General features: G+C 72.5%; 48 protein-coding genes and 1 riboswitch (2 of these 49 only partly in view). Of the genes, 31 read left to right on the top strand and 17 right to left on the bottom strand.

Going from position 1 to position 57,671, the window contains the following annotated elements; genetic code table 11:
• The 14 genes from ACH5A8_RS20160 to recQ all read left to right on the top strand — a co-directional run.
• Nucleotides 1–439, top strand: partial view of an NADH-quinone oxidoreductase subunit B family protein gene (locus tag ACH5A8_RS20160; protein ID WP_009190037.1) — the 3' portion only. Its footprint begins 116 nt before the window's first position; the window shows 439 of its 555 coding nt (coding positions 117–555); the start codon falls outside the window, past its left edge; the stop codon is at nt 437–439.
• Nucleotides 436–1,206 (top strand): NADH-quinone oxidoreductase subunit C, encoded by a 771-nt coding sequence (locus ACH5A8_RS20155; RefSeq protein ID WP_399003721.1) that lies wholly within the window; start codon nt 436–438, stop codon nt 1,204–1,206. Before ACH5A8_RS20160 ends, ACH5A8_RS20155 begins: the two co-directional genes overlap by 4 nt.
• Nucleotides 1,203–2,525, top strand: a complete 1,323-nt coding sequence (locus ACH5A8_RS20150) for an NADH-quinone oxidoreductase subunit D (RefSeq protein ID WP_399003719.1) — start codon at nt 1,203–1,205, stop codon at nt 2,523–2,525. The genes ACH5A8_RS20155 and ACH5A8_RS20150 overlap by 4 nt, the downstream gene beginning before the upstream one ends.
• A complete protein-coding gene (gene nuoE, locus ACH5A8_RS20145; RefSeq protein WP_399003717.1) occupies nt 2,522–3,388 on the top strand; it encodes an NADH-quinone oxidoreductase subunit NuoE in 867 nt (288 codons plus the stop codon). Before ACH5A8_RS20150 ends, nuoE begins: the two co-directional genes overlap by 4 nt.
• On the top strand, nt 3,388–4,764 hold the full coding sequence (nuoF, locus tag ACH5A8_RS20140; protein ID WP_399003715.1) for an NADH-quinone oxidoreductase subunit NuoF: 1,377 nt from the start codon (nt 3,388–3,390) through the stop codon (nt 4,762–4,764). Before nuoE ends, nuoF begins: the two co-directional genes overlap by 1 nt.
• Complete coding sequence (locus ACH5A8_RS20135; protein WP_399003713.1) at nt 4,761–7,265, top strand: NADH-quinone oxidoreductase subunit G; 2,505 nt, start codon at nt 4,761–4,763, stop codon at nt 7,263–7,265. The genes nuoF and ACH5A8_RS20135 overlap by 4 nt, the downstream gene beginning before the upstream one ends.
• Nucleotides 7,262–8,626, top strand: coding sequence for an NADH-quinone oxidoreductase subunit NuoH (gene nuoH / locus ACH5A8_RS20130; RefSeq protein ID WP_399003711.1), 1,365 nt, complete (start codon nt 7,262–7,264; stop codon nt 8,624–8,626). The genes ACH5A8_RS20135 and nuoH overlap by 4 nt, the downstream gene beginning before the upstream one ends.
• Entirely contained in the window at nt 8,619–9,221 is a 603-nt protein-coding gene (gene nuoI, locus ACH5A8_RS20125; protein ID WP_399003709.1) for an NADH-quinone oxidoreductase subunit NuoI, read from the top strand. Before nuoH ends, nuoI begins: the two co-directional genes overlap by 8 nt.
• Nucleotides 9,218–10,060 carry an NADH-quinone oxidoreductase subunit J gene (locus ACH5A8_RS20120; RefSeq protein ID WP_399003707.1) on the top strand — a complete coding sequence of 281 codons (843 nt, stop codon included), beginning with the start codon at nt 9,218–9,220 and terminating at the stop codon, nt 10,058–10,060. Before nuoI ends, ACH5A8_RS20120 begins: the two co-directional genes overlap by 4 nt.
• Nucleotides 10,057–10,356 (top strand): NADH-quinone oxidoreductase subunit NuoK, encoded by a 300-nt coding sequence (gene nuoK, locus ACH5A8_RS20115; RefSeq protein ID WP_018568277.1) that lies wholly within the window; start codon nt 10,057–10,059, stop codon nt 10,354–10,356. The genes ACH5A8_RS20120 and nuoK (ACH5A8_RS20115) overlap by 4 nt, the downstream gene beginning before the upstream one ends.
• Before the next feature lie 15 nt (nt 10,357–10,371).
• Nucleotides 10,372–12,318: an NADH-quinone oxidoreductase subunit L gene (gene nuoL / locus ACH5A8_RS20110; protein ID WP_399003705.1), complete on the top strand. Its 1,947-nt coding sequence runs from the start codon at nt 10,372–10,374 to the stop codon at nt 12,316–12,318.
• A gap of 5 nt (nt 12,319–12,323) precedes the next feature.
• The gene (locus ACH5A8_RS20105; RefSeq protein WP_399003703.1) at nt 12,324–13,931 is read left to right on the top strand and encodes an NADH-quinone oxidoreductase subunit M; all 1,608 of its coding nucleotides are present in this window, start codon (nt 12,324–12,326) and stop codon (nt 13,929–13,931) included.
• Nucleotides 13,928–15,577, top strand: a complete 1,650-nt coding sequence (nuoN, locus tag ACH5A8_RS20100; protein WP_399003701.1) for an NADH-quinone oxidoreductase subunit NuoN — start codon at nt 13,928–13,930, stop codon at nt 15,575–15,577. The genes ACH5A8_RS20105 and nuoN overlap by 4 nt, the downstream gene beginning before the upstream one ends.
• Nucleotides 15,578–15,793: 216 nt before the next feature.
• Nucleotides 15,794–17,767 (top strand): DNA helicase RecQ, encoded by a 1,974-nt coding sequence (recQ, locus tag ACH5A8_RS20095; RefSeq protein WP_399003962.1) that lies wholly within the window; start codon nt 15,794–15,796, stop codon nt 17,765–17,767.
• A gap of 386 nt (nt 17,768–18,153) precedes the next feature.
• Here recQ and ACH5A8_RS20090 read toward each other — a convergent pair whose 3' ends face one another.
• From ACH5A8_RS20090 to fahA, 8 genes are all read right to left on the bottom strand, one after another.
• On the bottom strand, nt 18,154–20,916 hold the full coding sequence (locus ACH5A8_RS20090) for a fumarate reductase/succinate dehydrogenase flavoprotein subunit (protein ID WP_399003699.1): 2,763 nt from the start codon (nt 20,914–20,916) through the stop codon (nt 18,154–18,156).
• Between the two features lie 11 nt (nt 20,917–20,927).
• Nucleotides 20,928–21,767, bottom strand: a complete 840-nt coding sequence (locus tag ACH5A8_RS20085) for an ABC transporter ATP-binding protein (protein ID WP_399003697.1) — start codon at nt 21,765–21,767, stop codon at nt 20,928–20,930.
• Nucleotides 21,751–22,638 carry an ABC transporter permease gene (locus tag ACH5A8_RS20080; protein WP_399003695.1) on the bottom strand — a complete coding sequence of 296 codons (888 nt, stop codon included), beginning with the start codon at nt 22,636–22,638 and terminating at the stop codon, nt 21,751–21,753. Before ACH5A8_RS20080 ends, ACH5A8_RS20085 begins: the two co-directional genes overlap by 17 nt.
• The gene (locus ACH5A8_RS20075) at nt 22,635–23,981 is read right to left on the bottom strand and encodes an ABC transporter substrate-binding protein (protein WP_399003693.1); all 1,347 of its coding nucleotides are present in this window, start codon (nt 23,979–23,981) and stop codon (nt 22,635–22,637) included. The genes ACH5A8_RS20080 and ACH5A8_RS20075 overlap by 4 nt, the downstream gene beginning before the upstream one ends.
• A 15-nt stretch (nt 23,982–23,996) precedes the next feature.
• Complete coding sequence (locus tag ACH5A8_RS20070) at nt 23,997–24,224, bottom strand: ferredoxin family protein (RefSeq protein WP_053852588.1); 228 nt, start codon at nt 24,222–24,224, stop codon at nt 23,997–23,999.
• Between the two features lie 77 nt (nt 24,225–24,301).
• A complete protein-coding gene (locus ACH5A8_RS20065) occupies nt 24,302–25,093 on the bottom strand; it encodes a GntR family transcriptional regulator (RefSeq protein ID WP_399003690.1) in 792 nt (263 codons plus the stop codon).
• Between the two features lie 165 nt (nt 25,094–25,258).
• Complete coding sequence (locus ACH5A8_RS20060; protein WP_399003688.1) at nt 25,259–26,197, bottom strand: M56 family metallopeptidase; 939 nt, start codon at nt 26,195–26,197, stop codon at nt 25,259–25,261.
• A 184-nt stretch (nt 26,198–26,381) separates the two neighbouring features.
• Nucleotides 26,382–27,593 carry a fumarylacetoacetase gene (gene fahA / locus ACH5A8_RS20055; protein WP_399003686.1) on the bottom strand — a complete coding sequence of 404 codons (1,212 nt, stop codon included), beginning with the start codon at nt 27,591–27,593 and terminating at the stop codon, nt 26,382–26,384.
• 418 nt (nt 27,594–28,011) lie between these two features.
• Here fahA and ACH5A8_RS20050 point away from each other — a divergent pair, with 418 nt between their 5' ends.
• Nucleotides 28,012–28,824 (top strand): HAD family hydrolase, encoded by an 813-nt coding sequence (locus tag ACH5A8_RS20050; protein WP_399003684.1) that lies wholly within the window; start codon nt 28,012–28,014, stop codon nt 28,822–28,824.
• Between the two features lie 128 nt (nt 28,825–28,952).
• On the opposite strand, the gene ACH5A8_RS20045 is transcribed toward ACH5A8_RS20050, so the two are convergent.
• On the bottom strand, nt 28,953–29,432 hold the full coding sequence (locus ACH5A8_RS20045) for a transglycosylase SLT domain-containing protein (RefSeq protein WP_399003682.1): 480 nt from the start codon (nt 29,430–29,432) through the stop codon (nt 28,953–28,955).
• Between the two features lie 5 nt (nt 29,433–29,437).
• Nucleotides 29,438–29,628: riboswitch (cyclic di-AMP (ydaO/yuaA leader) on the bottom strand.
• A gap of 590 nt (nt 29,629–30,218) precedes the next feature.
• Here ACH5A8_RS20045 and ACH5A8_RS20040 point away from each other — a divergent pair.
• The 4 genes from ACH5A8_RS20040 (at nt 30,219) to ACH5A8_RS20025 (ending at nt 35,254) form a co-directional block, all read left to right on the top strand.
• Nucleotides 30,219–31,229, top strand: coding sequence for a polyprenyl synthetase family protein (locus tag ACH5A8_RS20040; RefSeq protein WP_399003680.1), 1,011 nt, complete (start codon nt 30,219–30,221; stop codon nt 31,227–31,229).
• A gap of 799 nt (nt 31,230–32,028) precedes the next feature.
• Nucleotides 32,029–33,246, top strand: coding sequence for an outer membrane lipoprotein carrier protein LolA (locus ACH5A8_RS20035; RefSeq protein WP_399003678.1), 1,218 nt, complete (start codon nt 32,029–32,031; stop codon nt 33,244–33,246).
• Nucleotides 33,247–33,282: 36 nt separating this feature from the next.
• The gene (locus ACH5A8_RS20030) at nt 33,283–34,377 is read left to right on the top strand and encodes an ABC transporter ATP-binding protein (protein ID WP_399003676.1); all 1,095 of its coding nucleotides are present in this window, start codon (nt 33,283–33,285) and stop codon (nt 34,375–34,377) included.
• The gene (locus ACH5A8_RS20025; RefSeq protein ID WP_399003674.1) at nt 34,364–35,254 is read left to right on the top strand and encodes an ABC transporter permease; all 891 of its coding nucleotides are present in this window, start codon (nt 34,364–34,366) and stop codon (nt 35,252–35,254) included. Before ACH5A8_RS20030 ends, ACH5A8_RS20025 begins: the two co-directional genes overlap by 14 nt.
• A 108-nt stretch (nt 35,255–35,362) precedes the next feature.
• On the opposite strand, the gene ACH5A8_RS20020 is transcribed toward ACH5A8_RS20025, so the two are convergent.
• Complete coding sequence (locus tag ACH5A8_RS20020; protein ID WP_399003672.1) at nt 35,363–35,956, bottom strand: DUF6668 family protein; 594 nt, start codon at nt 35,954–35,956, stop codon at nt 35,363–35,365.
• A gap of 177 nt (nt 35,957–36,133) precedes the next feature.
• Between ACH5A8_RS20020 and ACH5A8_RS20015 the strand changes: the two genes are divergently transcribed.
• The gene (locus ACH5A8_RS20015; protein ID WP_399003670.1) at nt 36,134–37,576 is read left to right on the top strand and encodes a tetratricopeptide repeat protein; all 1,443 of its coding nucleotides are present in this window, start codon (nt 36,134–36,136) and stop codon (nt 37,574–37,576) included.
• A 170-nt stretch (nt 37,577–37,746) separates the two neighbouring features.
• Here ACH5A8_RS20015 and rarD read toward each other — a convergent pair whose 3' ends face one another.
• Together rarD and ACH5A8_RS20005 are read right to left on the bottom strand one after the other, a co-directional pair.
• The gene (gene rarD / locus ACH5A8_RS20010) at nt 37,747–38,754 is read right to left on the bottom strand and encodes an EamA family transporter RarD (RefSeq protein ID WP_399003668.1); all 1,008 of its coding nucleotides are present in this window, start codon (nt 38,752–38,754) and stop codon (nt 37,747–37,749) included.
• A gap of 137 nt (nt 38,755–38,891) precedes the next feature.
• Nucleotides 38,892–39,746, bottom strand: coding sequence for an SDR family oxidoreductase (locus ACH5A8_RS20005; protein ID WP_399003666.1), 855 nt, complete (start codon nt 39,744–39,746; stop codon nt 38,892–38,894).
• A gap of 93 nt (nt 39,747–39,839) precedes the next feature.
• Here ACH5A8_RS20005 and ACH5A8_RS20000 point away from each other — a divergent pair, with 93 nt between their 5' ends.
• Entirely contained in the window at nt 39,840–40,265 is a 426-nt protein-coding gene (locus tag ACH5A8_RS20000) for a winged helix-turn-helix transcriptional regulator (RefSeq protein WP_399003664.1), read from the top strand.
• Nucleotides 40,266–40,347: 82 nt separating this feature from the next.
• Here ACH5A8_RS20000 and ACH5A8_RS19995 read toward each other — a convergent pair whose 3' ends face one another.
• From ACH5A8_RS19995 to ACH5A8_RS19975, 5 genes are all read right to left on the bottom strand, one after another.
• Entirely contained in the window at nt 40,348–41,427 is a 1,080-nt protein-coding gene (locus ACH5A8_RS19995; protein WP_399003662.1) for a 2-oxoacid:ferredoxin oxidoreductase subunit beta, read from the bottom strand.
• Entirely contained in the window at nt 41,420–43,348 is a 1,929-nt protein-coding gene (locus tag ACH5A8_RS19990; protein ID WP_399003660.1) for a 2-oxoacid:acceptor oxidoreductase subunit alpha, read from the bottom strand. Before ACH5A8_RS19990 ends, ACH5A8_RS19995 begins: the two co-directional genes overlap by 8 nt.
• A 252-nt stretch (nt 43,349–43,600) precedes the next feature.
• A complete protein-coding gene (locus tag ACH5A8_RS19985) occupies nt 43,601–44,272 on the bottom strand; it encodes a LuxR C-terminal-related transcriptional regulator (protein WP_399003658.1) in 672 nt (223 codons plus the stop codon).
• Between the two features lie 426 nt (nt 44,273–44,698).
• The gene (locus ACH5A8_RS19980; protein WP_399003656.1) at nt 44,699–46,072 is read right to left on the bottom strand and encodes a sensor histidine kinase; all 1,374 of its coding nucleotides are present in this window, start codon (nt 46,070–46,072) and stop codon (nt 44,699–44,701) included.
• 180 nt (nt 46,073–46,252) lie between these two features.
• Entirely contained in the window at nt 46,253–47,557 is a 1,305-nt protein-coding gene (locus tag ACH5A8_RS19975; RefSeq protein WP_399003655.1) for a sensor histidine kinase, read from the bottom strand.
• Nucleotides 47,558–47,800: 243 nt separating this feature from the next.
• Between ACH5A8_RS19975 and ACH5A8_RS19970 the strand changes: the two genes are divergently transcribed.
• The 10 genes in view from ACH5A8_RS19970 to ACH5A8_RS19925 are tightly spaced (at most 6 nt apart) and all read left to right on the top strand, a layout consistent with a single transcriptional unit that may run on beyond the window.
• Entirely contained in the window at nt 47,801–48,223 is a 423-nt protein-coding gene (locus ACH5A8_RS19970) for an NADH-quinone oxidoreductase subunit A (protein ID WP_399003960.1), read from the top strand.
• A complete protein-coding gene (locus tag ACH5A8_RS19965; protein WP_399003653.1) occupies nt 48,214–48,918 on the top strand; it encodes an NADH-quinone oxidoreductase subunit B in 705 nt (234 codons plus the stop codon). The genes ACH5A8_RS19970 and ACH5A8_RS19965 overlap by 10 nt, the downstream gene beginning before the upstream one ends.
• Nucleotides 48,915–50,369 carry an NADH-quinone oxidoreductase subunit C gene (locus tag ACH5A8_RS19960; protein WP_399003651.1) on the top strand — a complete coding sequence of 485 codons (1,455 nt, stop codon included), beginning with the start codon at nt 48,915–48,917 and terminating at the stop codon, nt 50,367–50,369. The genes ACH5A8_RS19965 and ACH5A8_RS19960 overlap by 4 nt, the downstream gene beginning before the upstream one ends.
• Nucleotides 50,366–51,334 (top strand): NADH-quinone oxidoreductase subunit H, encoded by a 969-nt coding sequence (locus ACH5A8_RS19955; protein ID WP_399003649.1) that lies wholly within the window; start codon nt 50,366–50,368, stop codon nt 51,332–51,334. The genes ACH5A8_RS19960 and ACH5A8_RS19955 overlap by 4 nt, the downstream gene beginning before the upstream one ends.
• Nucleotides 51,335–51,904 carry a NuoI/complex I 23 kDa subunit family protein gene (locus tag ACH5A8_RS19950; protein WP_399003647.1) on the top strand — a complete coding sequence of 190 codons (570 nt, stop codon included), beginning with the start codon at nt 51,335–51,337 and terminating at the stop codon, nt 51,902–51,904. It begins immediately after the preceding gene.
• Nucleotides 51,901–52,548, top strand: a complete 648-nt coding sequence (locus tag ACH5A8_RS19945) for an NADH-quinone oxidoreductase subunit J (RefSeq protein WP_399003645.1) — start codon at nt 51,901–51,903, stop codon at nt 52,546–52,548. Before ACH5A8_RS19950 ends, ACH5A8_RS19945 begins: the two co-directional genes overlap by 4 nt.
• Entirely contained in the window at nt 52,548–52,949 is a 402-nt protein-coding gene (gene nuoK / locus ACH5A8_RS19940; protein ID WP_399003643.1) for an NADH-quinone oxidoreductase subunit NuoK, read from the top strand. Before ACH5A8_RS19945 ends, nuoK (ACH5A8_RS19940) begins: the two co-directional genes overlap by 1 nt.
• The gene (locus ACH5A8_RS19935; protein WP_399003641.1) at nt 52,946–54,940 is read left to right on the top strand and encodes an NADH-quinone oxidoreductase subunit L; all 1,995 of its coding nucleotides are present in this window, start codon (nt 52,946–52,948) and stop codon (nt 54,938–54,940) included. The genes nuoK (ACH5A8_RS19940) and ACH5A8_RS19935 overlap by 4 nt, the downstream gene beginning before the upstream one ends.
• Before the next feature lie 6 nt (nt 54,941–54,946).
• Nucleotides 54,947–56,575, top strand: a complete 1,629-nt coding sequence (locus ACH5A8_RS19930; protein WP_399003639.1) for a NuoM family protein — start codon at nt 54,947–54,949, stop codon at nt 56,573–56,575.
• On the top strand, nt 56,572–57,671 hold the 5' portion of the coding sequence (locus tag ACH5A8_RS19925) for an NADH-quinone oxidoreductase subunit N (RefSeq protein WP_399003637.1). Its footprint extends 424 nt past the window's final position; the window shows 1,100 of its 1,524 coding nt (coding positions 1–1,100); it begins with the start codon at nt 56,572–56,574; its stop codon lies beyond the right edge, outside the window. The genes ACH5A8_RS19930 and ACH5A8_RS19925 overlap by 4 nt, the downstream gene beginning before the upstream one ends.

Here is a 57,671-nt window from a genome sequence, read left to right as displayed (position 1 = left end):
GATCGAGATGATGACCACCGGAGCCGGCCGTTACGACCTGGCGCGCTTCGGCATGGAGGTCTTCCGCGGCTCGCCCCGCCAGGCCGACCTGATGATCGTGGCCGGCCGGGTCAGCCAGAAGATGGCGCCGGTGCTGAGGCAGGTCTACGACCAGATGCCCAACCCCAAGTGGGTGATCTCCATGGGCGTCTGCGCCTCCTCGGGCGGCATGTTCAACAACTACGCCATCGTGCAGGGCGTCGACCACATCGTCCCGGTCGACATCTACCTGCCCGGCTGCCCGCCCCGCCCGGAGATGCTGATGGACGCGATCCTCAAGCTCCACCAGAAGATCCAGTCCACCAAGCTCGGCGTGAACGCCGAGGAGGCGGCCCGTGAGGCGGAGGAGGCGGCGCTCAAGGCCCTCCCCACGATCGAGATGAAGGGGCTGCTGCGGTGAGCGACGCGAACGGCACCCAGGGTGCGGGCGGCGTGAACGGCTCCGACGGGGTCAACCCCGAGAAGGACCTCGCCGCCGACAACCTCCCCGGACAGCGCGGCCAGGGCGGTGAGGAGATCCGCGTCCAGCGCGGCATGTTCGGCGCCGACCACGGCGGCGACACCTCCGGTTACGGCGGCCTGGTCCGCTCCGTTCGCCTCCCGGGCCCGGCGAGCCGGCCCTACGGCGGCTGGTTCGACGAGGTCGCCGACGAACTGGAGGGCGCGCTGGAGGAGCAGGGCCTGCTCCCCGAGAACGCCATCGAGAAGACGGTCGTCGACCGCGGCGAACTCACCTTCCACGTCGAACGCGAACACCTGCTCCGCGTCGCCCGCACCCTGCGCGACGACCCGGCTCTGCGCTTCGAGCTGTGCACCGGCGTCAGCGGGGTCCACTACCCGCACGACAAGGGCCGCGAGCTGCACGCCGTCTACCACCTGCGCTCGATCACCCACAACCGGCTGATCCGCCTCGAGGTCAGCGCCCCCGACCACGAGCCCCACATCCCGTCGCTGGTCTCCGTCTACCCGACCAACGACTGGCACGAGCGCGAGACCTGGGACTTCTTCGGGATCGTCTTCGACGGCCACCCCGCGCTGACCCGGATCATGATGCCGGACGACTGGCAGGGCCACCCGCAGCGCAAGGACTACCCCCTCGGCGGCATCCCCGTCGAGTACAAGGGGGCCCAGATCCCGGCTCCGGACCAGCGGAGGTCGTACTCATGAGCACGCAGTCGGCAGCAGCCCGCGAGACCACCGAGGGCGCCGTCTACACGGTCACCGGCGGCGACTGGGACGAGGTCGTCCAGTCCGCGGCCCGCGCCGACGACGAGCGCATCGTCGTCAACATGGGCCCCCAGCACCCCTCCACCCACGGGGTGCTGCGGCTCATCCTGGAGATCGAGGGCGAGACGGTCACCGAGGCCCGCTGCGGCATCGGCTACCTGCACACCGGCATCGAGAAGAACCTCGAGTTCCGCACGTGGACGCAGGGCACCACGTTCGTGACGCGCATGGACTACCTGACGTCCTTCTTCAACGAGACCGCCTACTGCCTCGCCGTCGAGAAACTCCTCGGCATCGAGGACCAGATCACCGAGCGCGCCAAGATCATCCGGGTGCTCCTGATGGAGCTGAACCGGCTCTCCTCCCATCTGGTGTGCATCGCCACCGGCGGTATGGAGCTGGGCGCCACCACGATCATGATCTACGGATTCCGTGATCGTGAAATGATTCTCGACATCTACGAGCTGGTCACGGGCCTCCGGATGAACCACGCCTACATCCGGCCCGGCGGACTCGCCCAGGATCTGCCGCCCGGCGCGGTGGACCAGATCCGCGAGTTCGTGAAGAAGATGAAGAAGAACCTCCCGGAGTACGACGCGCTCGCCACCGGGAACCCCATTTTCAAGGCCCGCATGCAGGACGTCGGCTACCTCGACCTGGCCGGCTGCATGGCCCTCGGCGCCACCGGTCCGATCCTGCGCTCCACCGGCCTGCCGCACGACCTGCGCAAGACCCAGCCGTACTGCGACTACGAGACGTACGACTTCGACGTCCCCACCGCCGACACCTGCGACGCCTACGGCCGGTTCCTGATCCGCCTGGAGGAGATGCACCAGTCGCTCAGGATCGTCGAGCAGTGCCTGGACCGGCTCCAGCCCGGCCCGGTCATGGTCGCCGACAAGAAGATCGCCTGGCCCGCCCAGCTCGCCCTGGGACCGGACGGCCTCGGCAACTCCCTCGACCACATCAAGAAGATCATGGGCACCTCCATGGAGGCCCTGATCCACCACTTCAAGCTGGTCACCGAGGGTTTCCGCGTCCCGCCCGGGCAGGCGTACGCGGCGGTCGAGTCGCCCAAGGGCGAACTCGGCGTGCACGCCGTCTCCGACGGCGGCACCCGCCCCTTCCGGGTCCACTTCCGCGACCCGTCCTTCACCAATCTGCAGGCCATGGCGGCGATGTGCGAGGGCGGCCAGGTCGCCGACGTCATCGTCGCCGTCGCGTCCATCGACCCCGTGATGGGAGGCGTCGACCGGTGACCACCTCTTCTTCCCCGCGGGCCGAGCAGGGCGTCAGCCTCGGCATGCCCGAACTGCCCGCGCCCGCCTACCCGGACGACGTCCGCGGCCGGCTGGAGCGGGACGCGCGTGAGATCATCGCCCGCTATCCCGACTCCCGGTCCGCCCTCCTGCCGATGCTGCACCTCGTGCAGTCGGAGGAAGGGCACGTCACGCGCACCGGCATGGCGTTCTGCGCGGACGTGCTCGGCCTGACCACGGCCGAGGTCACCGCGGTCGCCACCTTCTACACCATGTACCGGCGCAAGCCGTCCGGCGACTACCAGGTGGGGGTGTGCACCAACACCCTGTGCGCGGTGATGGGCGGCGACGCGATCTTCGAGACGCTCCAGGAGCACCTGGGCGTCGGCAACGGCGAGACCACCGACGACGGCAAGGTCACCCTGGAGCACATCGAGTGCAACGCGGCCTGCGACTTCGCGCCGGTCGTGATGGTCAACTGGGAGTTCTTCGACAACCAGACCCCGGCGAGCGTCAAGCGCCTGGTCGACGACCTGCGCGCCGGACGGCCGGTGACGCCGACCCGCGGCGCGCCCATGTGCACCTTCAAGGAGACCGCCCGGATCCTGGCGGGCTTCCCCGACGAGCGGGAGGGTGCCGCCGAGGCCGGCGGCAGTGCGGGACCCGCTTCGCTGGCGGGCCTCCGCCTGGCCAGGGGAGAGGCCGCGCCCGCGCGCGTGGTCCATCCCCGCGTGAGCGGCCCGCGGGACGCCGTGCACGAGCCGTCACCGGCGGAGCACCTCAGCTCCCACGACGCGCCGCAGGACACATCGGCCTCCGACCCGTCCCATTCGGCGGGACCCGTGGCAGAGGAGGGGGAGTGATGACGGTGTCCACCAACTACGGGGGCGCCTCCCAGCCGGAGGCCGGCGGAGGGGCGAGCCCCGAGAAGCTGCTCGCACCCGTGCTGTCGGCCTTCTGGGACGAGGACCGGTCCTGGACGCTGGACGTCTACCGGCGGCACGAGGGATACGAGGGGCTGCGCAAGGCGCTCGCCATGTCGCCGGACGAGGTGATCGCGTACGTCAAGGAGTCCGGACTGCGCGGACGCGGCGGCGCGGGCTTCCCGACCGGGATGAAATGGCAGTTCATTCCCCAGGGCGATGGAAAACCACACTATCTGGTTGTCAACGCCGACGAATCGGAGCCGGGCACCTGCAAGGACATCCCGCTCCTCTTCGCGAACCCGCACAGCCTCATCGAGGGCATCGTGATCGCGTGCTATGCCATCCGGTCTTCGCATGCCTTCATCTATCTGCGTGGTGAAGTCGTCCCCGTGCTGCGGCGGTTGCACTCGGCCGTGCGCGAGGCCTACGCGGCCGGCTACCTCGGCGAGAACGTCCTGGGCAGCGGACTGGACCTCGACATCACCGTGCACGCCGGCGCCGGCGCGTACATCTGCGGCGAGGAAACCGCGCTGCTGGACTCGCTCGAAGGCCGCCGCGGACAACCGCGGCTCCGTCCCCCCTTCCCTGCCGTCGCGGGCCTCTACGCGTGCCCGACTGTGGTGAACAACGTCGAGTCGATCGCGTCGGTTCCCGCCATCCTGCAGAACGGCAAGGAATGGTTCAGGTCGATGGGCAGCGAGAAGTCCCCGGGCTTCACGCTGTACTCGCTCAGCGGCCACGTCGCCGGCCCCGGCCAGTACGAGGCCCCGCTCGGCATCACCCTGCGCCAGCTGCTCGACATGAGCGGCGGCATGCGGCCCGGGCACCGGCTGAAGTTCTGGACGCCGGGCGGCTCCTCCACCCCGATGTTCACCGACGAGCACCTCGACGTCCCCCTCGACTACGAGGGCGTGGGGGCCGCCGGCTCCATGCTCGGCACCAAGGCCCTGCAGTGCTTCGACGAGACGACCTGCGTGGTGCGGGCCGTGACCCGGTGGACCGAGTTCTACGCCCACGAGTCCTGCGGCAAGTGCACGCCGTGCCGCGAGGGGACGTACTGGCTCGTCCAGCTGCTGCGGGACATCGAGGCCGGCAAGGGCGTCATGGCCGACCTCGACAAGCTGAACGACATCGCCGACAACATCAACGGCAAGTCCTTCTGCGCCCTCGGCGACGGCGCCGCCTCGCCGATCTTCTCCTCCCTGAAGTACTTCCGCGCGGAGTACGAGGAGCACATCACGGGCCGCGGCTGCCCCTTCGACCCGGCCAAGTCGACGGCCTGGGCGGACCAGCACACGGAGGTGCTCGCATGACCGTGACCACCAACGCCCCCTCCTCGGGCGGCTCGGCGGCCCTCCCGCCGGAGGACCTCGTGACGCTGACGATCGACGGCGTGGAGATCAGCGTGCCCAAGGGCACCCTGGTCATCCGGGCCGCCGAGCAGCTCGGCATCGAGATCCCCCGGTTCTGCGACCATCCGCTGCTCGACCCGGCCGGCGCCTGCCGCCAGTGCATCGTCGAGGTCGAGGGCCAGCGCAAGCCGATGGCGTCGTGCACCATCACCTGCACCGACGGCATGGTGGTCAAGACCCACCTGACCTCGCCGGTCGCCGAGAAGGCCCAGCACGGCGTGATGGAGCTGCTGCTCATCAACCACCCGCTGGATTGCCCGGTCTGCGACAAGGGCGGCGAGTGCCCGCTGCAGAACCAGGCCATGTCGCACGGCAACGCCGAGTCCCGCTTCGACGGGAAGAAGCGGACGTACGAGAAGCCGGTCCCGATCTCCACCCAGGTGCTGCTGGACCGCGAGCGGTGCGTGCTGTGCGCGCGCTGCACCCGCTTCTCCCACCAGATCGCCGGCGACCCGATGATCGAGCTGATCGAGCGGGGCGCGCTCCAGCAGGTGGGCACCGGCGAGGGCGACCCCTTCGAGTCGTACTTCTCCGGCAACACGATCCAGATCTGCCCGGTCGGCGCGCTCACCTCGGCGGCGTACCGGTTCCGCTCCCGTCCCTTCGACCTGGTCTCCTCGCCGACCGTGTGCGAGCACTGCTCGGGCGGCTGCGCGACCCGCACCGACCACCGGCGCGGCAAGGTCATGCGGCGGCTCGCCGCCAATGACCCCGAGGTCAACGAGGAGTGGATCTGCGACAAGGGGCGGTTCGCGTTCCGCTACGCGCAGCTGAAGGACCGGCTGACCACCCCGCTGGTGCGCAACCCCGAGGGGGATCTGGTGCCGGCGTCCTGGCCGGAGGCGCTGGAGATCGCCGCCCAGGGGCTGCTCGCCTCGCGCGGCCGGACCGGCGTCCTCACCGGTGGCCGGCTCACCGTCGAGGACGCCTACGCGTACAGCAAGTTCGCGCGCGTGGCGCTGGACACCAACGACATCGACTTTCGCGCGCGCGTGCACAGCGGGGAGGAGGCCGACTTCCTGGCCGCCCGCGTCGCCGGGCACGGCCGGGACGTGGACGGCACCGGCGTCACCTACACCGCGCTGGAGCAGGCGCCCGCCGTGCTGCTCGTCGGATTCGAGTCCGAGGAGGAGGCGCCCGGCGTCTTCCTGAGGCTCCGCAAGGCCTGGCGCAAGCACGGGCAGAAGGTGTTCGCACTGGCCACGCACGCCACGCGGGGTCTTCAGAAGGCGGGCGGCACGCTGCTGCCGGCCGCTCCCGGGACCGAGACCGAATGGCTGGACGCGCTGGCGAGCGGCGTCGGTCTGGAGGACGCCGGCAGCCAGGCCGCGCAGGCGCTGCGCGCCGAGGGCGCGGTGCTCGTCGTCGGCGAGCGGCTGGCGTCCGTGGCGGGCGGCCTGACCGCCGCCGTCCGGGCCGCGACCGCGACCGGCGCCCACCTGGTGTGGATCCCGCGCCGGGCGGGCGAGCGCGGCGCGATCGAGGCGGGCGCGCTGCCGGCGCTGCTGCCGGGCGGCCGCCCGTCGACCGACCCGCGCGCGCGGGAGGAGGTCGCCGCCGTGTGGGGCGTGGCCGAACTCCCGCACCGCTACGGCCGCGACACCGGCCAGATCGTCCAGGCCGCCGCCGACGGCGAACTGCAGGCGCTGCTGGTGGCCGGCGTGGAGATCGCCGACCTGCCCGATCCGACACGCGCGCGTGCCGCGCTGGGCGAGGTCGGCTTCCTGGTCTCGCTGGAGCTGCGGCCCAGCGAGGTCAGCGAGCACGCCGACGTGGTCCTGCCGGTGGCGGCCGTCGCCGAGAAGGCGGGCAGCTTCCTCAACTGGGAGGGCAGGGTGCGCTTCTTCGAGGCCGCCCTCAAGCCCGACCAGATGACCCGTCGCCTCGCCCCCAGTGACCTGAGGGTGCTGCAGATGCTGGCCGACACCATGGACGTGCACCTGGGGCTGCCGGACCTCAGGACCGCGCACGCCGAGCTGGACCGGCTGGGCGCCTGGCGCGGGCCGCGCGCCGACGACCCGGTGGAGAGCGCGGGGGCGCTGCCCCGGCCGGCCGCCGGGGAGGCGGTCCTCGCAGGCCACCGACTGCTGCTCGACCACGGCGTCCTCCAGGAGGGCGACGAGGCGCTGGCCGGCACCCGGCACGCGGCACGCGCGCGCGTGTCGGCCGCCACCGCCGCCGAGGCGGGCGTCGCGGACGGCGAGGCGCTGGCCGTGACCGGTCCCGCCGGGGCGGTCGAACTGCCGCTGGAGATCACCGACATGCCCGATCGGGTGGTGTGGCTCCCGCTGAACTCCGCCGGCTCCGGCGTCGCCTCCGACACCGGGGCGCGGCCCGGCTCCCTCGTCCGCATCGGCCCGGCGCCCCGCGCGACCGGGGCCCCCAAGGAGGTGGAGGCATGAGGTCGTCCCTCGCCGCGGAGAACCTCTCCATGTTCGGCACCGACCCGTGGTGGCTGGTCGTCGTCAAGGCGGTGTTCTGCTTCGCCTTCCTGATGGTGACGGTGCTCTTCTCCATCGTGTGGGAGCGCAAGGTCGTCGCCTGGATGCAGCTGCGCATCGGCCCCAACCGGCACGGCCCCTGGGGCATGCTCCAGTCGCTCGCCGACGGCATCAAGCTGATGCTGAAGGAGGATGTCGTCGTCAAGCGCGCGGACAAGGTCGTCTACGTCCTCGCGCCGATCGTCGCCGCGATCCCGGCCTTCATGGCGATCGCGGTCATCCCCTTCGGGCCGGCGGACAACGAGGTCTCGGTCTTCGGCCACCGCACGGCGATGCAGCTGACCGACCTGCCGATCGCGATGCTCTACATCCTCGCGGTCGCCTCGGTCGGCATCTACGGCATCGTCCTGGCGGGCTGGAGCTCCGGATCGACCTACCCGCTCCTGGGCGGCCTGCGCTCCTGCGCCCAGATGATCTCGTACGAGATCGCCATGGGCGCCGCGTTCGCCTCGGTGTTCCTGTACTCGGGATCGATGTCGACGTCGACGATCGTCGAGCAGCAGCACGACCGCTGGTACATCCTGCTGCTGCCGGTCTCCTTCATCCTCTACATCGTCACGATGGTCGGCGAGACCAACCGCGCCCCCTTCGACATGCCGGAGTCCGAGGGCGACCTGGTCGGCGGCTTCAACACCGAGTACTCGTCGATCAAGTTCGCGATGTTCATGCTCGCCGAGTACGTGAACATGGTGACGGTCTCCGCCGTGTCGACCACGCTCTTCCTGGGCGGCTGGCGGGCGCCCTGGCCGATCAGCACCTTCTGGGAGGGCGCCAACCACGGTTGGTGGCCGCTGCTCTGGTTCGTGATCAAGGTCCAGCTGCTGCTGTTCTTCTTCATCTGGCTGCGCGGCACCCTCCCGCGGGTGCGCTACGACCAGCTGATGAAGCTCGGCTGGAAGGTGCTCATCCCGGTCTCCGTGGTCTGGCTGATGCTCGTCGCGACCGTACGGACCCTCCGCAACCAGCACTACGACTTCGCCGACATCGCCCTCTACGTCGGCGGCGGCGTCCTGGCCCTGCTGATCCTGTCCTTCGTCGCCGACATGTTCCGCGAGAAGGCCAAGGAGACCGGGGAGGGCGCCGCCGTGCCCGCCGGGTTCGACCCGATGGCGGGCGGCTTCCCCGTACCGCCGCTGCCCGGACAGGAGCTCCCGCCGGTGCCCAGGCGCCGCCCGCGCCGCGACCGGGAGCTGATTGTCAGTGGTGGATCGGACACTGTCAGTGACGGATCTCTGGATGGAAAGGAGGCGTCCGATGGCTGAGGAACCCAAGGAGACCAAGCCCGGTTTCCTGAACCCGGTGGCCGGCTTCGGCGTGACCTTCAAGGCCATGTTCAAGAAGCGGCTGACCGAGCAGTACCCGGAGCAGAAGAAGACCACCGCTCCGCGTTTCCACGGACGGCACCAGCTCAACCGCCATCCGGACGGCCTGGAGAAGTGCGTCGGCTGCGAGCTGTGCGCCTGGGCCTGCCCCGCCGACGCCATCTACGTCGAGGGCGCCGACAACACCGACGAGGAGCGCTACTCGCCGGGCGAGCGCTACGGCCGCGTCTACCAGATCAACTACGCCCGCTGCATCCTGTGCGGGCTGTGCATCGAGGCGTGCCCCACGCGCGCGCTGACGATGACCAACGAGTTCGAACTGGCCGACTCCAGCCGCGCCAACCTCATCTACACCAAGGAGCAGCTGCTCGCCGGCCTCGAAGAGGGCATGGTCGACACGCCGCACGCCATCTACCCGGGGACGGACGAGCAGGACTACTACCGGGGCCTGGTGACCGAGGCGGCGCCCGGCACCGAGCGCCAGGTGGCCCTCTCCAAGGGCGAGAAGCCCGCGGGCGAGGAGGTGGACGCATGAGCGCGCAGCTCGCCGCCTACGCCACCTCCACCGGGGAGGCCTTCCAGTTCTGGGTGCTCGGCACCGTCGCGGTGATCGGCGCCCTGTGCACCGTCTTCATGCGCAAGGCCGTGCACAGCGCCCTGTGCCTGGCCGGGACCATGATCGTCCTCGCGGTGTTCTACCTGGCCAACGGCGCCTACTTCCTCGGCGTCGTGCAGATCGTCGTCTACACCGGCGCGATCATGATGCTGTTCCTGTTCGTGGTGATGCTCGTCGGCGTGACCGCGGCGGACTCCCTGAAGGAGACCATCAGGGGCCAGCGGTGGCTGGCCCTGCTGTGCGGGGTCGGCTTCGGCGTCCTGCTCTTCGCGGGCATCGCCAACGCCTCCCTGAAGGACTTCGCCGGAGCCGGCAAGGCGAACGCCGGCGGCAATGTGGAGGGCCTCGCGTCCCTCATCTTCACCCGGTACGTCTACGCGTTCGAACTCACCGGCGCCCTGCTCATCACGGCCACCATCGGCGCGATGGTGCTCACCCACCGCGAGCGCACCGAGCGGGCGAAGACCCAGCGGGAGCTGGCCGAGCAGCGGGTGCGCGAGGGCAAGCACGTACCGCCGCTGCCGGCGCCCGGCGTCTACGCCCGGCACAACGCCGTGGACATCGCCGGCCTGCTGCCCGACGGCACGCCGTCCGAGCTCACCGTCAGCAGGACGCTGCGCGAACGCGGCCAGATCCGCGACGTCTCGGCCGAGGCGCTGGGCGACCTCAAGGCCATCGAGCAGCGCGCCGAGGAGCGGCTGGAGCGCACCGGGAACAAGCCGGCGGCCCTCAAGCGGACCGAGGAGGCGTCGAAGTGAACCCCGTCAACTACCTCTATCTCGCCGCCCTGCTGTTCACGATCGGCGCCACCGGCGTGCTGATCCGGCGCAACGCCATCGTGGTCTTCATGTGCGTCGAGCTGATGCTGAACGCCTGCAACCTCGCGTTCGTCGTCTTCTCCCGCATGCACGGCAACCTCGACGGCCAGATCATCGCCTTCTTCACGATGGTCGTCGCCGCAGCGGAGGTCGTGGTGGGGCTCGCGATCATCGTGTCGCTGTTCCGTTCCCGCCACTCGGCCTCGGTCGACGACGCCAGCCTGATGAAGCTGTAAGGGGTCGGAAGAATCGTGGAGAACCTGATTGCGCTGCTGATCGCGGCGCCTCTGCTCGGAGCGGCCGTCCTCCTGGTCGGCGGCCGGCGCCTCGACGCCGTCGGCCACTGGCTCGGCACCCTGCTCGCGGCCGCCTCCTTCGGGATCGGCCTGGTCCTCTTCGCCGACCTGCTCGGCAAGGGCGCCGAACACCGGACCATGGTCCAGCACCTGTTCAGCTGGATCCCGGTGGCCGGCTTCCAGGCCGACGTCACCTTCCGGCTCGACCAGCTGTCGATGACGTTCGTGCTGCTGATCACCGGCGTCGGCTCGCTGATCCACCTGTACTCGATCGGGTACATGGAGCACGACGAGCGGCGCCGCCGCTTCTTCGGCTACCTCAACCTCTTCCTCGCGGCGATGCTGCTGCTGGTCCTCGCCGACAACTACCTGCTGCTGTACGTCGGCTGGGAGGGCGTCGGTCTCGCCTCCTACCTGCTGATCGGCTTCTGGCAGCACAAGCCGAGCGCCGCCACCGCGGCGAAGAAGGCCTTCCTGGTCAACCGGGTCGGCGACATGGGCCTGTCCATCGCGATCATGCTGATGTTCACGACGTTCGGCACCTTCGCCTTCGGTCCGGTCCTCAGCCACACCGGTGACACCGGCGAGGGCAGGCTCACCGCCATCGCCCTGATGCTGCTGCTCGCCGCCTGCGGCAAGTCCGCCCAGGTGCCGCTGCAGTCCTGGCTCGGCGACGCGATGGAGGGCCCGACCCCGGTCTCCGCCCTCATCCACGCCGCCACCATGGTCACCGCCGGCGTCTACCTCATCGTCCGCTCCGGGGCGATCTTCAACGCCGCGCCCGACGCGCAGCTCGTCGTCACCGTCGTCGGCGCGGTCACGCTCCTGTTCGGTGCGATCGTCGGTTGCGCCAAGGACGACATCAAGAAGGCGCTGGCCGGCTCGACCATGTCGCAGATCGGCTACATGGTGCTGGCCGCGGGGCTCGGCCCCATCGGCTACGTCTTCGCGATCATGCACCTGGTGACGCACGGCTTCTTCAAGGCCGGGCTGTTCCTCGGCGCCGGCTCGGTCATGCACGGCATGAACGACGAGGTCGACATGCGCAAGTACGGCGGCCTGCGCAAGTACATGCCGGTCACCTTCATCACCTTCGGCCTCGGCTACCTCGCCATCATCGGCTTCCCGGGCCTGTCCGGCTTCTTCTCCAAGGACAAGATCATCGAGGCGGCCTTCGCCAAGGGCGGCACCGAGGGCTGGATCCTCGGTGGCGCGGCCCTGCTCGGCGCGGCCATCACGGCGTACTACATGACACGCGTGATGCTGATGACGTTCTTCGGCGAGGAGCGCTGGCGCGAGCGGCCCACCGCGTCCCCGGCCGAGCCCGACGTGGAGCCGGCCGCCGAGAAGCGCGGCGCGCACGCGGAGCCGCACCCGCACGAGTCGCCCGCGGTCATGACGATCCCCATGATCGTGCTGGCCGTCGGGTCCGTCTTCGGCGGCGCGTTCTTCAGCATCGGCGACCGCTTCCTGCACTGGCTGGAGCCGGTCACCGGGCACAGCGAGGGCGACTCGCCGCTCAGCGCGGCGACGGTCACCGGAGCCACCATGGTCTGCCTGGTGGTCGGCGTCGCCGTCGCCTGGGCCCAGTACGGCCGCAAGCCGGTCCCGGCCGTCGCCCCGCGCGGTTCGCTGCTGACCCGGGCCGCCCGCCGCGACCTGCTCCAGGACGACTTCAACCACGTCGTCCTGGTCCGCGGCGGCGAGCACCTCACGCGTTCGCTGGTGTACGTCGACCACACCCTGGTCGACGGCGTCGTCAACGGCACGGCGGCCTCCATGGGCGGCCTGTCCGCACGGATGCGCCGGCTGCAGAACGGCTTCGCGCGCTCCTACGCGGTCTCGATGTTCGGCGGTGCGGCGCTCCTGGTCGCCGCGACCCTGCTGATGAGGGCGGTCTGATACCGATGTCCTTCCCACTGCTCACAGCGACGGCGGTGCTCCCGGCCGTCGGGGCCGTCGCCACGGCCGCCGTACCGGCGGCCCGGCGCACCGCCGCCAAGTGGCTGGCGCTGATCGTCTCGCTCGCCACCCTCGCCCTGGCCGTCACCGTCCTGGTCCGCTTCGACCCGGACGGCGCCCTCCCCCACTCTCGAACAGGCTCGAGCGGGGGGACCCCCTTCCAACTCACCGAGTCCCACTCCTGGATCGCGGCCTTCGGGGTCCGCTACGAACTGGGCGTGGACGGCATCGGGGTGGCGCTGGTGGCGCTGACCGCGCTGCTGATCCCGTTCGTGGTCCTGGCCGGCTGGAACGACGCCGAGCCGCTGGAGACCGGCAGCCGCCGCTGGCGGCCGACCCAGGGCTTCTTCGCCCTGATCCTGGCCGTCGAGGCGATGGTGATCATCTCCTTCGAGGCCACCGACGTCTTCCTCTTCTACATCTTCTTCGAAGCCATGCTGATCCCGATGTACTTCCTCATCGGCGGCTTCGGCGACCGTGCCCACGAGCACGGCGAGGAGACGGCGTCGACCCAGCGGTCGTACGCGGCGGTGAAGTTCCTGCTCTACAACCTGGCCGGCGGTCTGATCATGCTGGCCGCGGTGATCGGGCTGTACGTGGTCGCCGGGAACTTCTCGCTCGCCGAGATCGCCCAGGCCCGCGCCGACGGCTCCCTGCACATGGCCACCAGCACCGAACGCTGGCTCTTCCTCGGCTTCTTCTTCGCCTTCGCGGTGAAGGCGCCGCTGTGGCCGCTGCACACCTGGCTGCCCAACGCGATGGGCGAGTCCACCGCCCCGGTCGCCGTCCTCATCACGGCGGTCGTCGACAAGGTGGGCACCTTCGCGATGCTGCGCTTCTGCCTCCAGCTGTTCCCCGAGGCCAGCAAGTGGGCCACGCCGGTGATCCTGGTCCTGGCCGTGATCAGCATCATCTACGGGGCGCTGCTCGCGGTGGGCCAGCGGGACATCAAGCGCCTGATCGCCTACGCGTCGATCTCGCACTTCGGCTTCATCATCATGGGCATCTTCGCGATGACCAGCCAGGGCCAGTCCGGCGCGACGCTCTACATGGTCAACCACGGCATCTCGACGGCCGCGCTGCTGCTGGTCGCCGGATTCCTGATCTCGCGGCGCGGCTCCCGGCTCATCGCCGACTACGGCGGCGTCCAGAAGGTCGCGCCGGTCCTGGCCGGCACGTTCCTGATCGGCGGCCTGGCGACCCTGTCGCTGCCGGGTCTCGCGCCCTTCGTCAGCGAGTTCCTGGTCCTGGTCGGCACGTTCACGCGGCACCCGGCGATCGGCATCATCGCCACCTTCGGCATCGTGCTGGCCGCGCTGTACACCCTCGTCCTCTATCAGCGGACGATGACCGGCCCGGTCAAGCCCGAGGTCTCGGCGATGCCGGACCTCAAGGTGCGGGAGCTGGTGGTGGTGGCGCCGCTGATCGTGCTGCTGATCTTCCTGGGCGTCTACCCGAAGCCCGTGACGGACATCGTCAACCCGGCGGTCAAGCAGACCATGTCGGACGTACACAAGACCGATCCCAAGCCCGAGGTGGAGGCGGCCAAGTGAGCGCAGCAGCCGTCCACAGCCTGTGGACAACCGCGGCCGACCCGATCTCGAAGATCGACGCGCCGAAGATCGAGTACGGGCAGCTCTCGCCCACCCTGATCGTCGTCGGCGCGGCGATCGTCGGGGTGCTCATCGAGGCGTTCGTCCCGCGCAAGTCCCGCTACTACGCACAGGTGTTCGTGTCCGCCGTCGCGCTCTGCGCCGGCTTCGCCGCCGTGGTCGCGCTGGCGGCCGACGGGTACGGCACCACCAAGGCGCACATCGCGGCGATGGGCGCCATCGCCGTCGACGGCCCGTCCCTGTTCCTCCAGGGCACCATTCTCCTCGCGGGACTGGTCGGCCTGTTCACCTTCGCCGAGCGGCGCCTGGACCCGGCGGCGCACGGCACCCGCGTCGACTCCTTCGCCGCGCAGGCCGCGTCCGTGCCGGGCGGCGACGGCGAGAAGGCGGCGGTGCGGGCCGGGTTCACCACCACCGAGGTCTTCCCGCTGCTGCTCTTCGCCGTCGCGGGCATGCTGGTGTTCCCCTCGGCGAACGACCTGCTGACCCTGTTCGTGGCCCTGGAGATCTTCTCCCTCCCGCTCTACCTGCTGTGCGCCCTGGCCCGCCGCAAGCGGCTCATGTCGCAGGAGGCCGCGGTCAAGTACTTCCTGCTGGGCGCCTTCGCCTCCGCCTTCACCCTGTTCGGCATCGCCCTGCTGTACGGCTACGCGGGCTCGGTGTCCTACGCCGCGATCGGGCGGGTCGTCGAGGGCGACGTCCCGAGCGTCGACCCGGCGCTCGCCGACACCATGGGCAACGACGCGCTGCTGCTGATCGGCGCCGCGATGGTGGTCATGGGCCTGCTGTTCAAGGTGGGCGCGGTGCCGTTCCACATGTGGACGCCGGACGTCTACCAGGGCGCGCCGACCCCGGTCACCGGGTTCATGGCGGCGGCGACCAAGGTGGCCGCGTTCGGCGCGCTGCTCAGGCTGCTGTACGTGGTGCTGCCGGGGCTGCGCTGGGACTGGCGGCCGGTGATGTGGGGGGTGGCCATCGTCACCATGCTGGTCGGCGCGATCGTCGCGATCACCCAGACCGACATCAAGCGCCTGCTGGCGTACTCGTCGATCGCGCACGCCGGGTTCATCCTCGCGGGTGTCATCGCCACCTCGAAGGACGGCGTCTCCTCCGTGCTGTTCTACCTGGCCGCGTACTCCTTCGTGACGATCGGCGCCTTCGCGGTGGTCACGCTGGTGCGCGACGCGGGCGGCGAGGCGACGCACCTGTCGAAGTGGGCCGGGCTCGGCCGTCGCTCCCCGCTGGTCGCGGCCGTGTTCGCCGTGTTCCTGCTGGCCTTCGCCGGCATTCCGCTGACCAGCGGGTTCGCCGGGAAGTTCGCCGTGTTCAAGGCGGCGGCGGAGGGCGGTGCGGCGCCGCTGGTGGTGATCGGTGTGATCTCCTCGGCGATCGCGGCCTTCTTCTACATCCGGGTGATCGTGCTGATGTTCTTCAGCGAGCCGCGGGCGGACGGGCCGACGGTGGCGGTGCCCTCGCCGCTGACCATGACGGCCATCGGCGTCGGCGTGGCGGTCACGGTGGTCCTGGGTGTGGCCCCGCAGTACTTCCTGGACCTGGCGAACCAGGCGGGAGTGTTCGTGCGCTGAGGCCGTCCCCCGGCGCACGCCGCTGCCCGGCTCCTCCGTCCGCGGAGGGCCGGGCAGCCGTATGAGCGGGGGGAGAAGGGGGACGGTGGCCGTACGGGCGGATCGTAGTGTGTGCGGATCCTCGCACCGGCGGCCTGTGGACAACTCGGGGGTCTGTCGGTGCGGACCCCTATCGTGGAGGCAGTGGTCGAGGGACGACGCACGGGGGACGAGACGATGAGCGGGACGGGTGGTGTCACCGAGATGCCAGTGACGGACAGCGAGGCGCTGGCCACGCTGCACCGGGTCTTCGGGTACGAGGCATTCCGGGGCGAACAGCAGGCGGTCATCGACCACGTGGTGGCGGGCGGCGACGCCGTCGTCCTCATGCCCACCGGTGGCGGCAAGTCGCTGTGCTACCAGATCCCGTCCCTGGTCAGACCCGGTACGGGCATCGTGATCTCCCCGCTGATCGCGCTGATGCAGGACCAGGTGGACGCCCTGCGCGCCCTGGGCGTGCGCGCCGGCTTCGTCAACTCCACCCAGGACTTCGACGAGCGGCGCGTGGTGGAGGCCGAGTTCCTGGCGGGCGAGCTGGACCTTCTCTACCTGGCGCCGGAGCGGCTGCGCCTGGAGGGCACGCTCGACCTGCTCTCCCGCGGCAAGATCTCCGTCTTCGCCATCGACGAGGCGCACTGCGTCTCCCAGTGGGGCCACGACTTCCGCCCCGACTACCTCGCGCTGTCGCTGCTGGGCGAGCGCTGGCCGGACGTGCCGAGGATCGCCCTCACGGCGACCGCCACGCACGCCACCCACCAGGAGATCACCCAGCGGCTGAACATGCCGGGGGCCCGGCACTTCGTGGCCAGCTTCGACCGGCCCAACATCCAGTACCGCATCGTGCCCAAGGCCGACCCCAAGAAGCAGCTGCTGGCCTTCCTGCGCGAGGAGCACGCGGGCGACGCGGGCATCGTGTACTGCCTGTCCAGGAACTCGGTGGAGCGGACGGCGGAGTTCCTGTCGGCCAACGGCGTGGAGGCGGTGCCCTACCACGCGGGCCTGGACGCGGGGACGCGTGCCGCGCACCAGTCCCGGTTCCTGCGCGAGGACGGCCTGGTCGTGGTCGCCACGATCGCGTTCGGCATGGGCATCGACAAGCCCGACGTGCGGTTCGTCGCCCACCTGGACCTGCCCAAGTCCGTCGAGGGCTACTACCAGGAGACCGGCCGCGCCGGCCGCGACGGCCTGCCGTCGACGGCCTGGATGGCCTACGGACTCAACGACGTCGTACAGCAGCGCAAGCTGATCCAGTCCGGCGAGGGCGACGAGGCGTTCCGCCGCCGGGCCGCCGCTCACCTCGACTCGATGCTCGCGCTGTGCGAGACGGTCCAGTGCCGCCGCGGCCAGCTCCTCGCCTACTTCGGCCAGGAGCCGGGTGCGGCCGGGTGCGGCAACTGCGACACCTGTCTGACGCCGCCCGAGACCTGGGACGGCACGGTCGCGGCGCAGAAGGTGCTGTCGACGGTGGTGCGGCTGAAGCGGGAGCGGGGGCAGAAGTTCGGCGCCGGCCAGATCATCGACATCCTGCTCGGCAAGCGCACCGCCAAGGTGATCCAGTTCGACCACGACCAGCTGTCCGTGTTCGGCATCGGCGAGGAGCTGACCGAGGGCGAATGGCGGGGCGTCGTACGGCAGCTGCTGGCCCAGGGCCTGATCGCGGTCGAGGGCGAGTACGGCACGCTGGCGCTGACCGACACGAGCGCCTCGGTGCTGCGGCGCGAACGTGAGGTGCCGCTGCGCAAGGAGCCCAAGCGGCAGGCCGCCGCCAAGTCGGGCGCGTCGTCCGGCTCGGGGCGGGCCAAGGGCGGCAAGGCCGCGGCGGCCGAGCTGCCCGAGGAACTGCAGCCCGCCTTCGAGGCCCTGCGCGCCTGGCGCGCCGACCAGGCCCGCGAACAGGGCGTCCCGGCGTATGTCATCTTCCACGACGCCACGCTGCGCGAGATCGTCACGGTCCGGCCCACGTCGGTGGCCGAGCTCGGCGCGGTCGGCGGGGTCGGCGAGAAGAAGCTGGCCACCTACGGCGAGGGCGTCCTCGGGGTGCTCGCGTCACTGGACGGTCCGTCCGGCCCGGCGACGGCCCCCGCGGACGAACCGGACCCGGCGGGGGAGTGGCCCGACGCTGAGCCGGAGCCCGAGCCGGACTGGACATAGACGCCCGGCACACCCGGGACACCTGGCGGGCCCGGCGCCCCCGCACGCCCGGCACACCTGGCGGGCCCCGGCGCCCCGCACGCCCGCACACCTGGCGGGCCCGGCGTGATGGGCAGGCCTGGTGCGCCTGGCGGGCCGGTAGTCCTGGCACGCCCGGCAGGCCCTGCCCTGCCCGACCCGGCTCTGCCCGACCCGGCTCTCCCCGGCCCGGTGCGGCCCCTCGCCGGACCGGCGTGACTCGGCCCCGGCCCATTGCCTGACCGGTGTGACTCCGGGCGTGGCCCGTCGCCGAACCGTTGTGACTCGGGGCGCGGTCGTCGCCGGGGCCGGTGGCGGAGCCGTGAGTGCCTGCCGCCGGCCCCCGGGAAGGGGACGGCGGCGGGCGGTCACAGGGCACGGAGGGCGTAGGCCCTGACGTCGGCGTCCGGGTCCGTCGTGGCCGTGGCCAGGGCGGCGCGGGCGGCCTGTGCGGCACGGTGCCGGGCCAGCGCCAGGACGGCCGCCTTGCGCACGTCCGCGTTGGGATCGGCGAGGGCCTTGGCCAGGACCGGGACGGCGATGCCCGAGTCCGCGGCGGACAGGGCGGTCGCCGCGCCGGCGCGGACCTGCCAGGCCGGGTCGGCCACGGCCGCGACGGCGCGCCCGGCGAGCGCGGGCGGGCACCCGGCCGAGGCCAGGGCCTCGAACGCCGCGCCGCGCACCAGGGCGTCCGCGTCGCCCGTCAACCGCTGAAGGGCGGAGGCGGCGTGCGGATCGCCGGGCAGGCCGGCCAGCGCCTTGGCCACCGTGACCCGCACCTCGCGGGAGGCGTCACCGGCCGCGCGTGCCAGCGGCTCGGCGGCGTCGACCGAGACCAGGGCGCGCACGGCCTCGACGCGCACGGCGGTGTCCGGGTCGGTCAGGGCGGCGGCGAACAGCCCGGCGTCGCCCAGGCGCAGCGCGCGCAGGACGTCCAGGGCGGCGGCCCGGACCACCGGATCGGGCTCGGCCAGCGCCTCGGTGAGGCCGCCGCACAGGGCCGGGTCGGGCGGCAGGGTCTCGACCAGCTCCCGCAGGGACGCCGCCGCGGCGGCGCGGACATCGCCGTGCGGGTCGCGCAGGGCGGTGGCGAGCGCGGGGCCGGTCCCGGCCGGCACGGTCTCGGTGAGCACCCCCACCGCGGCGCGCCGCACGTCGGCGTCCGGATCGGTCAAGTAGGAGCGAAGCTCGGGCAGTTCGGGTTCCGAGTCGGCGAGGGCGACCAGTTCGAGGAGGCGTGCGGAGGAGTCGGCGCCCAAAGCGGCGGGGGCGCCGGCCGGGGACGGAGCCGCGGCGCCGGGGGCCTGGGCCGCGTCGGGGGCCCGGGACGCGTCGAGCGGAGCGGGGGCGGCGTCCCGTGACCCGGCCGTCGCCACGTCCTCGGCGCGCACCTCGCCCAGGTGCCGGGAGGGGCCGCCCACGGGGGCGAAGCCCTCGACCGGGACCAGATAGGGAGCCACGGGCCGGGCCGTGAACTCCATCGCACCGGAGGGGGACTTGTGCAGATCGAGATGGTGGAACCAGGACGCGTCGTCGCGATGGGGGTGGTCGAGTCGGTCGTGGTAGAGGCCCCAGCGGGACTCCGTGCGGGCCAGGGAGGCGCGGGCGGCCATCTCCGCGCAGTCGCGGATGAAGGTGACCTCGGCGCAGCGCATCAGCTCGTGCGGCGTGGCGGCGCCCATCGCGGCGATGTCGGCGTGCATCCGCTCGAAGGCCTCCAGGGCGAGCGAGAGCCGGGCGCCCGACTTGGGAGGGGCCACGTAGTCGTTCACGAAGCGGCGCAGCTTGTACTCGACCTGGGTCTGCGGCGGGCCGTCCGGGTTGCGCAGCGGACGGTAGACCAGCTCGTGAGCCTCGCGCACCTGGTCCTGGGGCAGCTCGCCCTCGTAGGGGCGGTACCGCGCGGCGTCCTCGCCCGCCAGTTCCCCGAAGACGAACGCGCCGATCATGTAGTTGTGCGGCACGCACGCCAGGTCGCCGGCCGCGTAGAGGCGGGGGACGGTCGTCCTGGCGTGGTCGTCGACGCGTACGCCGGAGGCGGAGTGGCCGCCGCACAGGCCGATCTCCGAGATGTGCATCTCCACGTCGTGGGTGCGGTAGTCGTGGCCGCGGCCGGAGTGGAAGGTGCCGCGGGTGGGGCGTTCGGTGGAGTGCAGGATCGACTCCAGCGCCGAGACCGACTCCTCGGGCAGATGGCTCAGCTTCAGGTAGACCGGCCCCCGGTCGGAGGCCACCTCCGCGGCGAACTCGGCCATCATCTGGCCGGACCAGTAGTCGGAGTCGACGAACCGTTCGCCGTGCCGGTTGACCTGGTAGCCGCCGAACGGGTTGGCGACGTAGGCGCAGGCCGGACCGTTGTAGTCCTTGATCAGCGGGTTGATCTGGAAGCACTCGATGCCGGTCAGCTCGGCGCCCGCGTGGTAGGCCATGGCGTAGCCGTCGCCCGCGTTCGTGGGGTTCTCGTAGGTGCCGTAGAGGTAGCCGGAGGCAGGCAGGCCGAGGCGGCCGCAGGGCCCGGTGGCGAGGATCACCGCGCCCGCGCGGACGACGACGAACGCGCCGGTGCGGGTGTGCAGCGCCGCCGCGCCCACCGCCCGGCGGTCCTCGCCCTCGCCCGCCGTCAGGACGCGCACCGGCATGAGCCGGTTCTCGATCCGGATGCGCTCGCGCATCTCGCGCCGCCGCAGCTGCCGGTACAGGACCTTCTTGACGTCCTTTCCCTCGGGCATGGGCAGCACGTAGGAGCCGGAGCGGTGCACCTGCCGCACCGCGTACTCGCCGTGCTCGTCCTTCTCGAACTTCACCCCGTACGACTCCAGCCGCCGCACCATGGCGAAGCCGCGGGTGGCGGTCTGTCGGACGGTGGACTGGTCGACGACGCCGTCGTTGGCGCGGGTGATCTCGGCGACGTATTCGTCGGGTTCGGCACGGCCGGGGACGACCGCGTTGTTGACGCCGTCCATGCCCATGGCGAGCGCGCCGGAGTGCCGCACGTGCGCCTTCTCCAGCAGCAGCACGTTCGCGCCGCGCTCGGCCGCGGTCAGGGCCGCCATGGTGCCGGCGGTGCCGCCGCCGATGACGAGGACGTCGCAGGTCAGTTCTTCTGCGTCGGTGAGGGCGGGAATCTCCACCTGGGGGCCTTTCAGGTACCGAGGGAGGACAGGACGTCGCGCCGCAGCGCCGTGCGCGCCGGGTCGTCGCGCCCCGCACGCTCACGCGGGCGCGGCACGTCGCGTACGGCGAGCAGGTGGCCGGCGCCGAGCAGCGCCACGCGGTCGCCGAGGAACAGGGCCTCGTCCACGTCGTGGGTGACGAAGACGACCGTCGCGCCGGTGCCGGCCAGCACCTCCACCAGCAGGTCCTGCATGCCGGCGCGGGTCTGGGCGTCGAGCGCCCCGAACGGCTCGTCCATCAGCACGGCGCGCGGGCTGCCGGCCAGGGCGCGGGCCAGCTGGGCGCGCTGGCGCTGCCCGCCGGAGACCCGGTGGGGCAACTGCCGCGCCTGTGCGGCCAGTCCCACGCGTTCGAGCCAGGTCCCGGCCCGTTCGCGGCGTTCGCGGCGGGGGCGGCCGGCGATGGCCAGCGGGAGTTCGACGTTGGCGCGCAGGGTGCGCCAGGGCAGCAGGGCGTCCTCCTGGAAGACCAGCGCGCGTTCGGCGCAGGGCCCGGTCAGCGGCCGGCCGTCCTGGGCGACCGTCCCGGCCAGGGGCGGCAGCAGGCCTGCCAGGGTGCGCAGCAGCGTCGACTTGCCGCAGCCGGAGGGACCCACGACGGTGAGGATCTCGCCGGGGGCGACGTCCAGGTCGACGGCGTCCAGGGCGGGTGCGTCCGGGCGGCCGAGCACCGCGCCGGCGAGGGTGAGCCGGAGGCCGTGCCCGGGGGCGGACAGCGCCCGTTCCTCCTCCCCTCCGGCGGTGGCCGTCCGGGCAGCCTGGGCCGTTCGCGCCGCCTGGGCCGTCCGGGTCTCAGACGAGGTGCTCATCACGTGCCTCCTCGGGTTCCTCGCGCACGGTGGCGGGGGTGAGCGGCGGCGTGGCCGGCCGCTGCGGGCGGGGCCGGACCACGGGAGCCCGCGAGGCGCGCGGCAGCCAGTGGGTCAGACGGCGGCCGAGGAGTTCCACGGCCGTGGAGGTCAGCCAGCCGAGCACGCCGACGGTGACCATGCCGACGAAGACGCCCGGGTAGTCGACGACCGTGTAGTCCTGCCAGGTGCGGTAGCCGACGCCGTACTGGCCGGAGATCATCTCGGCGGAGATCACGCAGATCCACGACACGCCGATGCCGACCGACAGCCCGCCGAAGATGCCGGGCAGCGCACCGGGCAGCACCACCGAGGCCAGCACGCGCCACCGGCCGCCGCCCATGGTGCGCACCGCCTCCTCCCAAACGGGGGTCAGCGCGCCGACCGCGTGCCGGGTGGAGACGAGCACCGGGAAGAAGGCGGCGGTGCAGGTGATGAAGACGATGCCCTGCTCGTTGGAGGGGAAGAGGAGGATCGCGACGGGCACGAGGGCGATCGCCGGGATCGGGCGGACCACTTCCAGGAGCGGGCCGAGCAGGTCCTCGGCGAGGCGCGAGCGGGCCACGATCACACCGGTGGCCACGCCGAGGACGGCGGCCAGCAGGAAGCCGGTGAGGATCCGGGTGAGGCTGGCGCTCAGGTCCGTCCAGTAGTCGGCCCCGGACAGCCGGCCGGCCAGGGCGTGGGCGACGTCGGTGACCGTCGGGAACTGCGAGAAGCGCAGCCACAGGTCGATCCTCCGGCTGGTCAGCAGCTGCCACAGGCCGAGCGCGGCGGCGAGGGCGAGCACGCGCAGCGCGTAGCGGGCGGCCCGCGCGGTCCGCCCGGTCATGACGCCCGCTCCAGCGCGTCGGCGTAGGAGACGGTACGGGCGCCCGGGTGGGCGGCGGCGTAGGCGTGGGCGGTGGCCGGTGCCACGAACGGCAGCAGTCCGGACCCGTCGGCGACCCACACCGCCTTGTCGGCGAACCACAGGGTGCCGGTGGTGGCGTCGGGGACGTAGGCGGCGCGGATGCCGGCGCGGTGTCCGGCCACGTAGGCCAGGAGCTGCTTCGGCGTCCTGAAGGCGCGGGTCCGCTCGGCGCCCTTGTCCCACACCTCGCTCGCCGCGGGCGGCGGGGCGGCGGTGAGGGCCTTCGGGTACGCCGTGCCGAGCGCCTTGCGCACGTACCGGTCGTCCACGAAGGAGTCCACGTCGATGTCGCCGGTCAGCTCGGCGTCCTTCAGGATCGACACGTCCTGCTTCAGTGCGGACACCAGCTGCGGTTTGACGGCCGGGTCGAAGGTGGCGACGCCGTGCGCGCCGTTGTAGAGGTAGACGACCTCGGCGGGCAGGGCGGTGGCCCGCGCGACCCGCTCGGCGGCGTCGACCGGGTGGGCGTTCAGGTAGTCCGTGGCCTGGGCCTGGGCCTTGAGGAAGGCCTCCAGGACGGCGGGGCGCTCTTCGGCGAAGTCCGCGCGGGCCGTGACGCCGTGGAAGGTGGGCAGGTTCAGCTGGGCGCCGTCGTACAGGGCCTTCGCCTTGCCCTGGTAGGCGAGGAGGCCGGGCCAGGCGACGAACTGGGACAGCGCGTCGACGCTGCCGCCCGACAGGGCCGAGGCGCCCACCGCGGGCTGCTGGTTGAGCTTCTCGATCCCCTTGTCCGGATCGACGCCGGCGCGCCGCAGAGCGCGTACGAGGGTGCCGTCGGCGGCGGAACCGAAGCTGGTGGAGACCTTCTTGCCCTTGAGGTCCGTGAGGGAGGCGAGGGCGGAGCCGGGCGCGGTGACGATGGTGTTGAGGCCGCCGCGCAGGTTGTAGCCGGTGACCGAGACCAGGCGGGTGGGCCGGCCGAGCTGCTTGCCGCGGGCCGCGTTGATCAGCAGCGGGAAGTCGCCCATCGAGCCGATGTCGATCTTCCCCGCGGTCATCTGCGCGGTGATCGGGGCGCCGGTGGCGTAGTCCTGCCAGGAGACCTTGTAGGTGTGGCCGTCGTGGAGGGAGCCCAGCTGCTTCTCGAAGTAGCCCAGGGAGCGCAGGAGGGTTCCGGCGGTGACGGTGTTGATGGTCCTGGACTGGTAGCCGACGGTGACCGTGACCGTGTGGCCGTCACCGCCGGCCGACGCGGCGCCGCCGCAGGCGGACAGCGGGAGGAGCAGGGCGATGGCGGTCAGGGCGACCGGGGTGCGTTTCATGGGGAGTTCGGCCTCTCACCGGAGCAGATAGGGCATGTTGACCGTCACGGCTCCGGTGGGACAGCGGGCCGCGCACGGGCCGCAGTACCAGCACTCGTCGACGTGCATGTACGCCTTGCCGCTGCTGGTGTCGATGGCGAGGGAGTCGAGCGGGCACATGTCCACGCACAGCGTGCAGCCGTCGATGCACTTCGACTCGTCGATGGTCACGGGCACGTCGGCCCGCTGGGGCACCAAGGGCATGGCTGTCTCCAGGGAGGTCGTACGTCGGGGTGGAGGCGGGGAAGAGGCGCGCGGGGGCGACGAGCAGGCGGGGCGGGTCAGCGGGAGCGCCGCAGCAGACCGCCCATGGTGATGCGGTCGCCGCGGAAGCGGATGAACTCCAGGTCCACCGGGCGACCGTCGTCGAGGTGGGTGAGCCGTTCCAGCATCAGGACGGCCGCACCGCGCGGGGCCTGGAGCACGGCGGCGGAGTGGGCGTCCGCGTTCACCGCCTCCAGGGTGATCTCGGCGTGCCCGAGGGGGCGGCCGGTGATGGCCTCCAGGAGGCGGAACACGTCGGTGTTCTCCAGGTCGGCGTCGAGCAGGGCGGCGCCGATGTCGAGCGGGACGTAGGTGAGGTCGAGGGAGAGGGGGAGGCCGCCGAGGCGGCGCAGGCGTTCGATGCAGAGGACGTCGGCGCCGGCCGGGACGCGCAGGCGTTCGGCCACCGGGGCGGGCGCGGGCGCGGGGCCCATGGTGCGGACCTCGTTGGTGACCCGGCCGTGTTCGCGCAGGGTCTCCGCGAGGCCCATCAGACGGTCGAGCCCGTGCGGGTACTTCTGGGCGACGACCACCGTGCCGACGCCGGGCAGGCGTTCGACGAGGCCTTCGGCGCGGAGCAGGTCCAGGGCCTCCCGGACGGTGTTGCGGGAGGCGCGGTAGTCGGCGGCGAGCGTGTCCTCGTGGGGGAGCGCACCGCCGGCGAAGGCGCCGGTCAGCAGTTGCCTGCGGAGCAGGTCCGCGAGCTGCCGGGCCCGGTCGGCGCGCAGCCGGCGCCGGGCCCGGTGGGCGGCGACGGTGGTCGCGGCGCCCTGGGCGGCGTGGTCCCGGATGCGGTCGGAGGCTGGCATGGCCCGAACCATACCGAGCGGGTAGGGAAAGTCGTGTTGCTGAAGTGTTGCGCCATGTCGGGAGCCCGAAGGACCGTCCCTGACCTGCGGGTTCCCCGGTGCTGTGCGGGAGATCCGCCAGCTGTTCCCACGGCTGCGCGGCTCCCGGTCCGCACGGCTCGGGGGTCAGCTCAGCGCCGTCAGTCCGGGCGCGAAGGTGATCAGCAGGGGCAGCAGCGGCACCAGGGCGGCCACGGCCGTCGTCAGGGCCCTGCGCCTGCGGTCCAGCCGGGGCCGGGGTTCGAGGAGGCGGTCCACGCGCTCGCCGAGCAGACGGTGGCTGGAGGCGCAGGAGAGGACCCCGCGGTGCTGGTTGAGCTCGATCAGGGCGAGGGCCGTGGTGAGGTGGCCGTGGCGCCGGGAGGCGGTGTCGTCGGCGGCCAGCTCCACCAGGCGATGGGTCTGGTCGCAGAAGTGAGCGAAGAGCGGGACGCGCGGGAAGCCGGTGGCCAGCGCGGTCGACAGGTGCAGCAGCCAGTCGTGGTGGGCGCGGGCGTGCCCGCGCTCGTGGGCGAGGACCGCGTCGAGCTGGTGACCGGTGAGACGGTGCAGGGCGCCGGTGGTGACGACGAGCTGGGGCGGATGGCCCGGCATCCACCAGGCGTCCGGGTACTCGTCCTCCAGCACCAGCATCGGGCCGCGGGCCGCCGGGAGCCCGGCGGGCAGTTCGGGGGCACGCTCCCGCAGGTGCGCGCGGGCCCGGCCACGGCGCCGGCGGACCTCGGCGAGCTCCCGGCCGAGCATCGCCGTGGTCCAGGCGGCCCCGCACGCCAGCAGCAGGGTGAGCACGGCGGCCCAGACCGGGGCGGCCGACAGGTCGTAGGCGGCGGTCACGGCGGGCGGCGCGGGTGCGAAGACCCGGTCGCGCACGGTGTGGAAGACGGCCGCGGTGCCCAGCACCAGGGCGGCCAGGCAGCACAGCAGCACGGTCGCGACCAGGCACTGCCACACCCACAGGGCGACCACGGGGTCCCGTTCGGGCCACGCGGCCCGGGTCAGCGCGCGGGGGGCCGGTACGGCGGCCGTCAGTGCGACGGCGCACAGCAGGAGCAGGCAGACGGTCATGCCACGGACTCCGGATCCTGATCGGAGGTGGGGCGGATGTCGGATGGTGCTCTGGGGCGTCCGGCGCGGTGCCGCGCGCGGCCTGCCGTCAGTATGACGGTGCCGGACGGCAGGAGTCAGGACCCGGCGGCGACCGAATTCCGACGGCGTACGGCGGGGCGGCACGCCCCGCCCCGCCTCGGCATCAGGCCGTCACGATCCGCCCGGTGACCTCGCCCAGGCCCACCGGGGCGCCGCCCGCGCCCGGAGCCTGGGCCGACAGGGTCACCACGTCGCCGTCCTCCAGGAACGTCCGCTTGCCGTCGGGCAGTTCGAGCGGCTCCCGGCCGTTCCAGGTGAGCTCCAGCAGCGAGCCGCGCTGCGCCGCCTCCGGGCCGCTCACCGTGCCCGAGCCGTACAGGTCGCCGGTGCGCAGGGAGGCGCCGTTGACCGTCATGTGGGCCAACTGCTGGGCGGCCGTCCAGTACATGGTGGAGAAGGGCGGCTCGGACACCACGTGCCCGTTGATCGCGACGGAGATCCGCAGGTCGTAGCCGCCGGGCTCGTCCGCCGAGTCGTCGAGGTAGGGCAGCAGCGGGTGCGTCCGCTCCGGCGGGGCCACCCGGGCGTCCTCCAGCGCGTCCAGCGGGGTGATCCACGCCGACACCGACGTGGCGAACGACTTGCCGAGGAACGGGCCGAGGGGGACGTACTCCCAGGCCTGGATGTCGCGCGCCGACCAGTCGTTGAGCAGGCACAGCCCGAAGACGTGCTCCCGGAAGTTCTCCAGCGACACCGGTTGCCCCGTCCGCGAGGGCACGCCCACCACGAAGCCGACCTCGGCCTCGATGTCCAGCCGGACGGAGGGCCCGAAGACCGGAGTGGGGTCGGTGGGGGCCTTGCGCTGGCCGGCGGGGCGCACGATGTCGGTGCCCGACACGACGACCGTGCCCGAGCGGCCGTGGTAGCCGATCGGCAGGTGCTTCCAGTTGGGGGTGAGCGAGTCCGCCGCGTCCGGGCGGAAGATCCGGCCCACGTTCCGCGCGTGGTTCTCCGAGGCGTAGAAGTCGACGTAGTCCGCGACCTCGAAGGGCAGGTGCAGGGTGACCGAGGACAGCGGGTGCAGGAACGGGGCGACGGTCTCCTGGTGGGCCGGCACCGTCACCCACGCGGTCAGCGCGCGGCGCACGTCCGACCAGGCGGTGCGGCCGGCGGCCAGCAGCGGGTTCAGCGTCGGCCGGGCGAGGAGGGCGGCGTACGGGGAGCCGAGCGCCATGGCCGCCGCGCCCGCGTCCAGGACGTGGTCGCCGAGCCGGACGCCGACGGTCTTCTCCTGCGATCCGGCGCGCGAGAAGACGCCGTAGGGAAGGTTGTGCGGACCGAAGGGGTCGCCCTCGGGGACCTCGAAGGGGGGCATCGGGTACTGCCTCTCTTTCGTGTGCCGTGCGTTCCGTTGGATCAGGCCACACGTTCATGTGGTCGGGCCACACGTTACGGGGGCGCCGACCGTCTTGGGCAGTGCCTGAAGAGCTCGCGATGTCCCAATTGGCCTTGTCGGAGAGGGTGATTCCGGCTTGGCGTCCTTTGGGGAGGCGGACGGGGTGGGTCCGCTCCGTAGGGGGCACGTGGGGGCCCGTGGCCGGGCGAGCCGTGGGCGTGCCGTTCGGGGCCGACCGGGACGTGCCGGGCGTGATCGTGAGACGGCGGACCCCGACCACCGACCAGCAGGCCGCCGGGCAACGGGAGTTGGGGGAGGACGGCCGGGGCGGCGGAGCGTGCCGGCGCCGTCCGGTTCCCGTGGTTCCCGCCGTGCGAGGGGTCCGTATTCTCTGATCATGGCCGCTCCCGTTCCCCCCGCATATGCCCTCATCGCCACTGACCTGGACGGGACGCTGCTGCGCGGCGACGACACCGTGTCCGACCGGTCCCGTGCCGCGCTCGCGCGGGCGGCCGCGGCCGGCGCCCGACACCTCGTGGTGACCGGACGGCCGGCGCCGAGGGTGCGGTCACTGCTGGCGGTCCTGGGCGCCACCGGACTCGCCGTGTGCGGCCAGGGCGCGCAGCTCTACGACGCCGGGACGGACCGGCTGCTGTGGTCGGTCACCCTGGACCGGGAGACCGCCGAGACCGCGCTCGGCAAGATCGAGGCCGAGGTGGGCGAGGTGTACGCCGCGGTCGACCAGGACGGCGTGGACGGGCTCACGCTCATCGAGCCGGGGTACCGCATGCCGCACCCCACCCTGCCCGCCGTGCGGGTCGGACGGCGCGAGGAGTTGTGGCGCGCGCCCATCAGCAAGGTGCTGCTGCGCCACCCGCACCTCGGCGACGACGAGCTCGCGGCGGCGGCCCGCGGCGTGGTCGGCTCCCTGGCGACGGTCACGATGTCGGGCCCGGGCACCGTCGAGCTCCAGCCGTGCGGCATCACCAAGGCGACCGGGCTGGCGCTGGCCGCCGAACACCTGGGGCTCGGGCGGGAGAGCGCCCTCGCCTTCGGCGACATGCCGAACGACATCCCGATGTTTCGGTGGGCGGCCCGGGGCGTCGCCATGGCCAATGCCCACCCCGAACTCAAGGCGGTGGCCGACGAGGTCACCACGTCGAACGAGGACGACGGCATCGCCGTCGTCCTCGATCGGTTGTTCGCCTAGGCGGGCCGGGCGCGGCCGGTGCGGTCCGGCCGTGCCCGGCCCGTCCAGGTCCGTGTTGGTGCTTCGTCCCGCCGGGCCCGGCGTCGTCTCCGTCAGGCAGATTCCCGTCAGGTCCGGCGGGCCGTCCCTCAGTACGCGCTGTAGACGTTGTCGATCGAGCCGTACCGCGCCGCCGCGTAGTTGCAGGCGGCCGTGATGTTCGCGACCGGGTCGTAGATGTCGAACGACGTGCCGGCCACGTGGTACGTGTTGAACGTCGGCTGGATGACCTGCAGCAGGCCCTTGGACGGGATGCCCTTGGCGGCGTTGGAGTCCCAGAGGTTGATGGCCATCGGGTTGCCGGACGACTCCCGCATGATGTTGCGGTGGATGCCGTTGTAGGAGCCCGGGATGCCCTTCTCGGCCATGATCGCGAGGGACTCCCGGATCCAGCCGTCGAGGTTGTTCGGGTAGGAGACCGAGCTCACGGCCGTGGTGGTGGCCGGGGCCGCGGAGGCGCTGGTGGCGCCGATGAGCGGGACGGCGAGAACGGCGGCGCCCGTGCCGCTGACGGCGAGGGTGCGGAGGATGCGGGCGGTGCGGGAACGACGCTGACCGTTTGCGGACATGCGGGACTTCCTCTCCGTCGCCTGCGAGGTGAGCTGTCGGGTTCGGGCGGGGAGGTGCCCGGCCGCGCCCCGAAGGGCACGGCTTCACCCCGAGCCGTTCCGGCGTGGCGTACGACGTTGGACGACGTACGGCGCTCCGGCCCGGCGACTTACCTGGGTCCCCCGCTCCTGCCATGGGTGTCGGTTCGTTGGATTCGGGCGGCGGCAGGATTCGGCGTTCCGCCCGACGGCCCGGAACGTATGCGAGAGCACATGTCCAGAACAAGTACCGAAACCACACCTCGCCCTAATTGACCTTGGTCTGGGGTGTTTGGGATGCTTGATCCTTTGCGATCGCCAACACTCAACTGGCTTACGGGACACGGTGAAGCGGTGAGGTCCGGTGCGTGTGGGCCCGACGGTCCGCCGTGACCCAACTCACGGTTTGTTTAGCTGCGGAGCATTTACGGCTAAGCGGAATTGGGATGCCAATACGGTTAAATCGGGCCATGGAGGGAGTTGGTGTGATGGTCGTCACGTCGAGTGACGTCTTGGCCCTGGCGCACGTGTGTACCTGTGAGCGTGTGTGCGAGTGAGGGCGGCCACGGGGAAGAGGAGTGAGTCGATAAATATCTGTTCATACGTGGCGATCGCATGCATATCGGGCGTGACCGATACCGCCTGGCCTGTATCGGTGGGCGCTAGCGGTGATCGAAACCTGACCGGATACGCTGACTTGAGTGATGGCAGCGACCTATCGACAAACCGTGTAATCGCCAGCAGACACCAGCAGACAGGAGACCCCTCGTGACCGTCGTCGGGCCGTTCGGGCTGAGCGTGCGGGACCAGGCTGTCGAAGCCGATGTCCAGGCCGGGTTGGCGGCTGTCGAGGAAGGGTTGCTCGAAGCCACCAAGAGCGAGGTCCCCTTCATCACGGAGGCCGCGCAACACCTCGTCAAGGCGGGCGGGAAGCGGTTCAGGCCCCTGCTCGTGATGCTCGCGGCGCAGTTCGGCGACCCGTACGCGCCGGGGGTCGTGCCGTCGGCCGTGGTCGTGGAGCTGACCCACCTGGCCACGCTCTACCACGACGACGTGATGGACGAGGCCGCGGTGCGCCGCGGCGTGGCCAGCGCGAACACCCGCTGGGGCAACTCGGTCGCGGTCCTGACCGGCGACTTCCTGTTCGCCCGGGCCTCCCAGATCCTCGCCGACCTCGGGCCGGAGGCGGTCCGCGTCCAGGCGCTGGCGTTCGAGCGGCTGGTCACAGGGCAGATCCTGGAGACCGCGGGCCCGCAGGACGGCCGGGACCCGGTCGACCACTACCTGGACGTGCTGGGCGGCAAGACCGGATCGCTCGTCGCCGTCTCCTGCCGGTTCGGCGCGATGATGTCCGGGGCCGACGAGACGGTCGTGGACGTGCTGACGCAGTACGGCGAGCGGCTGGGCGTCGCCTTCCAGCTCGCAGACGACGTGCTGGACATCGCCTCCGACGCGCACGAGTCCGGCAAGACGCCCGGCACCGATCTGCGCGAGGGCGTCGCGACCCTGCCCGTCCTGCGGCTGCGCGAGCGCGCGGCACGGCTCGGGCTGGCCGAGGACATCGCGCTGTGCGAGCTGCTGGAATCCGACCTCGGTGACGACGCCCGGCTCGCCGAGGCGCTGGCGGCGCTGCGGGCGCACCCGGCCCTGGAGCAGGCCCGCCGGGACACCGTCCGCTACGCCGAGGAGGCGCGGGCCGCGCTGGCCCCGCTGCGGGAGTGCGACGCGAAGGCGGCGCTGCTGCAGCTGTGCGACGCGGTGGTCCACCGCGCCGGCTGAGGGCTGTCCCGTGCTCCCTGGCGGGCGCGCGACGACAGCCACGGCACTCCCCCAGCCTCCGGCCGGGGCTACCCCCACGCCGCGTTGTCGGAACGCCCGCAGACATCCAGTGTTCGGGCGTCCCTCCGCCTTGCGATGCTCTCCCCCACCGCCTGAACGGCGTGGGAGGCGCTCCCAGCGTCTGACGCCGCACGCTGACCCACCAGGGATCACGGGACGGCCCTTGGCGCGCGTGCGCTCCCGGCGCTCCGGATTCCGCCGCGCGACGCGGTGGTCCACCGGGCCGGCCCGGCGCCGGTGCGCCGGACGGCCGGGCGATGCCGGGTCATGCCGTGGTCTTCCGCGCCCGTCGGGCGGTGCCGTGTGATGCCGTGGTCCTTCGTGGACGTCGCGCGGCGCCGTGTGACGGGGTGGCGCGACGGGGCGGCGGGGCTCAGCCGTCCGCTTCCACGTCCGTGTGGCCGCGCGTTCCGCTGTCCTCTCGGTGCCCGCCCGGTCCAGTCGCCCGCTCCTGGCGGCCTCCGTCCCCCGCCCCGAGCCCTGCGGCGCCCGGCGGGCGGCCTCCTCCCGGCGGTCCGCCCCGGCCGGCCCCCTAGGGGTGGGGGGAGGGGCTTGCCCCCGGGTGTCATACCGCAGGCGTAGGCGGAGTTGCCTCCGCGGGCTGACGTCTGCGAGCCGTCGATTTGGTCAGATGGAACCACGGACCACACCACTCCTCACCGATTCGGGTGAGAATGGCGGCTCGGGGTGGGAGCAGCAGAGACGGGGAGCCGCCGCCGACGACGGAGGTAAGGCACACATGGCACCGTACGAATCCGACGACAGCAGGAGCGCCGAGGAGGCCGACGGCCGGTACTCGGCACGGCGCAAGGCCGCGCGCTACGCCGTCCCGGTCGCGGTGGTGGGGGTGGCGGCGGCGACCATCGGGCTCGTCCCGGCGCTCGCCGACTCCGGCGACCCCGACCTGCCGAAGATCACCGCACAGCAACTCATCGACAAGATCGCCCAGTCGGACGTCCAGCAGCTGTCCGGCACCGTCAAGATCAGCACCGACCTGGGCCTGCCGGACCTCGGCGGCCTGACGAGCGGGCTCACCTCCGGCGCGGCCGGGGGCGGTTCCGGCTCGTCCGCCGACCCGTCCGCCAAGCTGACCGAGCTGGCCTCCGGCACGCACACCCTGCGCGTCGCGGCCGACGGGCCGGACCGGCAGAAGGTCTCCCTGATCGAGAGCGCCGCCGAGTACAGCCTGATCCACGACGGCAAGGACGTCTGGGGCTACGACAGCAAGTCCGACGAGGTCTTCCACGGCACCGCCGCCCAGGACGGGAAGAAGGGCGAGGCGCCCGCCACGCCGAAGGACTTCGCCGACCAGGCCCTGAAGTCGGTCGACGACACCACCTCGGTGACGGTCGACGGCACCGCCCAGGTGGCCGGCCGGGACGCCTACAAGCTGGTCATCAAGCCCAAGCACGCCTCCGGCACCACGGTCGGCGCGATCAGCATCGCGGTGGACTCCCGGACCGGGCTGCCGCTGAAGTTCACGCTGACCCCGGCGGGCGGCGGCGCCGCCGTCGTGGACGCCGGCTTCACCCGGATCGACTTCGCCAAGCCGGCCGCCGGGACCTTCGACTTCACCCCGCCCAAGGGCGCGAAGATCACCGAGGACAAGGACGCCAAGGCTCCGCGGCACTCCCGCGCGTCCGGCGCCCCCCAGGGAGGACTGGCCCCGGGCAAGGGTCCCTTCGAGGGCGGGGAGGGCATGAAGGTCCTCGGCAAGGGCTGGAACTCCGTCGCCACGTTCGACACCGGCGCCAAGGGCGGCATCCCGTCGTCCTCCGGCAAGGGTGACCTGAACGGCTTCCTCGGCTCGCTCGGCGACCATGTGTCCGGCGAGTTCGGCAAGGGAACGGTCTTCTCCACCCGCCTGATCAACGCCCTGATCACGGACGACGGCAAGGTCTACGTCGGCACGGTCACCAAGGACACGCTGGTGAAGGCGGCCGACGCCGGGCGGTGACCGGACGCGAGGGGCACGACCGAATCGAGGAAGCCGATGGACGAGGCGTCCGCCACGGAACCACGCCCTGAGGCGGAGCGTGCCCCGGCCCCGCCGCCGGTGACCGCGTCGCGGCCGGCGCCGGACCCGACGGGCCCGGGTACGGTCCCGGCGGCGCGGCCGTACGCGGCCGAGGCGGCGGCGCGGGACACGGGGGACGACGACGAAGTCATCCACACCCGGGCGCTCACCAAGCGCTACCGCGGCGGGCAGCTGGCCGTCGACGGTCTCGACCTGACCGTCCCGGCGGGCAGCGTCTTCGGCTTCCTCGGTCCGAACGGCTCCGGCAAGACCACCACCATCCGCATGCTGATGGGGCTCATCGAGCCCACCTCCGGCACGGCGCGGGTGCTCGGGCGGCCCATGCCCCGCTCCGCCCGTGCCGTGCTCCCGCACGTCGGCGCGCTCATCGAGGGACCCGCCCTGTACGGCTTCCTCTCCGGCCGCGACAACCTGCTGCGCCAGGACGCCGCCGACCCGACCGCCGATCCCCGCACCCGTCGGGCCCGCGTCGCCGCCGCGCTGGACCGGGTGGGTCTGACGGGCGCCGCGGGCAAGAAGGCCAAGGCGTACTCCCTGGGCATGAAACAGCGCCTGGGCCTGGCCGCCGCACTGCTCCGGCCGCGCCGGCTGCTCGTCCTGGACGAGCCGACCAACGGCCTCGATCCGCAGGGCATGCGCGAGATCCGCGCCCTGGTCCGGGAGCTGGCCTCCGACGGCACGACCGTCTTCCTCTCCTCCCACCTGCTCGACGAGATCGAGCAGGTGTGCACGCACGCGGCGGTCATGGCCCAGGGCAGGCTCATCGCCCAGGGCGCGGTCGCCGAACTGGCCGCCGGGGCGCGCGGCCGGCTGGTGGTCGCCACGCCCGATCCGGGCGAGGCGGCCCGGGTGCTGAAGGAACAGGGCGTCGGCGACATCGCGGTCGGCGGCGACCGGGTGACCGGCGAACCGCCGGAGCGCGACCTCGCCGAGGTGAACGCCGCGCTGGTGACGGCGGGCGTCCGCGTCCGCGGCTTCGGCGTCGAACGGGCGTCACTGGAGGACGCGTTCGTCGCGCTCACGGGAGAGGGGTTCGATGTCGCGGGCTGAGTCGGTGACACTCCAGGGCGGCGCCGGCGTACGGGCGGCGGGTCCGCTGTGGACACTCGGGCTGCTGCGCAGCGAACTGACGACCACGTTCCGGCGGTGGCGCACCCTCGCCCTGCTCGGGGTGCTGGCCGCCGTGCCGGTCCTCGTCGGGGTGGCCGTCCGGATCGAGACGAGGGGTGGTGCGCCGGCGCACGGGGGCGGTGAGGGGCCGGCCTTCATGGCGCAGATCACCAACAACGGGCTGTTCCTGGTCTTCACCGCGCTGGCGGCGACACTCCCGGTGTTCCTGCCGCTGGCCGTGGGGGTGGTCGCGGGGGACGCGATCGCCGGCGAGGCCGACGCGGGCACCCTGCGCTACCTGCTCGTCGCCCCGGCAGGCCGCACCCGCCTGCTGCTCACCAAGTACGTCACGGTGATGGCGTTCTGCCTGGTCGCCACGCTCGTCGTCGCCGTGTCGGCCCTCGCCGTGGGCGCGCTGCTCTTCCCGCTGGGCGACCTGACGACGATCTCCGGCACGCGGATCGGCTTCGCGGACGGGCTGGGCCGGGCCCTGCTGATCGCCCTGGTCGTCGCCGCGTCGCTGACCGGCCTCGCGGCGCTCGGACTGTTCGTCTCGACGCTGACCGACAGCGGCATCGCGGCCATGGCGACGACCGTGGGGCTGCTGATCACCATCCAGATCCTCGACCAGATCCCGCAGTTGCACGCGATCCAGCCGTACCTCTTCCCGCACCGCTGGCTCTCCTTCGCCGACCTCATGCGCGAGCCGGTCTACTGGGACGACCTGCTGAAGAACCTCGAACTGCAGGCGCTGTACGCGGCGGTGTTCGGCTCGGCGGCCTGGGCACGGTTCACGACGAAGGATGTCACCGCTTAGGCCGCCCGCGGCGGCTGGGGGATGCGCAGGACCTCTTAGGGCGGAGGGCCGCTGCCTTCTCCGGCGGAGGGTCGCTCAGGTCCTGGTCCTCTCCGGGCGGAGGGTCCGTCAGCGGTGGTGCGTCGCCGTGGCGGTGAGGCGGGCCAGGGGTTCGGCCTCGCGCGGCGGCCTGCCGCTCAGGTCGCCGACGCGCCAGCCGGGCACCCACGGGACGCGGTGGACCTCGACGACGGCCTCGATCGGCCGCACCCGCTCGGCCAGTTGTCGCGGCAGCCGGCCCGGCGCGTCCGCGACGAGCACGACGGCCGCCAGGCCGAGCCCGGCCGGGGCCGTGCCCCGGCGGAACACCTCCACGGCCCGCCCGGCCGCCGCCAGCCCGGCCGCGTGCGTCCGGGCGACGAGCAGCACCGAGCAGGGCGCGCCGGGCCCCGGCCAGTCCCGTCCGCAGTCGTGGCCGCCGTAGACGGCCGCCAGGGTGGTCGTGCCGGCGCCGCCGTGCGCGGCCACCCAGGAGTACCCTCCGGGCGTGCCGGAGGGCATCGGCCCGGGCATGCCCGGGCCGTGGCCGGGCATACGCACCGGTGCGCCGGTGACGGGGCCGTTCACGGCCTCGGCGCCGGGATGGGAACCCGCGTGGGCGTGGGCGGCGGCCACCGGCCCGCGGATCCATATCTCCGGTCCCCGTCGCACACCACTTCGCATGCTCGTTCCCTCCCTCGTCATCCCGGTGTTCGTGTCGCTCGGAGCGTTACCCCGGTCACAGGGGCGCGGTTCCTGGTGCGAGTCTGTGACGTCGTGGTGACGTGGGGAGCGCAGGCGAGCGGAGAGACTCGACAGTACGCGCAGGGCCGGACGGCTCGCATCCGAGTGAGGGAGACGATGTCTCGACTGAGCCGCGAGAAGAAGCGGGAAGAGAAGCGCGCCGCGCGCTCGGCGGCGTCCGTGGCGGTGCCGATCGCCGTCCATGTGCCCGCGGACGGAGCCGGAACGGGACCTGCGGACGGGACCGGCGCGGGCCACGCGGCCGGCACCGGCGCCCCGGTCTGGGCCTCGGTCGACGGCGTGCGGATCCAGTCGGCCCCCGGCGAGGAGATCCAGCAGGCCGTGCTGAACCACCTGCACCGCCTCGCCCTCGCCGCCGGCCGGCCCGTCCTCGCCACGGTCACCGACGAACGCATCGGTTACGTCGTCCCCCTCCAGGTCCGCGCGGACGGCTCCAGCGTCTTCACGGCCGAACCCCTGCGCACGGCCGAACCCCTGCGCACGGCCGCCGCTCCGGAGCCTGCCGGGCCCGCGCCGTGGCCGCCGGGGGCCGGGCAGATCCACGAGCCGCCCCGGGAAGCGCCCCGGCAGGACGAGGGTCCGCGGCAGGACAGGCCCACGCGTGTGCTGCGGCGGGTGCCGGAGCCGGCCCGGGAGCCCTCGCCCACGTTCCCGTTGCGCGCGGTGCCCGAGGCGCGGTCGGCCGCCGAGGCCGCCCCGCCCCTCGCGCCGCGCCCCGAACCGGACCCGGCCCACGGCACGGCCGGTGGGGACACGACCGGCCGGACCACGCCTCCCGCCGTGCCCCCGGGCACGCCGCAGGGCGCCGGGGTGGCGCCCATGGGGCGGTTCGGCCCGCCGCCGGTGATGGACGCCGCCCCGGCCGACGCGGGCCTGCGGCCCGTAAGCGCGTCACGCGGCACCGCCCCGCGCGCCGCGGTCCTGCCGGAGGCCGTCATGGCCGCCGCCGACCCCGACCCGAAGCCCACTCCCGCCCGCGGCTTCGACGCCGTGGCCGAGGCGGTGCTCGGCGACGACCCGAGGATCGCGGACGGCGAGGAGGGCCCCGTCCTGCTCGCCGAACCCCTGGCGCGGATCAACGAGGCGGTCAGGGCGGGCCGGATCGAGGAGGCGGCCACTCTCGCCTCCGGGACCGTCACGGAGGCCTCCGGCACGCTCGGCCCGGAGCACCCCGAGGTGCTGCGGCTGCGGGAGCTGCTGGCATACGTCGCCTATCTGGCGGGCGAACCGCTGCGTGCCTTCCGGATCTCGCTCGACCTGGCCCGCGTCCACCGTCGCGCGGGGGACGCCGAGGGCGCCTACGGCGACGTCCAGAGCGCGGCCACGGCCTGGCGCGCGGTCCGCGACCCCGGGCAGGGCCTCGACCTCGGCCGCGAGCTGATCGCGCTGTGGACCGGGCTCACCGAGGAGGAGGGGCCGGCCGCCGAGGACATCGAGGAACTGGAGTCCGCCCACGCCCGGATGGACCGCCTCACCGAGCGAGCGCGCCGGCAGGCAGCCGAACCGGCCGGCCGCCCCGCCCCCGGCCGAGAGGACTGACGGGCCGATCCGGTCCCGCCGGACAGCGGCGAGTGATCGCATCGCCGCACGGCGACCAGGTCCCTGGACGGGCCGAGCCGCCGAGTCTCCACGGGTTCGCCCGGTCCTCCACGGGTTCGCCCGGTCCTCCACGGGCCGCCCGGGCCCCTCGGAGGACCCGCAGGGGCCTCCTAAGCCTCCACAGGATCGGCGCTCTGCGGCGTCTCCACCGGTCCGGTGCCCGGCGCCGGAACCCGCCCCGCTGCCCCGGCCGCCGCTCCGGCCGCCGCTCGCGCCCGCAGCTGGGCGGTGCGGCGGGCCGTGCGCAGGCCGTCCCAGGTCAGCATCGACAGCGCCAGCCAGACCAGCGCGAACCCGGCCCAGCGCTCGGCCGGCATGGACTCGTGGAAGTAGACGACGCCGAGCACGAGCTGGAAGACCGGGGCGAGGTACTGCAGCAGCCCCAGCGTGGACAGCGGCACGCGGATCGCGGCGGCGCCGAAGCAGACCAGCGGCAGCGCGGTGACGACGCCGGTGGAGGCGAGCAGCGCGGCGTGTCCGGCGCCCTCGCTCGCGAACGTCGCGTCGCCGTGCGCGCCCAGCCACAGCAGATAGGCGAGCGCCGGCAGGAACTGCACCGCGGTCTCGGCGGCCAGCGATTCGACGCCGCCCAGGTTGACCTTCTTCTTCACCAGGCCGTAGGTGGCGAAGGAGAAGGCGAGGCACAGGGAGATCCACGGCGGCCGGCCGTAGCCGACGGTGAGCACCACCACGGAGGCGGCGCCGGTGGCCACCGCCGCCCACTGCACGGGGCGCAGCCGCTCCTTGAGGACCAGCACGCCCATCGCGATGGTGACCAGCGGATTGATGAAGTAGCCCAGGGACGCCTCGACCACGTGGCCGCTGTTGACGGCCCATATGTAGACGCCCCAGTTGACGGTGATCACCGCGGCGGCGACCACGATCAGGGCGAGCTTGCGCGGCCGGCGCAGCAGTTCGCCCGCCCAGGCCCAGCGCCGTACGACGAGCAGGGCCACGACGACGAAGGCGAGGGACCACACCATGCGGTGGGCGAGGATCTCCACCGCGCCGGCGGGCTTCAGCAGCGGCCAGAACAGGGGCACCAGGCCCCACATCCCGTAGGCGGCGAAGCCGTTCAGCAGTCCTGTGCGGCTCTCGCCGCTCGGCTTGTCGGTCACGGCCCCTCCTTCTCGCCCGGCTGCGCCCGTGCAGCAAGCAAGAAGGTAGCGCCGGACACCCCCGCCTGTCATGCCCGTATCGCAATACGGTCATGACAGGCGGGGGTGGGGGATCCCGGACGCCCGGACGGGGCGGCTCAGCCCTTGAGGGCGGTGGCGATCGCCTCGGCCAGCGGGGTGGTGGGACGGCCGGTCAGGCGGGACAGGTCACCGCTGTCGACCACCAGTTCGCCCTTCTCGATGGAGGCGTCCACGTCCGCCAGGATCCCGGCGAGCGGCCCCGGCAGCCCGGCGCCGACCAGGACGTCCCGGTACTCCTCGACGCTCACCTGCCGGTAGGCGATCTCCTTGCCGGTCTGCCGGCTCAGCTCGGCGGCGAACTCGTCGAAGCCCCACGCCTCGTCCCCGCCCAGCTCGTACGTCCGGTTCTCGTGACCCTCGCCGGTGAGCACCGCGACGGCCGCCGCGGCGTAGTCGGCGCGGGTGGCGGAGGAGAGCCGGCCCGCGCCGGCGGCGTGCACCAGGGCGCCGTGCTCCAGCACCGGGGCGAGGGTCTCGGTGTAGTTCTCGTGGTACCAGCCGTTGCGCAGCAGCGTGTACGGCAGCCCGGAGGCGAGCAGCGCCTCCTCGGTGCCGCGGTGGTCGTCGGCGAGGGCGGCCTTCAGGCTGCCGGGGGCGCTGGTGTAGGCGAGCAGGGCGACACCGGCCGCCCCGGCGGCGTCGATGACGACCTGGTGCTGCTGGACGCGGCCCTTGTCGAACTCGTTGCCGGAGACGAGCAGCACCTTGTCGCCGGCGGCGAACAGGCCGTCGAAGGTCTCGGGCGCGTTGTAGTCGGCGACCGCGATCCGCACCCCGCGCGCGGCGAGGCCGGCGGCCTTCTCCGGGGTGCGCACGACCGCGGTGACCTGGTCGGCCGGGACCTTCTCCAGCAGCTGTTCCACGACGAGGCGGCCGAGGTGTCCGGTGGCGCCGGTGACGACGATGCTCATGGGGGCGAATCTCCTTGTGGGGTGGCTTCTGACACTCACCCTAGGAGGTGCACTATCGATTCGTAAGTACCCACTTTGAAGTAAGGTACCGGTATGACGGTGAGTGCGGTGGAGGCGGCGGGAGCCGCGAGGAGGAGCGCCGATCCGGCGCTGTGTCCGTACCGGCTGGTCCTGGAGCACGTCACCAGCCGCTGGGGTGTGCTCGCGCTGATCGAGCTGCTCGAACGCCCGCACCGCTTCAGCGAGCTGCGCCGCGCCATCGGCCGGGTGAGCGGGAAAGCGGTCAGCGAGAAGATGCTGACGCAGACGCTGCAGACCCTGGAGCGCGACGGTCTGGTGCACCGGGACGCGAAGCCCGTGATCCCGCCGCGCGTCGACTACTCCCTCACGGCCCTCGGTCGCGAGGCCGCCGAACAGGTGCGCACGCTGGCCCGGTGGACCGAGGCCCGCATGGCGGACGTGGAGCGGGCCCGCCGGGTGTACGACGAGGCCCGGGCCGCGCGGGGCGCCCGGGCTTAGGGCCCGTCCGACACATCCCCGCCTGCCTCAGGGGCGAACGACGGGGATGTGTCAGACAGGCCCCAGTGAGCCGTACGTCCTGTCAGCCGACGACCGTCCAGGTGTCGCCGCCGGCCAGCAGGGCGGCCAGGTCGCCCTTGCCGCGCTGCTCGATCGCGGTGTCGAGCTGGTCGGCCATCAGCGTGTCGTAGACCGGGCGCTCGACGGACCGGAACACGCCGATCGGGGTCTGGTGCAGGGTGTCCGGGTCGGCCAGGCGGGACAGGGCGAAGGCGGTGGTCGGAGAGGCGGCGTGCGCGTCGTGGACGAGGAGGTCGCCCTCGTTGCCGGGCGTCACGGCGACGACCTCCAGGTCACCGGTGCGCGGGTCGCGCACCACACCGCGGCCGCCGTCGGCACCGAAGCGGATCGGCTGCCCGTGCTCGAGGCGGATCAGGGCTTCCTCGGCGCGCTGCTTGTCCTTCAGGGCGTCGAAGGCGCCGTCGTTGAAGATGTTGCAGTTCTGGTAGATCTCGATGAGCGCGGTGCCGGGGTGCGCGGCGGCCTGGCGCAGCACCTCGGTGAGGTGCTTGCGGTCGGAGTCGATGGTCCGCGCCACGAAGGAGGCCTCCGCGCCCAGGGCGAGGGAGACCGGGTTGAACGGCGCGTCCAGCGAGCCCATCGGCGTCGACTTGGTGATCTTGCCGAGCTCGGAGGTCGGGGAGTACTGCCCCTTGGTCAGGCCGTAGATCCGGTTGTTGAACAGCAGGATCTTCAGGTTGACGTTGCGGCGCAGGGCGTGGATGAGGTGGTTGCCGCCGATGGAGAGCGCGTCACCGTCACCGGTGACCACCCAGACGCTCAGGTCGCGCCGCGAGGTCGCCAGCCCTGTCGCGATCGCCGGCGCCCGGCCGTGGATGGAGTGCATCCCGTAGGTGTTCATGTAGTACGGGAAGCGGGAGGAACAGCCGATGCCGGAGACGAAGACGACGTTCTCCCTGGCGAGCCCCAGCTCCGGCATGAACCCCTGCACCGCGGCGAGGATGGCGTAGTCACCGCAGCCGGGGCACCAGCGAACCTCCTGGTCGGACTTGAAGTCCTTCATCGACTGCCTGGCCTCGGCCTTGGGCACCAGGGAGAGCGCCTGGACGGTGTCCGCGCCGCGGGTGGACGTCTCAGCCATCGATGGCCTCCTTGAGAGCCGTGGCGAGCTGTTCGGCCTTGAAGGGCATGCCGTTGACCTGGTTGTAGGAGTGGGCGTCCACCAGGTACTTCGCCCGGACGAGGGTGGCGAGCTGCCCCAGGTTCATCTCGGGGATGACGACCTTGTCGTAGCGCCCCAGGACCGTGCCGAGGTTCTTCGGGAAGGGGTTGAGGTGGCGCAGATGGGCCTGCGCGATCGCCTCGCCCTCCGCGCGCAGCCGGCGCACGGCGGCGGTGACGGGCCCGTACGTCGATCCCCAGCCGAGCACCAGCGTGCGGGCGCCGTCGGGGTCGTCGACCTCGATGTCCGGGACCTCGATGCCGTCGATCTTGGCCTGGCGGGTGCGGACCATGAAGTCGTGGTTGGCCGGATCGTAGGAGATGTTGCCCGTGCCGTCCTGCTTCTCGATGCCGCCGATGCGGTGCTCCAGGCCCGCCGTGCCGGGGACCGCCCAGGGGCGGGCCAGCGTTCTGGCGTCCCGCTTGTAGGGCCAGAACACCTCGGTGCCGTCGGCGAGGGTGTGGTTGGGGCCGGAGGCGAACCGCACCGTCAGGTCGGGCAGCTCCTCCAGCTCCGGGATCCGCCACGGTTCGGAGCCGTTGGCCAGGTAGCCGTCGGACAGGAGGAAGACCGGGGTGCGGTAGGTCAGCGCGATCCGGGCCGCGTCCAGGGCCGCGTCGAAGCAGTCGGCGGGGGTGCGCGGGGCGACGACGGGCACCGGGGCCTCGCCGTTGCGGCCGTACATCGCCTGGAGCAGGTCCGCCTGCTCCGTCTTGGTCGGCAGGCCCGTGGAGGGGCCGCCGCGCTGGATGTCGACGATCAGCAGCGGCAGCTCCAGCGACACGGCCAGGCCGATCGTCTCCGACTTCAGCGCCACGCCGGGGCCGCTCGTCGTCGTCACCGCCAGCGACCCGCCGAAGGCGGCCCCCAGCGCCGCGCCGATCCCGGCGATCTCGTCCTCGGCCTGGAAGGTGCGCACGCCGAAATTCTTGTGCTTGGACAGCTCGTGCAGGATGTCCGAGGCCGGGGTGATCGGGTACGAGCCCAGGAAGAGCGGCAGGTCCGCCTGGCGGGAGGCCGCGACCAGGCCGTAGGCCAGGGCCAGGTTCCCCGAGATGTTGCGGTAGGTGCCCACGGGGAAGGCCTGCGAGGCGGGGGCGACCTCGTAGGAGACGGCGAAGTCCTCCGTCGTCTCGCCGAAGTTCCAGCCCGCGCGGAACGCGGCGATGTTCGCCGCCGCGATGTCCGGCTTCTTGGCGAACTTGGCTCTCAGGAACTTCTCGGTGCCCTCGGTCGGTCGGTGGTACATCCACGACAGCAGGCCCAGGGCGAACATGTTCTTGCTGCGCTCGGCCTCCTTGCGGGAGAGGTCGAACGCCTTGAGCGCCTCCACGGTCAGCGTGGTCAGCGGCACCGGGTGCAGCTGGTAGCCGTCCAGCGAACCGTCCTCCAGCGGGGACGCGTCGTAGCCGACCTTCCGCATCGCGCGCTTGGAGAACTCGTCGGTGTTCACGATGATCTCCGCGCCGCGCGGCAGGTCGCCGATGTTCGCCCTCAGGGCGGCCGGGTTCATCGCGACCAGCACGTTGGGCGCGTCGCCCGGGGTGAGGATGTCGTGGTCGGCGAAGTGGAGCTGGAAGGAGGACACACCCGGCAGCGTGCCCGCGGGGGCACGGATCTCGGCCGGGAAGTTCGGCAGCGTCGACAGGTCGTTCCCGAAGGACGCCGTCTCGGAGGTGAAACGGTCCCCCGTGAGCTGCATGCCGTCGCCCGAGTCACCCGCGAAGCGGATGATCACCCGGTCCAGACGGCGGACGTCCTTCGTTCCGGCCGCCCCGCGCTGCTCTCCTAGGACGGCTCCGTCGGCCTGTTCCGCTGGACTGCTGACCTGGCTGGTCACTGAACTGGACCTCCTTCGAGGCGGCTGTGGGAGAGGCCTTCGCGAAGACCATTCCCGGTTTCAACCCTACGACCGTCAGGTTCGCCTTCCCCGCACCGTTCGCATGCTGGACGTACCCGTGAGACGGTCCGATGCTGTGCTCTTGACGCCGTGCCGACCCGCCGGATCCTCCTTCGGAATGCTCCTCGCCCGCTCTCTCGCCGCACTCGTGATCGGCTCGACGCCGGCCGTTACTGACACAGTGTCAACCGGTCAGGAGTTCAGATAGGTGAGGACGGCGAGAACACGCCGGTGATCCCCGTCACTCTGCGACAGGCCGAGCTTCAGGAAGATGTTGCTGACGTGCTTCTCCACCGCGCCGTCGCTCACCACCAGCTGCCGGGCGACCGCCGAGTTGGTCCGCCCCTCGGCCATCAGGCCCAGCACCTCGCGCTCGCGCGGGGTCAGGTTCGCCAGGACGTCCTGCTTGCGGCTGCGCCCCAGCAGCTGGGCGACCACCTCCGGGTCCAGGGCCGTGCCCCCCTCGGCCACCCGGACCACCGCGTCCACGAACTCCCGCACCTCGGCCACCCGGTCCTTCAGCAGATAGCCGACCCCGCGGCTGGAGCCGGCCAGCAGCTCCGTGGCGTAGCGCTCCTCCACGTACTGCGAGAGGACCAGCACCCCCAGCCCGGGATGGGCCTTGCGCAGCCGCACCGCCGCCCGCACCCCCTCGTCGGTGTGCGTCGGCGGCATCCGCACGTCCGCGACGACGACGTCGGGCAGCTCGCCCGCCTCATGCAGCTCGGTGATGGTCTTGACCAGCGCCTCGGCGTCGCCGACACCGGCCACCACGTCATGCCCCCGGTCGGTCAGCAACCGGGTCAGGCCCTCTCTGAGCAGCACCGAGTCCTCGGCGATGACCACACGCACCCTGTCCTCCACGATCCTCGGCCCCCCACAGCCTCGTTCCACGGCCGTCCGTACGGACGACGGCACATGGTCCAGCATTCCAGCATCCGGACCGTGCCGCGCCCGAGCCGGGGAAGTCGGGGGCTTTCTCCGGGCCGCCGGGTGCGGGCCTCGGGGGCGCGCGAGGGGCTCGCCTCGGGGGAGTCCGGGCTCGGGACGGGTGCGCCCCGGCCCTCGGCGACCGCCCGAGTTCCCATGACTCCGGGCCCCGCCGGTCGCGACCCGTACGTTCTCGGCTCGTCGGCCGTGACCCGTACGTTCTCGGCTCGTCGGCCGTGACCCGTACGTTCTCGGCCCGCCGGCCGCGACCCGTACGGTCGCGGCCGGCGGGCCGCCGTCACACGCCTCCGGTGACTCCGCCGTCACACGGGGAACGAAGTCACCGGAGTCCGGCCGTGCTCAGCGCCGCCAGGGCAGCTCCGCCGTCACCCGGGTGGGTCCGCCGGCCGGCGAGTCCACCAGCAGGACCCCGTCCACCGCGTCCAGCCGCTCAGCCAGCCCCGCGAGCCCCGACCCGGCGGTGTCGGCGCCCCCGGTCCCGTCGTCCGTGACCTGCAGCAGCAGCCGGTCCTCGGAGCGCCACACGTCCACCGCCGCCGACCGGGCCCGGCTGTGCTTGCTGATGTTCTGCAGCAGCTCGGAGACCGTGAAGTACGCGATCCCCTCGATCGCCGGCGCCGGCCGCTCGGCCAGGTCCACCTCGACCCGCACCGGCACCGTGCAGCGGGAGGCGACCGACGACAGGGCCGCGTCCAGTCCGCGGTCGGTCAGCACCGCCGGGTGGATGCCGCGCGCCAGGTCCCGCAGTTCCTGCAGCGCCGTCTTCACCTCGCCGTGCGCCTCGTCCACCATCCGCGCCGCCGCCCGCGGGTCCTCGGCCAGCTTCTCCTTCGCCAGCCCGAGATCCATCGCCAGCGCCACCAGCCGGGCCTGCGCGCCGTCGTGCAGGTCCCGCTCGATGCGCCGCAGGTCGGCGGCGGCCGTGTCGACCACGACCCCCCGGTCCGACTCCAGCTCCACCACCCGCGCCGACAGCCGCGACGGCCCGAGCAGCCCGTGCACCAGCACCCGGTCCACCGTGGTCAGCGCCCGCACGATCCACGGCGTCGCCAGCGTCAGCAGCAGCCCCACCAGCGCGGTCACCGTGATCTCGAACGGGTTGTCGAGGTAGACGCTGTGGTGGTCGTCGCCGAAGAGCTGGATGCCGCCCTGCCCCGCCCACATCGGGAAGACCCAGAACCACAGCGGATACGTCAGCAGCGACCAGCCCAGCGACCAGAAGACCACGGCGACCACGAAGGAGAACACCGCCCACGGGAACTGCACCACCGCGTAGAGCAGGGCCCGCCAGGAGGCGCCGCTCCTGAGCACCGCCCCCGTCCAGGCCAGCACCCCCCGGCCGGACATTCGCAGCGGCTCCGGATCGCCCACCTCCAGGCCCAGCAGCCCGCGCGCCCGGACCCGCTCCAGCGCGCCGAAGCCCCGGCAGCCCACCAGCGCCCCCGCCAGCACGGGGATCCCGAGGAACGTCACCAGCAGGCCCGCGCCCAGCGACACCATCGTGACGGCGTACGTGAACAGCGCGATGCCGACCGGCAGCCCCAGCAGCACGTACCCGAGCTCCCGCCAGCTGCGCGCCTCGAAGGGCGCCCGCAGCCCCGCGGGCAGCAGATGCCGGCGTTCCGCGCCCTCGTCGCGGTACCCCGCCCCGCCCGAGGGTCCGTACCCGTACCCGTGTCCCTGCCCGTACTGCGATCCGTACTGGGTGGCCATCGACGTCGTCCCGTTCCCCTCGTGTGCCGCGTGCCGCGTGCCGCGTGTCGCGTGCCTCGTCCGTGTCTTCCGCGTCCTGCGCGTCACGTTCTCGTGGTGGTCCCGCTTGTACCTCCAGCCTGCTGGACCGCAGGTCACGGGACCATGGAGCGTGTCGGCGTCTTGGCCCGGGGGTTTTCCCTACCCCCTGCGCGCTTCCTTGCGGGACCCCTTGCCGGACGCCTCGCCGACGTTCTGGCCGGCCGTGCGTTCCCGCCAGGGCAGCTCCGCCGTGACGACGGTCGGACCGCCCTCGGGAGAGTCGACGACGAACAGCCCGTCGACGGCGTCCAGCCGCTCCGCCAGCCCCCGCATGCCCGTGCCGCCGTCCAGCCGCGCACCGCCGCGGCCGTCGTCCCGCACCTGGATCAGCAGCCGGTCCTCCGAGCGCCACACCTCCACCGACGCCGACCTCGCGCCGCTGTGCTTGCTGATGTTCTGCAGCAGCTCGGAGACCGTGAAGTAGGCGATGCCCTCGATGGCCTCGGCGGGGCGTTCGGAAAGGTCGGCCGTCACCTGTACCGGCACCGTGCAGCGCGAGGCGACCGACGAGAGGGCCGCGTCCAGACCGCGGTCGGTCAGCACCGCCGGATGGATGCCGCGCGCCAGGTCCCGCAGCTCCTGCAACGCCAGCTTCACCTCGCCGTGCGCCTCCTCGACCATCGCCGCCACGAGCTCGTCCGACTGGCCCTCCAGCAGCTTCTCCTTGGCCAGACCGAGTCCCATGGCCAGATTGACCAGCCGCGCCTGGGCGCCGTCGTGCAGGTCCCGCTCGATGCGGCGCAGGTCGGCGGCGGCCGTGTCCACCACCACGCCCCGGTCCGACTCCAGCTCCGCGATCCGCCGCTCCAGCTCGTCGGAGGGCGACAGCAGGGCGCGCACCATCGCCCGGTCCACGTTCGTCAGCCCGCGCGCGATGAAGGGCAGCACCGGCCACAGCACGAACAGGGAGGTCAGGGTGATGCAGAAGGTGAGGACGCCCCAGGGCAGCCGGATGAAGTCGTACAGGATCGTGCGCCAGCCCACCGGGTCCTTCAGCGTCAGCCACAGCCGGTTGAGCCAGCCCTGCGTGCGGCCCAGCGGCAGCCTGCTCGGCTCCTCGATCCGTACCCCGAGCAGCTTCCGCGCCCGGGCCCGCTCCAGCCTGCCCAGCTGCCGCGCCCCCGCGAGCCCGGCCGCCAGCATCGGGAAACCGATCACGGTCACGGTCAGCGGGCCGCCGACGAACACCACGCACATCACATAGACGAAGCCGAAGATCGACACCGGCAGGTTCGCCAGGAGATGCGTGATCTCCTTCCAGGTGGGCAGGCCGTAGGCGAAGCGAGCCGGCGGCAGCCGGTCCTGGCCCGGGCCGGGGTCCTGCGTCCGGGCCCCTCGGCCCTGGTCCCTGGCCCCGGAGCCGGACGCCGCCGGGCCGGCGGCGGAGGAGATAGGTGCGGTCATACGGGCTAGCGTGCCGCGTGGCGGGCCCGTGCGCCATGAGGTCGGCCGCCCAGGTCCGGCGGGGGATAACCCCACCCCGCGTCCCACCCTGTGACGGGCTGCTTACCGGCTCTTTATCAGGGCCTAGACTCCCGTGCGTACAGATCGTCGAACGCGAAGCATGCACTTCACGACAAAACAGACATCGCCGACATCACGGATGTCGAGGATGTCGCGGACATCACGAGGCCAGGGAGCGAGGGACTGACGGTGCCTGAGACGTTGCCGGAGACGGTGCGGGGGTCGACCGTCGTCGCGGCGGACTACTTCCACTCCTACTCGGTCGCCGGGCTGCTCGCCGTCGTCGGTGTGCTGTTCGTCGCCGTGGCGTTCGGCGCGGGCCGGCTGCTGCGCCCGGTCGTCCCCACGCCGGAGAAGCTCCTCACCTACGAGTGCGGTGTCGACCCCGTCGGCGAGGGCTGGGCCCACACCCAGGTCCGCTACTACGTCTACGCCTTCCTGTACGTGATCTTCGCGGTCGACTCGATCTTCCTGTTCCCCTGGGCGACGGTCTTCGCCGCCCCCGGCTACGGCGCGGCGACGCTCGTGGAGATGTTCGTCTTCCTGGGCTTCCTGACCGTGGGCCTGCTGTACGCATACAAGAAGGGCGTCCTGGCATGGACGTGAACCCCACGGTCCCGAACAGCCCGGACTCGAACGGCCCGGGCACGAGCCCCTCGGCCCCCGGGCCCGTCGCGCTGCCCGACCCCGTCACGCCGTCCGAGTCCGTCGCGCTGGAGCCGAAGCGGCTGGGTGTGCTCTCCCGCCTGGCCCCCGAACCGATGAAGGTCGTCCTCAACTGGGGCCGCCGCTACTCGCTGTGGGTCTTCAACTTCGGCCTCGCCTGCTGCGCGATCGAGTTCATCGCCGCGTCGATGGCCCGCCACGACTTCATCCGCCTCGGCGTGATCCCGTTCGCGCCCGGGCCGCGCCAGGCCGACCTGATGGTCGTCTCCGGCACGGTCACGGACAAGATGGCCCCGGCGGTCAAACGTCTGTACGAGCAGATGCCCGAGCCGAAGTACGTGATCTCCTTCGGCGCCTGCTCCAACTGCGGCGGCCCCTACTGGGACTCGTACTCCGTCACCAAGGGCGTCGACCAGATCATCCCGGTGGACGTCTACGTCCCCGGCTGCCCGCCCCGCCCGGAGGCGCTGCTCCAGGGGATCCTCAAGCTCCAGGAGAAGATCGCCAGGGAGTCGCTGGGGGAGCGGTACGGGACCGGGACGGCGCGCCCGTCGACGGCGGCGCTGCGGAGCGGGCTGGTCGCACCGCCCGCCGCCGGGGGTTCCGCCGACGGCACCGAGGGGAACGCGCGATGACCGGAGTCGGCTGGCTGCCCGCGCCCGCTGAGGAACTGTTCGGCGCGGCGGCCACGGCGGAGGAGTCCTACGACGTTCTGACGGTCGACGTACCGCCGGACGCGTGGCTGTCCGCGCTGCTGACCGCCCGCGACGAGCTGGGCTGTACCTACTTCGACTGGCTGAGCGCGGTCGACGAGCCCGGCACGGGGTTCCGGGTCTCTGCCCACGTCGTCGCCCTCGCCCCGGTACGACGGCTGCTGCTGCGCACGACGGTCCCCCACGAGGCGCCCGCCCTGCCCACCGCGGTCGACGTGTACGCGGGCGCCGCCTGGCACGAGCGCGAGACCCACGAAATGTTCGGCGTCCGCTTCGAGGGCCACCCGTCGCTGGACCACCTCCTCCTCCCGGAGACCTTCGAGGGCCACCCCCTGCGCAAGGACTTCGTCCTGGCCGCCCGCGTCGCCAAGGCCTGGCCGGGGGCGAAGGAGCCGGGTGAGTCCGACCACGGCGGGCCCAAGCGCCGGCAGATGCTCCCCCCGGGCGTGCCCGACCCCAACGAGTGGGGCCCCATGAAGGGCCGGCTCCCGGCCGCCCCGGCCCGTCCCGCGCGCGGCGCCGGCCGTACGCCGGCCGAACGGCCCGCCCGCGCGGCCGGTGACCGCCCGGTGCGCCGTACCCGCACGGCGGCCGGAGGCTCGGCGAGCCAGGCCGCACCGGACCAGGCCTCACCGGGGCAGTCCCCGGAGAGCCAGGTCCCGGAGAGCCAGGCGCCGGCGGGCCGGACCCCGGTGGACCAGGGCCCCGCGTCGGCCGAGGCGCGTTCCGCGTCCGGAGCCGCCGCCAGGCCGCGCCGGACGCGCAGCGCGAGCCAGGGGTCCGTGAGCCAGACGGCACCTGGTCCCGAGGACGCGGGCCCCGAGGCGCCGACATCGCCCGAGAGCGCCGTATCGCCCGAGAGCGCCGCGTCGCCCGAGAGCGCCGCGGCGCGGAAGCAGGCCGCGGCCGAAGGCGCCACGCCGGACGTCGCGGCGGCGGACGGACCGGCCGCGGAGGCCTCGGTGGCCCACGAACCGGTCACCCCGCCCGAAGGCGGCACCGGGACCCCTGGAGCACGGCCGTCCGGCCCTCGCCGCGCGCGGAGCGCGTCGGGGGGCTCGGCGTCCCAGCGGGCGCGGACCGCTCCCGAGGCCTCCGAGACCCCCGGCGAGTCCGCGCCGCCCACGGCCCCTACGGCCGCGCGCGGCTCGGACGCCCCCTGGCACCACGCCCGCCCGGCATTCGACGAACCGGAACCGCAGCCGAAGCGCACCCCCGAGACCACCGGCCCGGAGACCCCCGGCCCGGCAGCCCAGGCGGCCCAAGCAGGCCAGGCAGCCTCCGAAGCCCCGGAAGCCCCCGAGGACGCGGAACCCCGGGAAGCCCCCGAAACCCCTGACCACCACGAAGACCCCAAGGGAGGCCCGCAGTGAACGGCGTGGTCGACGTCGCCCTGCGACTCCTCATCGTCTTCGTGGTCTTCCTGACCTTCCCCTTGATCGTCGGTCAGACCGAGCACAAGGTGATGGCCCACATGCAGGGCCGCCTGGGCCCCATGTACGCCGGCGGCTTCCACGGCTGGGCGCAACTGGTCGCGGACGGCGTCAAGTTCGCGCAGAAGGAGGACGTGGTCCCGGCGGGCGCGGACCGCCGTGTCTTCCAACTGGCCCCCGCCGTGGCCCTCCTGCCGTATCTGCTGGTCCTCCTCGCCGTCCCGATCGGCCCCGGCGAGGGCGCCGTGGGCCAGGTCCTGGACGCGGGCGTCTTCTTCGTGCTCGCCGTGATGGGCGTCGGCGTGCTCGGCGCGCTGATGGCCGGCTGGGCCTCCGCCAACAAGTTCTCCCTCCTCGGCGGTCTGCGCACCGCCGCCCAGCTCCTCGCCTACGAACTGCCGATGCTGCTCGCCGCCGCCTCCGTGGCGATGGCGGCCGGCACCGTCTCCCTGCCCGGCATCCTCGACGCCTTCCACTGGTGGTGGGTGCCCTGGCAGATCGTCGGCGCCGTCGTCTTCTTCGTCGCCGGCCTCGCCGAACTGCAGCGCCCGCCGTTCGACATGCCCGTCGCCGACTCGGAGATCATCTTCGGCGCGTACACCGAGTACACCGGTCTGCGTTTCGCCCTGTTCCTGCTCGCCGAGTACGCCGGGATCGTCGTCCTGTGCGGCCTGACCACCGTCCTGTTCCTGGGCGGCTGGCACGGCCCCTGGGGCGCCGACGGCCTCGGCTGGGTGTGGACGCTGCTGAAGACCGCGGTCCTCGCCTTCGTCGTCATCTGGCTGCGCGTCACCTACCCGCGGCTGCGCGAGGACCAGCTGCAGAAGTTCTCCTGGACCCTCCTCGTCCCCCTCTCCCTCGCCCAGATCGCCCTCACCGGCATCGTCAAGGTGGTGATCTCCTAAATGGCCCCGATCCCCGGCTCCGGCCTCGCCAAGGGCCTGGCCGTCACCCTGCGCACGATGACGAAGAAGACCGTCACCGAGCAGTACCCGGACACCCAGCCCGACCTGCCGCCCCGCACCCGCGGCGTCATCGGCCTGTTCGAGGAGAACTGCACGGTCTGCATGCTGTGCGCCCGTGAGTGCCCCGACTGGTGCATCTACATCGACTCCCACAAGGAGACGGTCCCCGCGGCGGCCCCCGGCGGCCGGGAACGCAGCCGCAACGTCCTCGACCGCTTCGCCATCGACTTCTCCCTGTGCATGTACTGCGGCATCTGTATCGAGGTCTGCCCCTTCGACGCCCTGTTCTGGTCGCCGGAGTTCGAGTACGCCGAGACCGACATCCGCGACCTCACCCACGAGCGCGACAAGCTGCGCGAGTGGATGTGGACCGTGCCGGCCCCGCCCGCCCTCGACCCCGGCGCGGAGGAGCCCAAGGAGCTGGCCGCCGCCCACAAGACGGCCGAGAAGCTGGCCGCCCAGCAGGAGGCCGAGGCCGCGCAGGCCGTGACCGAGGAGGGGGACGAGTGAACCTCGCCGCCCAGACGCCCGGCTTCCTCTCCCCGTCCGGCGTCGAGATCGCCTTCCTCCTCGTCGGCCTGGCCACCTTCGGCGCTGCCCTCGTCACCGTCACCACCAAGCAGCTGGTGCACGCCGCGCTGTGGCTGGTCGTGGCCCTCGGCGGCCTCGCCGTCGAGTACCTCCTGCTCACCGCCGAGTTCATCGCCTGGGTGCAGGTCCTCATCTACGTCGGTTCCGTCGTCGTCCTCCTCCTGTTCGGACTGATGCTCACCAAGGCGCCCATCGGCCGCTCCCCGGACGCCGACTCGCCCAACCGCCGGGCCGCCCTCGCGGTGGCCGTCGTCGCCGCTGCCGCCCTGGTCTGGGTGGTCGTCGACGCCTTCCGCACCACCTGGATCGACCTGGACGGCGCCGCCGCCGGCACCACGAAGGTCACCGGCGAGAGCCTCTTCCAGAACTGGGTCCTGCCCTTCGAGGCCCTCTCCGTCCTGCTCCTGGCCGCCCTGGTCGGAGCGATCGTCCTGTCCCGCAAGGCCAAGGCGGAGAAGGAGAACAGGACCGAGCCGGGCCCGACCGCCCCGCAGCCGCAGCCGCCCGCCGTCCGGCTCCCCGGGGCTCGCGGCGACGACGCCACCGAGGAAGGCGCCCGCTGATGCACCTCGCCTATCCCGCCGTGCTCTCCGCCCTCCTCTTCTGCACCGGCCTGTACGGCGTCCTCGCCCGCCGCAACGCGATCCTCGTCCTGATGTCCGTCGAGCTGATGCTCAACGCCGTCAACCTGAACCTCGTCGCCTTCGACGTCTGGCTCAGCAAGGCCGCCGTCGAGACCCTGCACTCCGGGCAGGCCCTGACCCTGTTCACCATCGCCATCGCCGCCGCGGAGATCGGCATCGGCCTGGCGATCGTCCTCGCCGTGTACCGCAACCGCGGCACCTCGGACATCGACCGGCTCCGCGATGCCGCCGAGGGACCCGACGACGACCCCGACCCCGGCCACGACAGCGACGCCGCAGCGACCGCGCGGGCCGCCGAGAAGGCTGAGGCCACCACGTGACCACGACCACCCTCGCCGTCCTCGTCCCCCTCCTTCCCTTCCTCGGCGCCGCGACAGGACTGCTGCTCGGCCGCACCGCCCCCGGCTTCGTCCGCCCGCTCGCGGTCCTGCCGACCCTCGCCGCCCTCGTCCTGGCCGTGCTGGTCGCCGCCGACCAGGGCGGCGGCCGGGCGATCGACGCCGGTACCGAACTCACCCCCACCGGCTCGGTCCCCGTCGACCTCGCCCTGCACATCGACGGCTTCGCCGCGCTCGTCGCGATCCTGGTCGGCGTCGTCGCCACCTGCGTGCAGATCTACTCCACCGGCTACCTGCGCGACGACCCGCGCTACCCCTCCTACGCCGCGCTCGTCTCCCTGTTCACCTCCGCGATGCTGCTCGTCGTCTACTCGGGCGACCTGATCGTGCTGCTGGTCGGCTGGGAGATCATGGGCATCTGCTCCTACTTCCTGGTCGGCCACTACTGGGAGACCCCCGAGGCGCGCGCCGCCTCCATCAAGGCCTTCCTGGTCACCAAGCTCGGCGACGTCCCCTTCCTCATCGGCCTGTTCGCCCTCGCCACCGATGCCGGCTCCTTCCGAATCACCCCGATCCTCGGCACCGTCGCGAGCGGCGGCCTGCACCACCCGACCCTGATCGCCCTGCTGCTCCTCGCGGGCGTGGCCGGCAAGTCGGCCCAGTTCCCGCTGCACACCTGGCTGCCCGACGCGATGGCCGGCCCCACTCCGGTCTCCGCGCTGATCCACGCCGCGACGATGGTCGCCGCCGGCGTCTACTTCGTCGCCCGGCTCCTCCCCGTCTTCCAGGCATCCTCGGCCGCGATGACCGTCCTCGCCGTTATGGCCGCCGTCACCATGGCCGGCTCGGCGCTCGCCGCGCTCGCCCAGGACGACATCAAACGCGTCCTCGCCTACTCGACGATCGGCCAGCTCGGCTACATGACCGGCGCGCTCGCCGTCGGCGACCGCGGCGCCGCCGTCTTCCACCTCCTGTCCCACGGCGCCTTCAAGGCGCTGCTGTTCCTCGCCGCCGGCACGGTCATCCACGCCGCCGGCACCAACTCCCTGGCCGCCATGTCCCGCATGGGCAACCTGCGCGACCGCGTCCCGGACGCCTACTGGACGATGACCGTCGCCCTCCTCGCCCTCGCCGCGATCCCTCCCTTCAGCGGCTTCTTCTCCAAGGAATCCGTCCTCGGCGCCGCCGAGCACGCCGCCACCGGTCACACCGCCCACGCGCCCGGCGCGGCCGGCTGGATCGTCCTCGTGTCCGGCCTGCTCACCGCCGTGCTCACCGCCGCGTATGCGATGCGCCTGTGGCTGCTGGCCTTCCGCGGCCGGGGCGCCGACGCGCCCAGCCACGGCAAGCAGCCCCTGACCATGAACACCGTGCTCTGGGTGCTCGCCGTGCCCTCCCTCGCCTTCGGCGGCCTGACCTTCCGGGTGCTGCCCGACTGGTTCGGCGGCGGCTCCCTCGCCCCGGCCCTGACCACCTCCGTGCTCGGCACGGGTCTGGCCCTGGCCGGTGGCGTCGTGAGCTACGGCGCCTGGCGGCACACCACCGCGCTGGCGGCCCGCGTCCCGATGGGCGCGGTCGCCGCCCACCACGAGGCCGACGCCGGACTCGTCGAGGCCGAGGCCATCGCCAGCCACCGGCCCGCCTACGGCGACATCGCCTACGCACCCGACCCGGCGGACCCCGGACGGCTGCTGCTCGGTCCGCTGCACCGGCACGCCGCCGTCGGCTTCCACCTCGACGCCGTGTACGCGGCCCTCTTCGTCCGCCCCGTCCTCGCCGCGGCCGGTCTCGTCCGGTTCCTGGACCGCGAGGTCGTGGAGACCTACGTACGCGCCGCCGGAGGCGTACCCCGGCTGCTCGGGGCCGCCGTCCGGCGCGCCCAGACCGGCAATGTGCAGACCTATGTGAGCGCGCTGCTCGCCGGCACCGTCGTCCTGGCGGTCGCCGTCGTCCTCGTCGCCGCGGGAGCGTGAGCAGACGTGATCGGTATCAGCGAGTCCGTGATGCAGTTCCTTCTGGCGTTCCTCGTCGTCGGCCCGCTCCTGGGAGCGCTCGCCGCCCTCCTGCCGGCCCCGCCCGGACTGAAGGGGAAGTCGCCCGAGCAGGCCGTGCTCCGGCACGGCGTGACCGTCACCGGCGTGATCCTCCTCGCCGCGATCGTCCTGGCGCTCGGCTTCGACCACGACCACCCGTCGAAGATGCAGGCCACGACCGACATCAGCTGGATCCCCGCACTCCACGTGCGCGTCCACCTCGGCATCGACGGCATCTCCCTCCCCCTCGTCGTCCTGACCGCGCTGCTGACCTTCCTCTGCGCGCTCTACAGCTACTTCAAGCCGCCCGCGGGCCCGAGCCCGAAGGCCTTCGTCGCGCTGCTGCTCCTGCTGGAGTCCGGCACCCTCGCGACCTTCGCCGTCCTCGACCTGCTGCTGTTCTTCCTCGCCTTCGAGACCGTGCTCATCCCGATGTACTTCCTCATCGCCCGCTGGGGCGGCGAGGGACGGCGGGCCGCCGCCTGGCGGTTCATCCTCTACACCCTCCTCGGCTCGGTCGTCATGCTGCTCGGCCTGCTGCTGATCGGGCTGAGAGCGGGCACGTTCGACATGGTGGCACTCGCCACTGACAACGGCCGGTCACTGTCCGCGTCCGTGCAGCTCATCGCCGTGATCGCGATCGGGGTCGGGCTCGCGGTCAAGACGCCGATGTGGCCGCTGCACAGCTGGCTGCCGGACGCCCACACCGCCGCCCCGACCGTCGGCTCGGTCCTGCTGGCCGGCGTGCTGCTGAAGATGGGCACGTACGGTTTCGTCCGGATCCTGCTGCCGATCGCGCCGCACGGCTTCCACACCTTCGCGCCCTACCTCGCCGCCCTCGCCGTCGCCGGGATCGTCTACGGCTCCCTGGCCTGCCTCGCCCTCGCCAGACAGGGCTCCAAGGGCGACCTGAAACGGCTCATCGCCTACTCCTCCGTCGGCCACATGGGCTTCGTGCTCCTCGGCATCGCCACCATGACCCCGACCGGCGTGAACGGCGCCCTGTTCGCCAACATCGCCCACGGCCTCATCACCGGCCTGCTCTTCTTCCTGGTCGGCGCGCTCAAGGACCGCACCGGCACCACCGACCTGGACGCCCTCGCCCCCCTGCCGCCCGGCCACCGCCCCACGACGAGCGGCTCCGCCGCGCAGGATCGATTCCAGACGGGCGCGGCCCTCTACGGCAAGGCCCCCCGTCTCGGCGGTCTGCTCGCCTTCGGCGCGGTCGCCTCGCTCGGCCTGCCCGGCCTCGCCGGATTCTGGGGCGAGATGCTCGCCCTGTTCGGCGCGTTCGAGCCCGCCGCCGGCCTCAGCCGCCCCGCCTTCCTCACCTTCATGGCGATCGGCGCGTTCGGCACCCTCCTGACGGCCGCGTACATGCTCGTCGTGGTCCGCCGCGTCTGCATGGGCCCCGTACCGCAGAAGGCCCCGACCCTGCCCGACGTACGCGGCTTCGAGTTCGCGGCGTGGACCCCCCTCGTCGTCCTCACCGTCCTCGCCGGGCTGTGGCCCAGGGCCCTGCTCGGGCTCACCGACCCGGCCGTGCAGCAGCTCCTCGCAGGAGGCACCCGATGAGCGCCCTGGCCCAGCCGCTCGCCGCCTCGGCGGTCCAGTCCGTCGACTGGCTCGCGATCGCGCCGCCCACCCTCACCGCGGTGATCGCCCTCGCGGCGCTCGTCGCCGACCTCTTCGTGCCGCAGGCCCGCAAGCCCGTCCTCGGCTGGATCTCCGTCGCGGGTCTCACGGCCGCCGCACTCCTGCTCCTGCCGCTGCTGGACGGCGACCGCGCCACCTTCTGCCTGACCGGGCAGCCGGACGTCTGCAGCTACCGCGCCGACCACTTCACGCTCGTCATCCAGTTCCTGGTCCTCGGCGGCGCCCTCCTGGCGGCCCTGCTGTCGGTCACCGCGCTGAAGGACGCGCGCGGGGGACTGCCCGAGGGGGAGTACTGGTTCCTGCTGCTGTCCTCCGCCGCCGGAGCCGCCCTCCTGCCCGCCTCCCGGGACCTGGCGACCCTCGTCGTCGCCCTGGAGGTCGCCTCCCTGCCGGCGTTCGCCCTCGTCGGCCTCAGGCACGGCGACCGCAGGTCCTCCGACGCGGCCCTGAAGTTCTTCCTGTCCTCGGTCACCGCCACCGCCGTCAGCCTCCTCGGCGTCAGCTTCGTCTACGCCACCACCGGCACCCTGTACCTCACCCGGATCGCCGCGCGCGTCCAGCACGTCGACGGCCAGCTGCTCACCCTCGCCCGGACCGGCGTCGTCCTCACCCTCGTCGGCTTCGCCTTCAAGCTGGCCGCCGTCCCCTTCCACTTCTGGGTGCCCGACACCTACGTGGGCGCGCCCCTGCCGATCGCCGCCTACCTGTCGGTCGTCGGCAAGGCGGTCGGCTTCACCGGCCTGATCCTCGTCACCGTCGTCGCGTTCCCCTCGTACGCCGACGTCTGGGGCCCCGCGCTCGCCGCGCTGGCCGCGCTCACGATGACCGTCGGCAACGTCGGCGCGCTGCGCCAGCAGGCCACGCGCGCGTACAGCGCCGTACGGCTGCTCGCCTGGTCCTCCGTCGGGCAGGCCGGCTACCTCCTGGTGCCGATCGCCGCCGCCGGCTACGCCGAGGACCCCCGCAAGGCGATCGGCTCCACCGTCGCGTACGCCCTCATGTACGCCGCCGTGAA

The sequence above is a fragment of the Streptomyces sp. NPDC018610 genome, assembly GCF_044391765.1.
Taxonomy (GTDB): domain Bacteria; phylum Actinomycetota; class Actinomycetes; order Streptomycetales; family Streptomycetaceae; genus Streptomyces.
Note: the sequence above shows the minus strand (reverse complement) of the source record. Positions and strands in the feature narration are given on the sequence as shown.

Coding starts and splice junctions, on each gene's coding strand:
- ACH5A8_RS20150 (WP_399003719.1), top strand. CDS start 1,203: ATGAGCACGCAGTCGGCAGCAGCCCGCGAGACCACCGAGGGCGCCGTC.
- nuoF (WP_399003715.1), top strand. CDS start 3,388: ATGACGGTGTCCACCAACTACGGGGGCGCCTCCCAGCCGGAGGCCGGC.
- ACH5A8_RS20135 (WP_399003713.1), top strand. CDS start 4,761: ATGACCGTGACCACCAACGCCCCCTCCTCGGGCGGCTCGGCGGCCCTC.
- nuoH (WP_399003711.1), top strand. CDS start 7,262: ATGAGGTCGTCCCTCGCCGCGGAGAACCTCTCCATGTTCGGCACCGAC.
- nuoI (WP_399003709.1), top strand. CDS start 8,619: ATGGCTGAGGAACCCAAGGAGACCAAGCCCGGTTTCCTGAACCCGGTG.
- ACH5A8_RS20120 (WP_399003707.1), top strand. CDS start 9,218: ATGAGCGCGCAGCTCGCCGCCTACGCCACCTCCACCGGGGAGGCCTTC.
- ACH5A8_RS20105 (WP_399003703.1), top strand. CDS start 12,324: ATGTCCTTCCCACTGCTCACAGCGACGGCGGTGCTCCCGGCCGTCGGG.
- recQ (WP_399003962.1), top strand. CDS start 15,794: ATGAGCGGGACGGGTGGTGTCACCGAGATGCCAGTGACGGACAGCGAG.
- ACH5A8_RS20085 (WP_399003697.1), bottom strand. CDS start 21,767: ATGAGCACCTCGTCTGAGACCCGGACGGCCCAGGCGGCGCGAACGGCC.
- ACH5A8_RS20080 (WP_399003695.1), bottom strand. CDS start 22,638: ATGACCGGGCGGACCGCGCGGGCCGCCCGCTACGCGCTGCGCGTGCTC.
- ACH5A8_RS20075 (WP_399003693.1), bottom strand. CDS start 23,981: ATGAAACGCACCCCGGTCGCCCTGACCGCCATCGCCCTGCTCCTCCCG.
- ACH5A8_RS20070 (WP_053852588.1), bottom strand. CDS start 24,224: ATGCCCTTGGTGCCCCAGCGGGCCGACGTGCCCGTGACCATCGACGAG.
- ACH5A8_RS20065 (WP_399003690.1), bottom strand. CDS start 25,093: ATGCCAGCCTCCGACCGCATCCGGGACCACGCCGCCCAGGGCGCCGCG.
- ACH5A8_RS20060 (WP_399003688.1), bottom strand. CDS start 26,197: ATGACCGTCTGCCTGCTCCTGCTGTGCGCCGTCGCACTGACGGCCGCC.
- fahA (WP_399003686.1), bottom strand. CDS start 27,593: ATGCCCCCCTTCGAGGTCCCCGAGGGCGACCCCTTCGGTCCGCACAAC.
- ACH5A8_RS20050 (WP_399003684.1), top strand. CDS start 28,012: ATGGCCGCTCCCGTTCCCCCCGCATATGCCCTCATCGCCACTGACCTG.
- ACH5A8_RS20045 (WP_399003682.1), bottom strand. CDS start 29,432: ATGTCCGCAAACGGTCAGCGTCGTTCCCGCACCGCCCGCATCCTCCGC.
- ACH5A8_RS20035 (WP_399003678.1), top strand. CDS start 32,029: ATGGCACCGTACGAATCCGACGACAGCAGGAGCGCCGAGGAGGCCGAC.
- ACH5A8_RS20030 (WP_399003676.1), top strand. CDS start 33,283: ATGGACGAGGCGTCCGCCACGGAACCACGCCCTGAGGCGGAGCGTGCC.
- ACH5A8_RS20025 (WP_399003674.1), top strand. CDS start 34,364: ATGTCGCGGGCTGAGTCGGTGACACTCCAGGGCGGCGCCGGCGTACGG.
- ACH5A8_RS20020 (WP_399003672.1), bottom strand. CDS start 35,956: ATGCGAAGTGGTGTGCGACGGGGACCGGAGATATGGATCCGCGGGCCG.
- ACH5A8_RS20015 (WP_399003670.1), top strand. CDS start 36,134: ATGTCTCGACTGAGCCGCGAGAAGAAGCGGGAAGAGAAGCGCGCCGCG.
- ACH5A8_RS20005 (WP_399003666.1), bottom strand. CDS start 39,746: ATGAGCATCGTCGTCACCGGCGCCACCGGACACCTCGGCCGCCTCGTC.
- ACH5A8_RS20000 (WP_399003664.1), top strand. CDS start 39,840: ATGACGGTGAGTGCGGTGGAGGCGGCGGGAGCCGCGAGGAGGAGCGCC.
- ACH5A8_RS19995 (WP_399003662.1), bottom strand. CDS start 41,427: ATGGCTGAGACGTCCACCCGCGGCGCGGACACCGTCCAGGCGCTCTCC.
- ACH5A8_RS19980 (WP_399003656.1), bottom strand. CDS start 46,072: ATGGCCACCCAGTACGGATCGCAGTACGGGCAGGGACACGGGTACGGG.
- ACH5A8_RS19975 (WP_399003655.1), bottom strand. CDS start 47,557: ATGACCGCACCTATCTCCTCCGCCGCCGGCCCGGCGGCGTCCGGCTCC.
- ACH5A8_RS19965 (WP_399003653.1), top strand. CDS start 48,214: ATGGACGTGAACCCCACGGTCCCGAACAGCCCGGACTCGAACGGCCCG.
- ACH5A8_RS19960 (WP_399003651.1), top strand. CDS start 48,915: ATGACCGGAGTCGGCTGGCTGCCCGCGCCCGCTGAGGAACTGTTCGGC.
- ACH5A8_RS19950 (WP_399003647.1), top strand. CDS start 51,335: ATGGCCCCGATCCCCGGCTCCGGCCTCGCCAAGGGCCTGGCCGTCACC.
- nuoK (WP_399003643.1), top strand. CDS start 52,548: ATGCACCTCGCCTATCCCGCCGTGCTCTCCGCCCTCCTCTTCTGCACC.